The 57671-nt window shown below is 63.8% G+C and carries 50 protein-coding genes, 1 tRNA gene, 1 riboswitch and 1 other annotated feature (2 of these 53 cut by a window edge); of the genes, 35 read left to right on the forward strand and 16 right to left on the reverse strand.

Going from position 1 to position 57671, the window contains the following annotated elements:
* The 3 genes from GT748_RS00810 to pheS form a co-directional block, all read right to left on the reverse strand.
* On the reverse strand, nt 1–28 hold the beginning of the coding sequence (locus GT748_RS00810; protein ID WP_021660717.1) for an IreB family regulatory phosphoprotein. 218 nt of this gene lie to the left of the window's left edge; the window shows 28 of its 246 coding nt (coding positions 1–28); the start codon lies at nt 26–28; the stop codon falls past the left edge of the window.
* 76 nt (nt 29–104) lie between these two features.
* A complete protein-coding gene (pheT, locus tag GT748_RS00815; protein ID WP_044993087.1) occupies nt 105–2480 on the reverse strand; it encodes a phenylalanine--tRNA ligase subunit beta in 2376 nt (791 codons plus the stop codon).
* Nucleotides 2481–3201: 721 nt separating this feature from the next.
* Nucleotides 3202–4215, reverse strand: a complete 1014-nt coding sequence (gene pheS, locus GT748_RS00820) for a phenylalanine--tRNA ligase subunit alpha (protein ID WP_021660720.1) — start codon at nt 4213–4215, stop codon at nt 3202–3204.
* A gap of 103 nt (nt 4216–4318) precedes the next feature.
* Nucleotides 4319–4555, reverse strand: a binding site (T-box leader).
* Between the two features lie 192 nt (nt 4556–4747).
* On the opposite strand from pheS, the gene acpS reads away from it, so the two are divergent.
* From acpS to GT748_RS00835, 3 genes are all read left to right on the forward strand, one after another.
* Nucleotides 4748–5101 carry a holo-ACP synthase gene (gene acpS, locus GT748_RS00825; RefSeq protein WP_044993089.1) on the forward strand — a complete coding sequence of 118 codons (354 nt, stop codon included), beginning with the start codon at nt 4748–4750 and terminating at the stop codon, nt 5099–5101.
* Between the two features lie 77 nt (nt 5102–5178).
* Nucleotides 5179–5721, forward strand: a complete 543-nt coding sequence (locus GT748_RS00830; protein WP_021660722.1) for a hypothetical protein — start codon at nt 5179–5181, stop codon at nt 5719–5721.
* 292 nt (nt 5722–6013) lie between these two features.
* A complete protein-coding gene (locus tag GT748_RS00835; RefSeq protein ID WP_044993090.1) occupies nt 6014–6373 on the forward strand; it encodes a type II toxin-antitoxin system PemK/MazF family toxin in 360 nt (119 codons plus the stop codon).
* A gap of 93 nt (nt 6374–6466) precedes the next feature.
* On the opposite strand, the gene GT748_RS00840 is transcribed toward GT748_RS00835, so the two are convergent.
* Both GT748_RS00840 and GT748_RS00845 read right to left on the reverse strand, forming a co-directional pair.
* Nucleotides 6467–7420 carry a nucleoside hydrolase gene (locus GT748_RS00840; protein ID WP_021660724.1) on the reverse strand — a complete coding sequence of 318 codons (954 nt, stop codon included), beginning with the start codon at nt 7418–7420 and terminating at the stop codon, nt 6467–6469.
* A gap of 15 nt (nt 7421–7435) precedes the next feature.
* Nucleotides 7436–8389, reverse strand: coding sequence for a nucleoside hydrolase (locus tag GT748_RS00845; RefSeq protein ID WP_021660725.1), 954 nt, complete (start codon nt 8387–8389; stop codon nt 7436–7438).
* A gap of 110 nt (nt 8390–8499) precedes the next feature.
* On the opposite strand from GT748_RS00845, the gene GT748_RS00850 reads away from it, so the two are divergent.
* Entirely contained in the window at nt 8500–9114 is a 615-nt protein-coding gene (locus tag GT748_RS00850; protein ID WP_021660726.1) for a Crp/Fnr family transcriptional regulator, read from the forward strand.
* 348 nt (nt 9115–9462) lie between these two features.
* Here GT748_RS00850 and GT748_RS00855 read toward each other — a convergent pair whose 3' ends face one another.
* The 4 genes from GT748_RS00855 to GT748_RS16075 all read right to left on the reverse strand — a co-directional run bounded on the left by GT748_RS00855 (nt 9463) and on the right by GT748_RS16075 (nt 13725).
* Nucleotides 9463–10341, reverse strand: coding sequence for an SPL family radical SAM protein (locus tag GT748_RS00855; protein WP_021661142.1), 879 nt, complete (start codon nt 10339–10341; stop codon nt 9463–9465).
* A gap of 810 nt (nt 10342–11151) precedes the next feature.
* Entirely contained in the window at nt 11152–11355 is a 204-nt protein-coding gene (locus tag GT748_RS00860) for a FeoB-associated Cys-rich membrane protein (protein ID WP_021661144.1), read from the reverse strand.
* Nucleotides 11356–11377: 22 nt separating this feature from the next.
* Nucleotides 11378–13393: a ferrous iron transport protein B gene (gene feoB, locus GT748_RS00865; RefSeq protein ID WP_021661145.1), complete on the reverse strand. Its 2016-nt coding sequence runs from the start codon at nt 13391–13393 to the stop codon at nt 11378–11380.
* Nucleotides 13390–13725: a FeoA family protein gene (locus GT748_RS16075; RefSeq protein ID WP_161222300.1), complete on the reverse strand. Its 336-nt coding sequence runs from the start codon at nt 13723–13725 to the stop codon at nt 13390–13392. Before GT748_RS16075 ends, feoB begins: the two co-directional genes overlap by 4 nt.
* Before the next feature lie 224 nt (nt 13726–13949).
* On the opposite strand from GT748_RS16075, the gene GT748_RS00875 reads away from it, so the two are divergent.
* The 30 genes from GT748_RS00875 (at nt 13950) to GT748_RS01020 (ending at nt 42219) form a co-directional block, all read left to right on the forward strand.
* On the forward strand, nt 13950–15134 hold the full coding sequence (locus GT748_RS00875) for a metal-dependent hydrolase family protein (RefSeq protein ID WP_081693074.1): 1185 nt from the start codon (nt 13950–13952) through the stop codon (nt 15132–15134).
* Nucleotides 15135–15300: 166 nt separating this feature from the next.
* Entirely contained in the window at nt 15301–15924 is a 624-nt protein-coding gene (locus GT748_RS00880) for a GNAT family N-acetyltransferase (protein ID WP_021661148.1), read from the forward strand.
* A gap of 174 nt (nt 15925–16098) precedes the next feature.
* Complete coding sequence (ylxM, locus tag GT748_RS00885; protein ID WP_021661149.1) at nt 16099–16461, forward strand: YlxM family DNA-binding protein; 363 nt, start codon at nt 16099–16101, stop codon at nt 16459–16461.
* 18 nt (nt 16462–16479) lie between these two features.
* Nucleotides 16480–17802 (forward strand): signal recognition particle protein, encoded by a 1323-nt coding sequence (gene ffh / locus GT748_RS00890; protein WP_021661150.1) that lies wholly within the window; start codon nt 16480–16482, stop codon nt 17800–17802.
* Between the two features lie 156 nt (nt 17803–17958).
* Nucleotides 17959–18201: a 30S ribosomal protein S16 gene (gene rpsP / locus GT748_RS00895; protein ID WP_021661151.1), complete on the forward strand. Its 243-nt coding sequence runs from the start codon at nt 17959–17961 to the stop codon at nt 18199–18201.
* Nucleotides 18202–18224: 23 nt separating this feature from the next.
* A complete protein-coding gene (locus GT748_RS00900; protein WP_021661152.1) occupies nt 18225–18458 on the forward strand; it encodes a KH domain-containing protein in 234 nt (77 codons plus the stop codon).
* Between the two features lie 90 nt (nt 18459–18548).
* Complete coding sequence (gene rimM, locus GT748_RS00905) at nt 18549–19049, forward strand: ribosome maturation factor RimM (RefSeq protein ID WP_044993367.1); 501 nt, start codon at nt 18549–18551, stop codon at nt 19047–19049.
* A complete protein-coding gene (gene trmD / locus GT748_RS00910; RefSeq protein ID WP_044993379.1) occupies nt 19049–19804 on the forward strand; it encodes a tRNA (guanosine(37)-N1)-methyltransferase TrmD in 756 nt (251 codons plus the stop codon). Before rimM ends, trmD begins: the two co-directional genes overlap by 1 nt.
* Nucleotides 19801–20517: a DUF554 domain-containing protein gene (locus tag GT748_RS00915; RefSeq protein ID WP_021661155.1), complete on the forward strand. Its 717-nt coding sequence runs from the start codon at nt 19801–19803 to the stop codon at nt 20515–20517. The genes trmD and GT748_RS00915 overlap by 4 nt, the downstream gene beginning before the upstream one ends.
* Before the next feature lie 216 nt (nt 20518–20733).
* Nucleotides 20734–20997: an HPr family phosphocarrier protein gene (locus GT748_RS00920; protein WP_021661156.1), complete on the forward strand. Its 264-nt coding sequence runs from the start codon at nt 20734–20736 to the stop codon at nt 20995–20997.
* A gap of 84 nt (nt 20998–21081) precedes the next feature.
* A complete protein-coding gene (gene uvrC / locus GT748_RS00925; RefSeq protein WP_021661157.1) occupies nt 21082–22902 on the forward strand; it encodes an excinuclease ABC subunit UvrC in 1821 nt (606 codons plus the stop codon).
* A 125-nt stretch (nt 22903–23027) separates the two neighbouring features.
* Nucleotides 23028–23570 carry a 16S rRNA (guanine(966)-N(2))-methyltransferase RsmD gene (gene rsmD / locus GT748_RS00930; RefSeq protein WP_021661159.1) on the forward strand — a complete coding sequence of 181 codons (543 nt, stop codon included), beginning with the start codon at nt 23028–23030 and terminating at the stop codon, nt 23568–23570.
* Complete coding sequence (coaD, locus tag GT748_RS00935) at nt 23571–24062, forward strand: pantetheine-phosphate adenylyltransferase (protein ID WP_021661160.1); 492 nt, start codon at nt 23571–23573, stop codon at nt 24060–24062.
* Nucleotides 24059–24511, forward strand: a complete 453-nt coding sequence (locus GT748_RS00940; protein ID WP_021661161.1) for a hypothetical protein — start codon at nt 24059–24061, stop codon at nt 24509–24511. Before coaD ends, GT748_RS00940 begins: the two co-directional genes overlap by 4 nt.
* 905 nt (nt 24512–25416) lie before the next feature.
* Nucleotides 25417–25839 (forward strand): division/cell wall cluster transcriptional repressor MraZ, encoded by a 423-nt coding sequence (gene mraZ / locus GT748_RS00945; protein WP_021661164.1) that lies wholly within the window; start codon nt 25417–25419, stop codon nt 25837–25839.
* Between the two features lie 23 nt (nt 25840–25862).
* On the forward strand, nt 25863–26825 hold the full coding sequence (gene rsmH / locus GT748_RS00950) for a 16S rRNA (cytosine(1402)-N(4))-methyltransferase RsmH (protein WP_021661165.1): 963 nt from the start codon (nt 25863–25865) through the stop codon (nt 26823–26825).
* Between the two features lie 7 nt (nt 26826–26832).
* Complete coding sequence (locus tag GT748_RS00955) at nt 26833–27297, forward strand: putative cell division protein FtsL (protein ID WP_021661166.1); 465 nt, start codon at nt 26833–26835, stop codon at nt 27295–27297.
* A gap of 76 nt (nt 27298–27373) precedes the next feature.
* Nucleotides 27374–29587, forward strand: coding sequence for a penicillin-binding transpeptidase domain-containing protein (locus GT748_RS00960; RefSeq protein WP_021661167.1), 2214 nt, complete (start codon nt 27374–27376; stop codon nt 29585–29587).
* Between the two features lie 173 nt (nt 29588–29760).
* Nucleotides 29761–31206 carry a UDP-N-acetylmuramoyl-L-alanyl-D-glutamate--2,6-diaminopimelate ligase gene (locus tag GT748_RS00965; RefSeq protein ID WP_021661168.1) on the forward strand — a complete coding sequence of 482 codons (1446 nt, stop codon included), beginning with the start codon at nt 29761–29763 and terminating at the stop codon, nt 31204–31206.
* A complete protein-coding gene (locus tag GT748_RS00970; RefSeq protein WP_021661169.1) occupies nt 31203–32576 on the forward strand; it encodes a UDP-N-acetylmuramoyl-tripeptide--D-alanyl-D-alanine ligase in 1374 nt (457 codons plus the stop codon). Before GT748_RS00965 ends, GT748_RS00970 begins: the two co-directional genes overlap by 4 nt.
* 81 nt (nt 32577–32657) lie before the next feature.
* On the forward strand, nt 32658–33668 hold the full coding sequence (mraY, locus tag GT748_RS00975) for a phospho-N-acetylmuramoyl-pentapeptide-transferase (protein ID WP_021661170.1): 1011 nt from the start codon (nt 32658–32660) through the stop codon (nt 33666–33668).
* Between the two features lie 63 nt (nt 33669–33731).
* The gene (ftsW, locus tag GT748_RS00980) at nt 33732–34904 is read left to right on the forward strand and encodes a putative lipid II flippase FtsW (protein ID WP_021661171.1); all 1173 of its coding nucleotides are present in this window, start codon (nt 33732–33734) and stop codon (nt 34902–34904) included.
* A gap of 142 nt (nt 34905–35046) precedes the next feature.
* Nucleotides 35047–36168, forward strand: a complete 1122-nt coding sequence (gene murG / locus GT748_RS00985) for an undecaprenyldiphospho-muramoylpentapeptide beta-N-acetylglucosaminyltransferase (protein WP_021661172.1) — start codon at nt 35047–35049, stop codon at nt 36166–36168.
* Between the two features lie 153 nt (nt 36169–36321).
* Nucleotides 36322–37563 carry a UDP-N-acetylglucosamine 1-carboxyvinyltransferase gene (locus tag GT748_RS00990; RefSeq protein WP_021661173.1) on the forward strand — a complete coding sequence of 414 codons (1242 nt, stop codon included), beginning with the start codon at nt 36322–36324 and terminating at the stop codon, nt 37561–37563.
* Nucleotides 37564–37566: 3 nt separating this feature from the next.
* The gene (locus GT748_RS00995; protein ID WP_073261318.1) at nt 37567–38637 is read left to right on the forward strand and encodes a cell division protein FtsQ/DivIB; all 1071 of its coding nucleotides are present in this window, start codon (nt 37567–37569) and stop codon (nt 38635–38637) included.
* A gap of 205 nt (nt 38638–38842) precedes the next feature.
* The gene (gene ftsZ / locus GT748_RS01000) at nt 38843–39907 is read left to right on the forward strand and encodes a cell division protein FtsZ (RefSeq protein WP_021658878.1); all 1065 of its coding nucleotides are present in this window, start codon (nt 38843–38845) and stop codon (nt 39905–39907) included.
* 138 nt (nt 39908–40045) lie between these two features.
* Complete coding sequence (locus GT748_RS01005; protein ID WP_021658877.1) at nt 40046–40921, forward strand: hypothetical protein; 876 nt, start codon at nt 40046–40048, stop codon at nt 40919–40921.
* Nucleotides 40922–41116: 195 nt separating this feature from the next.
* A complete protein-coding gene (locus GT748_RS01010) occupies nt 41117–41650 on the forward strand; it encodes a hypothetical protein (protein WP_143161662.1) in 534 nt (177 codons plus the stop codon).
* Between the two features lie 107 nt (nt 41651–41757).
* Nucleotides 41758–41949: an alpha/beta-type small acid-soluble spore protein gene (locus tag GT748_RS01015; RefSeq protein WP_059003892.1), complete on the forward strand. Its 192-nt coding sequence runs from the start codon at nt 41758–41760 to the stop codon at nt 41947–41949.
* Between the two features lie 194 nt (nt 41950–42143).
* A tRNA-Gln gene (locus GT748_RS01020) sits at nt 42144–42219 on the forward strand.
* Nucleotides 42220–42572: 353 nt separating this feature from the next.
* On the opposite strand, the gene GT748_RS01025 is transcribed toward GT748_RS01020, so the two are convergent.
* On the reverse strand, nt 42573–47624 hold the full coding sequence (locus GT748_RS01025; protein WP_161213375.1) for an immunoglobulin-like domain-containing protein: 5052 nt from the start codon (nt 47622–47624) through the stop codon (nt 42573–42575).
* A gap of 293 nt (nt 47625–47917) precedes the next feature.
* Nucleotides 47918–48143: riboswitch (cobalamin riboswitch) on the reverse strand.
* 328 nt (nt 48144–48471) lie between these two features.
* On the opposite strand from GT748_RS01025, the gene GT748_RS01030 reads away from it, so the two are divergent.
* Nucleotides 48472–49419, forward strand: coding sequence for a nucleoside hydrolase (locus GT748_RS01030; RefSeq protein ID WP_052537675.1), 948 nt, complete (start codon nt 48472–48474; stop codon nt 49417–49419).
* 169 nt (nt 49420–49588) lie between these two features.
* Here GT748_RS01030 and GT748_RS01035 read toward each other — a convergent pair whose 3' ends face one another.
* From GT748_RS01035 to GT748_RS01060, 6 genes are all read right to left on the reverse strand, one after another.
* Complete coding sequence (locus tag GT748_RS01035; protein ID WP_021660165.1) at nt 49589–51223, reverse strand: putative polysaccharide biosynthesis protein; 1635 nt, start codon at nt 51221–51223, stop codon at nt 49589–49591.
* Between the two features lie 162 nt (nt 51224–51385).
* The gene (locus tag GT748_RS01040) at nt 51386–52210 is read right to left on the reverse strand and encodes an MBL fold metallo-hydrolase (RefSeq protein ID WP_021660163.1); all 825 of its coding nucleotides are present in this window, start codon (nt 52208–52210) and stop codon (nt 51386–51388) included.
* Between the two features lie 51 nt (nt 52211–52261).
* Entirely contained in the window at nt 52262–52975 is a 714-nt protein-coding gene (locus tag GT748_RS01045) for a DUF2461 domain-containing protein (protein ID WP_021660162.1), read from the reverse strand.
* Between the two features lie 170 nt (nt 52976–53145).
* The gene (locus tag GT748_RS01050) at nt 53146–53739 is read right to left on the reverse strand and encodes a DUF308 domain-containing protein (RefSeq protein ID WP_021660161.1); all 594 of its coding nucleotides are present in this window, start codon (nt 53737–53739) and stop codon (nt 53146–53148) included.
* Between the two features lie 273 nt (nt 53740–54012).
* Nucleotides 54013–54792: an SDR family NAD(P)-dependent oxidoreductase gene (locus GT748_RS01055; RefSeq protein ID WP_044992937.1), complete on the reverse strand. Its 780-nt coding sequence runs from the start codon at nt 54790–54792 to the stop codon at nt 54013–54015.
* Between the two features lie 259 nt (nt 54793–55051).
* On the reverse strand, nt 55052–57671 hold the 3' portion of the coding sequence (locus GT748_RS01060; protein ID WP_161213374.1) for a putative bifunctional diguanylate cyclase/phosphodiesterase. The gene runs 77 nt beyond the window's last position; the window shows 2620 of its 2697 coding nt (coding positions 78–2697); its start codon lies beyond the right edge, outside the window; it ends in the stop codon at nt 55052–55054.

The raw sequence follows: 57671 nt of genomic DNA on the forward strand, positions 1-57671 counted from the left end.
TCGAAAAGGTCATGGTTTTGTCCTGCATAGCGATCACCTCTCTTTGTAGGATACACTATCCTGCCCCAAGAATCAAGAAAAATGCCGTCCACTTCTGGAAAATATTAGCTGCGCAGGGTGATGCCCAGGGGCTCCAGCGCCCCCAGCACCCGCTCCACGGCCGCGTCGGCGTGCTCGTCCTTGAGGGTCTCGCTGTCCGAGCGGAAGATCAGCTTGTAGGCGACGCTCTTTTTCCCCTCGCCGATCTGCTTGCCGCGGTAGATGTCGAAGAACTCCACCCCTTCCAGCAGGCTGCCGGCGCTCTCGGCGATGGCGCGGGAGATGTCGCCCACCAGCACCGACTCGTCGCAGACCAGGGCCAGATCGCGGGTGGTGGCGGGGAACTTGGGCAGCGGCCGGTAGTTGATCTCCCTGCGGGCGTTTTTCAGCAGCCCCGCCAGGGGGATGCGGGCCAGATAGACCTTCTGCTTGATGCCGTAGTTCTGGGCCACGTGAGGGTGGATCTCCCCCAGGGTGCCCGCCTCTTCCCCGCCCAGCAGCAGCTTGGCGCAGCGGCCGGGGTGGAAGGTGGGGTCGCCCTTCTCGGGCAGGAAGGAGGCGTCCTTCACCCCCGTGGCCTCCAGCAGGTTCTCCACGACCCCCTTGAGGCGGTAGAAGTCGCTCTCCCCGCCGTACATCCCGATGAGGACGGCCTCGCTCTCGTCAGGCAGGTCGTCGGGGCCGCCCTGTTTGCGGTATTCGGTGGCGATCTCGTACATCTGGCAGCAGAGGTTGCGGTTGGCGTAGTTGCGGGCCAGCACCTCCAACATGGAGGGGATGGCGGTGGTGCGCATGACGCTGGTGTCCTCGCCCAGGGGGTTGCGGATGGTGACGCTGTCGCGCAGGGGGCTCTCGGCGGGCAGGTCGATCTTGTCGTAGTACTTGGGGCTGATGAAGGTGTAGGTAATGATCTCATTGAGCCCCATCCCCACCAGGGCGCCGCCCACGGCGCGCTTGAATTTCTGCTCCTCGGTCAGCTCGGCCTCGTCGGCGGTCTTGGCCAGGGTGGCGGGGATCTTGTCGTAGCCGTAGATGCGGGCGATCTCCTCGGCCACGTCGGCCTTGTGCTCCACGTCGGCGCGGAATGTGGGCACCACCACGTCGCCGCCGTCGATGCCAAAGCCCAGGCGGGTCAGGTACTCCTCCATCTCGCTGCGGGGGATGTCGATGCCCAGAAAGCGGTTCATGTAGCCCTCGTCCAGGGCGATCTTCCAGGGTTTCAGCGGGTTTTTGTAGCAGTCGATCACCCCGCCGACCACCTCGCCGCAGCCCAGCTCTTCCACCAGCTGGCAGGCGCGCATCAGGGCGCTCATGCAGGCGTTGGGGTCGAGCCCCTTCTCGTAGCGGGCCGAGCTCTCGCTGCGCAGCCCCAGCTTCTTGCTGGTGCGGCGGACCGAGGGCCCCGAGAAGCAGGCGGCCTCGAAGATGACGGTGTTGGTCTCGTCGCTGATGCCCGACTGCTCGCCGCCCATGATGCCGGCGACCACCGAGGGGCCGGCCTCGTCGGCGATGACCAGCATTTCGGGGGTGAGGGTGCGGTCCACGTCGTCCAGGGTGACCAGGTGTTCGCCCTCTCTGGCGGTGCGGACGATGATGTGGTGCCCGGCGACCCGCTCGTAGTCAAAGGCGTGCATGGGGTTGCCGTACTCCAGCATCACGTAGTTGGTGATGTCGACGATGTTGGAGATGGGGCGCACCCCGCAGACCCGCAGCCGGTCGCGCATCCACTTGGGGGAGGGGCCGATCTTGACATTTTTGATCACCCGGGCGGCGTAGCGCAGGCAGAGGTCGCTCTCCACGTCCACCTTCAGGTAGTCGGCGATGTCGCCGCTCTCGCGCTCCACGGTGGGCGCGGGCAGGCGCAGGGGTTGGTTCAGGGTGGCGGCGGTCTCCCGCGCCAGGCCGATCATCGAGAGGCAGTCGGGCCGGTTGGAGGTGATCTCGAACTCCACCGACAGGTCGTCCAGCTCCAGCGCCTTCACAATGTCCTGGCCGACGGCGGCGTCGGGCTCCAGCACCATGATGCCGTCCTCGCGCTGGTCCGGGCAGTCGTGGATGGTGAGGCCCAGTTCGGCAAAGGAGCACATCATCCCGTCGGAGATCTCGCCCCGCAGCTCGCCCCGCTGGATGTGCACCCCGCCGGGCAGATCGCTGTCGTGCAGGGCCACCGGCACCTTGTCGCCGGGTTTCAGGTTGGCCGCTCCGGTGCAGATCTGCAGGGGCTCGCCCCGGCCCACCTCCACCTGGCAGACCACCAGTTTGTCGGCGCGCGGGTGGGGGGCGATGGAGACCACCTGTCCCACCACCACGTTTTTGATTTCGTCGGCCAGACTGGACCAGCCCTCGACCTTGGAGCCGGAGAGGCTCATGGCCTCGGCGTAGGCGCGGGGTGCGAGGTCGCAGGGGGTGTAGTCCTGCAGCCATTTATAAGAAAGGTTCATACTCGATTCCTCCATCTGTTTGTGTAAGAAAATGGGGTGTTGCCGCCCCTTTTGCGCGGGGCGGAGAGACCGCCCACCTGTCTTCCAGGTGGCGCGGCTGCTGTCCCTAGGATATTGGGCACCGGTCAATCCTGCGGTATTTGCATTCGGCTTTCTCGCAGCCCTGCCGGTGCATCTGGTGCGCCCGGCAGCCGGCCGTTCCCGGGCGCTCCCGCCGCCCACCTGTCTTTGCAGCGGCGCTGCTGTCCCTGGGGTATCAGGGTGTCGGCCAGCCCTTCAGCATTTGTATCCGGCTTTCTCGCGGCCCTGCCACTGCATCTGGTGCGCCCGGCAGCCGGCCGTTCTCGGGCGCTCCCGCCGTCCACCCGTCTTCCCAGCGTCGCTGCTGTCCCTGGGGCATCGGGGCACCGGCCAGCCCCTCGGCGCTTGTATCCAGCTTTCTCGAGAGCCCTGCCAGCGCATCCGATGCGCCCGGGCGGCCAGCTCCTTTTGTGCGGCTCTGCCGCGCATCTGTTTTTCCGGCAGCGCCGCCGCTGTCTCTTCAATATTGGGGCACCCGGCGATCCTCCAATATTTCAATTCTGTTTCCTTGGCAGCTTTGCCGCCAAGGAAACTCCTCTCGGCGGGCCGTGCGGTGAGCGCGGTCTGCCGCTGGGGAGAGTTCACGAGAGGGGCGGCTGCAAAGCGAGGATCGCTTTGCACGAAGCCCCTTTCGTGGGGGCTAGAACTGGTTCAAAAACCGCAGGTCGTTGTCGGAGAACAGCCGCAGGTCGTCGATGTTGTAGCGGCGCATGACGATGCGCTCCAGACCGATGCCGAAGGCGAAGCCAGAGTACTCCTCCGGGTCGATGCCGCAGTTTTCCAGCACCTTGGGGTGCACCATCCCGCAGCCCAGCAGCTCGATCCACCCCTCGCCCTTGCAGAGGCGGCAGCCCTTGCCGTGGCAGGCGAAACACTGGGTGTCCACCTCGGCCGAGGGCTCGGTGAAGGGGAAGTGGTGGGGGCGAAAGCGGGTGACGGTGTCGGGCCCGTAGAGCTTTTTGATGAAGGTATTGAGGGTGCCCTTTAGGTCGGCCATGGTGATGTTTTTGTCCACCACCAGCCCCTCGATCTGGTGAAAGACCGGGGCGTGGGTGGCGTCCACCGCGTCGGAGCGGTAGACCCGCCCGGGGGCGATGATCTTGATGGGGGGCTTTTGCTGCTCCATCACCCGCACCTGCACCGGGGAGGTCTGGGTGCGCAGCAGCACCTTGTCGGTGATGTAGAAGGTGTCCTGGGTGTCCCGGGCCGGGTGGTCGGGGGGGAGGTTGAGGGCCTCGAAGTTGTAGTAGTCGTACTCCACCTCGGGGCCGGTGGCCACCGAGAAGCCCATCCCCAAAAAGATTTCGGTCAGGTCGTCGAGCACCTGGGTCAGGGGGTGTTTTTTGCCCAGTTTGGGCGCCTGCCCGGGGATGGTGACGTCCAGGGACTCGCTCTCCAACTGGCGGGCCAGCTTCTCGGCCTTCAGCTGGGCGGTCTTCTGGGCGATGGCCTCCTCAATGCCGCCGCGCACCCGGTTGGCCAACTGGCCGACCACCGGCCGCTCCTCGGCCGAGAGACCGCCCATCTGCTTCAAGATGGCGGTGAGCTCGCCCTTTTTGCCCAGGTATTTGACCCGCAGCTCGTCAAGCCCCTCCTCGGCGGCGGCGATTTGGGCCAGCGCCTCCTCTTCGATCCTCTTCAGTGCCTCTTTCATCTCTGTACTCCTTTTTTGCGGAGGGGCGTGGGCCCCTCCCGTTTTTTGGCCGCTGCCCCGGCCGGGGAACGGGGGAGAAAACAAAACGGCCTTCGCCCCCTGTTATAGGGACGAAGGCCGTGTCAACAGCTTCCGCGGTACCACCCTGATTTTTGCCAATAGAGCAAACACTCTTTTAACCGTAACGGGGCCTGCCGTCCCCGCCTATTGAGTCAAGCCGTTCAGCGGGGCCGCTCGGAAGGGAACTTCGCCGCCCGCCCGCCCCGGGCCCTTTTCAGCGGCCGGGCCCTCTCTGTGAGGCGGTCTGTGGACGGTTACTTTCCTTCGTCACTGCGTTTACTGCCCCTACTCTACCACATTTTTTGGGCGGTTTCAACACCCCGCCCGCCGAATTTTTGAAAAGTCGGACAGAATTTGGTATAGTGGGAAGGTAGATGACGGTTTCCAGTAAATGTACTTTGCAGTCCGTTTACTGGAAGCCAACGTTTCAGTGGATTATCAACAAAATGGATGTTGCAAAGGGGGACTGGCCGTGCTGCACTGTGGGGTGGACATCGTCGAGATTGAGCGGGTGCGCCGCTGCCTGGAAAATCCGCGCTTTTTGGCGCGCTGCTTCACCGAGGGGGAGCGGGCGCTGCTGGCATCTCGCCGCCACCCGGCCGAGACGGCCGCCGGCATCTGGGCGGCCAAGGAGGCCTTTGTCAAGGCCCTGGGCACCGGCTTTCGCGGGGTCGGCTTTCAGGACATTTCGGTGCTGCGGGACCGCCGGGGCAAACCGGTGCTCTCCCTCTCCCCCCGCGCCCAGGCGCTGGCGGGGGGCGGGGCCATCGATGTGAGCATCAGTCACGACCGGACCCAGGCCGTGGCCTTTGTGGTGATGCTCTAGCCCGCCCCGGCACATGAACGGCCCCCTCTCTGCATAGAAGTAGAGGGAACCAGTTTGTGGGAAAGGCGGGAGAGGCGATGACGCGGACAAAGAGGGGGTGGGCCGCCGCCCTGGCGCTGCTGTGCTGTCTGGGCGGGCTGGCCGGCTGCAAGAAGGACGGGGGAGCGGGGGTGAAAAACCCCACCACCGCCTTTGAGGGGGCCTTTACCTGCGATGTGACGGTGGAGAGCGAGGGCTTTTCCTGCGCCCTCGACCTGGAAAAGACGGCGGAGGGCACCTACCAGTTCACGGTGCAGAGCCCAGAGACCCTCAAGGGGCTGGGCTGCATCATCACCATCGCCGACCTCTCCTTCACCTACGGGGGGCTGCGCATCAACCCCGGCGGGGCACCGATGCGGGGGACGGCGGTGGCCAATGTCATCAAGACCCTGTTCAAGGCCCAAAACTGCAAGGTCACCGAGAAAAAGGGCCGCATCACCGTGCGGGGGGAGGATGCAAACGGCCCCTACACCCTCACCTTTGACGGGGAGACCCTCGCCCCCCTGGAGATGACCTACGGCGGCGAGGGGGAGCGGGCCAAGACCCGCATCGCGGTGGAGAACTTCAAGGCCGTCTCGTGAGGGGGGCAGCCCCTCTGTCCGGGCCGCCGGTCCGGTTCGCGGCCATTTTTTAGACGCAAAAAGGCGGGGAAAAGCCGGTCGGCCGGCTGCTCCCCGCCTCTTTTTGCGCCCTCCCTTCAGGGGCGGTCGGCAGGGCGGTCCGGCGGCCACACCAAAGCCACTTCCAAAAAATAGAATGGGGTACACCTCCCGTGTTTAAGGGGAGCCGCAGCGGGCCAAACTATGGGTGCAGGCAGCAGCCGCGGACCGCGGCGGGCGACTTTCGCAATTTTCTTTTGGGAGTGTGACAGACGTGAATACCGTCAAGCGCGGGGAGATCTACTACGCCGACTTGAGCCCGGTGGTGGGCTCGGAACAGGGGGGCGTCCGCCCGGTGCTCATCGTCCAAAACGACGTGGGCAACCGCCACAGCCCCACCGTCATCGCCGCAGCCATCACCAGTCAGAAGGACAAAAACCACCTGCCCACCCACATCTCGGTGACCGGGGGGACCTGTGGCCTGGCCAAGAACTCCATCGTCCTGTTGGAACAGGTCAGGACCCTCGACAAGACCCGCCTCAAGGAGCGGATGGGGCAGCTGGATACAGGCGCTATGGATCAAATCGACCACGCCTTGAGCGTCAGCTTTGGTTTGGGGAACCCCCATACATAAAGCGGCCTGGGGGCGTGTGACACCGCAAAAAGAGGGGCGGCCCGGAGTATTCCCGGCCGCCCTGTGGCGTCTTATTGGAGAAGGGGAAGGGGGTTAGAGGAGCCCCATGAGGTATTCCTTGAAGCCCGCCCCGTCCATCTCGGTGACCACCGTGGAGTTGGGGCGGTGCTTTTCGAGGCCGAAGGCGTCGGTGACAAAGCGCCGCTCGATCGGCTCGAAGAGGGTGGCCCCCCGGGTGAAGCGGCCCTTGCAGTCCACCTGGGTGTAGCTGGGGAAGCTGGTCTTGATGAGTTCGGGCCGCAGCAGCGCCGCCATGGCGGCGGCGCCGGGCAGGGGGAAGCGGCCCTCGCCCTGCCGTTTGCGCGCCAGGTCGATGGCGGTGCGGTTGCAGTCGACACAAAAGGCGCCGGCTTCGCTGCGGGCGCGAAAGCGGGCGATGTCGTCCTCGTCAAAGCGCATGTCGCCCCAACAGGCCTCCAGGGTGACCAGGGTGAAGGGGATGCCGGAGGAGAAGACCACCTGGGCGGCCTCGGGGTCGCACATGATGTTGAACTCTGCCCAGACGGTGTGGGGGTTGTGGTAGGGGTGCGCGCCCCCCATGATGGTGATGTGGGGCGCCTTCTTCACGGTCTCCGGCTCCTGGAGGATGGCCAGGGCCAGGTTGGTCAGGGGGCCGATGGCCACCAGCTCGATGTCGCCCGCCCCCTCCCGCAGGAGGCGGAGGATGGCGTCCACAGCGGACCCCGGCGCGGGGCTGCCGGTGGGGCGGCGCAGGGTGCCCAGGTCGCCCATCCCGTCCTGGCCGCGCACCTGGTCGGTGCTCTCACATCCCCCCTGCAGGGGGCGTCCCGCCCCCTCGTAGACCGGCGGGCGGTAGGTGCCGGCGCAGTCGATGGCCTGCAGGCAGTTGTAGGTGGCCCGTTCCACCTCGACGTTGCCCGAGACGGTGGTGCAGGCCAGCACCTGGACCCCCGGGTCCCGCAGGGCCATGACGATGGCCACCGCGTCGTCCGACCCAGTGTCGGTGTCGAGAATGATTTTTTTCACAGCTCTCTCTCCTCTCTACGCGATCAGCGCGATCATCCACTCTTTGAAGGCCCTCTCCTCCAACCGGTGGACCACCCGGCAGTTGAAGGGGGGGAGGGGGGACTCCTTCGAGGCGGTTCCCACCCGGTCCCGGGGCCGCCGGTCGTTGACGGTGGCCCCATAGGCCAGTTCGCTCTGGCACTCGATGCGGGTGTAGCTGTCAAACTGCTCGGCCACCAGGTCGGGGCGCAGCAGCACGGCGGCGGCCGCCGCGTCGGGCAGGGTAAAGTAGGGTTCGCCGTAGCGGGCGCTGGCCTCGTAGAGGGTGCGGTTGCAGTCCACGCAGAAGGCCCCGCAGCGGGAGCCGGTGGCCTTGATGCGGGCGCAGTCGTCCCGGGTGATTTTTGCCTTGTCCCGGCAGGCCTCGATGGTGACCATGGTGATGGGAACGCCGAAGGTGAAGACATAGTCGGCTGCCTCGGCGTCCTCCCACAGGTTGAATTCGGCCAGGTGGCCGGTGTTCCCCTTGGTGTAGGCCCCGCCCATCAGGGTGATGCGGGTGTAGCCCCGCATGGCCTCGGGGTCCTTCATCATGGCCAGGGCGACGTTGGTCAGGGGCCCCAGGGCCAACAGCTCCACCCCGCCCCTGCGCCCCAGGGCGATCAGGGCGTCCACGGCGTGCTCCTTTTCGGGCAGGCGGGCGCTGGGGACCAGGGTGCCCAGGTCGCCCATCCCGTCCTCCCCGTGCACCCCCTCGGCCGAGATGTGGGAGTGGTAGAGGGGCTTGGCGCACCCCTGGTAGACCGGCGGGGTCCCCCGCTCGGCGTAGTCGATGGTCATCAGGGCGTTTTGGGTGGCCTGCTCGACCCCCACATTCCCCGCCACGGTGGTGATGGCCAGCACCTCTACCGCGGGGTCGCGCAGCGCCAGCACCAGGGCCACCGCATCGTCGGAGCCGGTGTCGGTGTCGATCACAATGGGTCTTTTCATCTGTCTGCTCTCCTCTCTCGCCGCCCAGGGCGGCCGGTTGGGTTCCCTTGACAACAGTATAGAGCGGCCGGTAGAATGAAAACAGGTCAATTGACCCGAAGGAGAAAAAGATGCGGGAATTCTTTGAGCGGATGCCGGAAGACCTGAGCGGCGGGCTGCACCGGCGCACCTTTTGCAAGGGGGAGCCGGTGCTGCTGGCGGGGGAGGAGAACCGCTGTATCTACATGGTGGAGCGGGGGACGGCCATGGCCTGGGTGGCGGACGAGAGCGGGGCCACCGCCCTGGTGGACCGCTACGGCGAAGGGGACCTCTTCGGGGAACTGGAGATCTTCTGCGAGGGGCTCAAGACCATCGAGGTGGTGGCCGCCAGCGACTGCACCGTTTTGCAGTTGGACCGGGACGACCTGCTGGCCTGGATGGAGCGGGACTTTGCCCTCACCACCGCCCTCATCCGCCACCTGGCGCAGCAGATGCGGCGGTACGCCGCAAACGCCACCCAGCTGCAGCTCCTGCGCGTCAAGGAGCGGGTGCGCGCCTGCCTGCAGAGCTGGCGGGAGATGGGCCGCCGCGGGCCGCTGGACAAACAGGCCCTGGCCGCTCAGGTAAAGGCGCCGATGCGCAGCGTCAACCGGGCCCTGGCCGCCCTGGCAAAAGAGGGGCTGGTGCGGTGTGGCCGGGGGACGGTCACCCTCCTCCCCCCAGGGGATGAGGGCGGCGCGAGATAGAGATCAAAGAGCAGAGGGCCCGGCGGCTTGTCCGGCCCCTCTGCTCTTTTGTGGCGGCGTCCCCCCGGCGGCCTGTCCGTGCCCTCCGCTCTTTTGTGGCGGCATCCCCCCGGCGGCTTGTCCGTGCCCTCCGCTCTTTTTGTGGCGGCATCCCCCCGGCGGCTTGTCCGTGCCCTCCGCTCTTTTGTGGCGGCGTCCCTCTCGGCGGCTTGTCCGTGCCCTCTGTTTTTTTGTGGCAGCATCCCTCCGGCGGCTTGTCCGTGCCCTCTACTCTTTTTGTGGCGGCATCCCCCGGCGGCTTGTCCGTGCCCTCTGCTCTTTTTGTGGCGGCATCTCCCCCGGTAGGGGTCAAAACAGCGAGAGCTGCTCGGCGCGGGGGGGCTTGTAGGCGCGCACGATCTCCTCCATGGTGTAGAGCAGGCCCCGCCGCTGGCAGGCGGCGGAAAAGACGCCGTAGAGCTCCCGGTGGCGGGGGGAGGCGCACCAGTAGGCGTCGCCGTACAAGTCGCGGTACCGCTCCGCCAAACCGGGGAAGTGCCGCTCCAACTGGCGGTAGTAGTGGGCGCGCTGGTTTTGCCGCAGGGTGACCCCAAAGGCCGGGTAGATGAACCGGGCCCCCGCATCCGCCGCCCGGCGCACCAGCTCTACCACCTGGTCCGGCTCGTCCTCCAGCAGGGGGAGCACCGGCATCAGCAGCACCCCGGCAAACACCCCGGCGGCCGACAGCTGTTCCAGCGCCCGCAGCCGCCGGGCAGGGGAGGGGGCGCGGGGCTCCACCCGGGCGGCCAGCCCCTCGTCGGCGGTGGAGAGGGAGAACTTGACGATGACCGGCGCCTGGGCGGAGAGCTCGGCCAGCAGGGCCCGGTCGCGGGTGATCAGGTCGCTCTTGGTGGCGATGGCCGCGCCAAAGCCGTGCCGCAAAAAGAGGGTCAGGGCCTGCCGGGTCAGCTGCTGCCCCTCCTCAAAGGGGTTGTAGCTGTCGCTCATGGCCCCCAGGCTCACCACCCCGGTCTGCCGCTTGGCCGCCAGCTCCTGCCGCAGCAGGGGGATGGCGTTCTCCTTGGCGCGCACCCGGTCGAAGTCGTCGATGCGGTAGCACTCGCTGCGGCTGTCGCAGTAGATGCAGCCGTGGCAGCAGCCCCGGTAGAGGTTGAGGTTGTACTCGGTCCCAAACCAGGCGGGGGAGCGGGTCTTTTGCAGCAGGTGTTTGGCGGGCACGGTCTCCAAGGTTGGTTCCTCCTCGCGCGGCCCCGGACCGGGGCCGGTTTCTCCCTTGCAGTATCGCACACAATACCGGCGGCGGTCTGTCCGGTATGGGGCGCGGCAAAAAAGAAGGGCTGTCGCAGTGCGGCAGCCCCGTTCTTTTTCTTATGAACTTGTCTTATAAAAATTGTGGGATCGCCCGTGCCAGGGAGTTTTTTGATGGCCACCTCTTTTGGGAGAGGACGGTGTCAAATACCCACATACGGCCGGTATTCGCCTTTTATAAAGCACTGCACGAAAACGCTGGGTCAGAAACACATCCTTGCTCGGCGGTTTGGACGCCGGGGGTCAGGTCTTACGCAGGGGTCTCTCTGCACCGCTGCAGAGGGCTGGTAAAACAAACACTTCAAGGTGCGGGACGTTTGTCGTGCGCAGGATACAAATCGATCGGCGCATTTACGCGCTTTGGTTCGCTTTGGGGAACTGTGAAGTCACACGCTGGGTGATCGGTCGAGGGTCACCAGGACAAACCGCCGAGGGAACTCACAGAGAAACGAGCAAAGACGCGGCACGGGCAATCACCACAATGCTGTGGGTCAAACTGCTGCACTGGAATCTCCTCCATTCTGTCTGTCATTCTGCTTCCCTATTGCACTTTCAGTATATTCGATTGGCCGCCGGATGTCCATTTGCATTTTCGTTAAAGTGATTGCCTGGTTTTTGTGCAAGATGGTCGATTTATTTAGAAGGTGTGAACAAATAGGGAAGGGACTGTCAACATTCGGGCAGAAAAAAGGAGCGGGCCGTTTTGGGCCCGCCCCTCTGAGAAGACGGTTATTGGGGTCGATGTCCCGCTCCCTCTGGCGGCGGGCAGGGCCCGGCGGAGGGGCAACCCCCGCAGCCGCCCGCCTGTCTGCCCCCGCAGCCGGAACAGCCGGCGCAGCCCCCGCCCCGCCGCTTCTGGCGGCGCAGGAAAAAGACGACGGCGGCCACGCAGAGGGCCAGCAGCCCCAGGACCACCCAGTCGGCAACGCTCATAAAAAACACCTCCCAAGAGAAATCAGCGGATGAAGAGACTCCCCACCTGGTAGATCAGCAGGGCGACCAGATAGGCCGCGCCGGTCTGGTAGAGGGAGGCCAGCAGCGCCCCGCGGGTGCTGCCCAGCTCCCGCCGCTCGGCGGCGAAGGCGGCCACACAGGGCATGTAGAGGACGGTGAAGGCCAGAAAGGAGAAGGCCGACAGGGGGGTGAAGATGGTCCCCAGGATCTGGCCCAACTGGGCGCCGCTCTGGGCCCCGGTGAGAACGGTGAGGGTGCTGACCACCGTCTCCTTGGCGGTGATGCCGGTGATCAGGGCGGTGGAGGCCCGCCAGTCCCCAAAGCCCAGGGGGGTGAAGAGGGGGGCGACGAAGGAGCCGATGGAGGCGAGGATGCTGTCGGCGCTGCTCTGCACCGCGTTGAGCCGCCAGTCGAAGCTCTGCAAAAACCAGATGATGATGGCCGCCAGGAAGATGATGGTGAAGGCCTTGCGGATGAAGTCCTTGGCCTTTTCCCACATGTGCAGGGCCACGCTTTTGGCCGAGGGGATGCGGTAGGCCGGCAGCTCCATCACAAAGGGGACCGGCTCCCCCTGAAAGAGGGTGCGCTTGAGCAGCAGCCCCGAGAGAACGGCCACCAGGATGCCGGTGAGGTAGAGGGAGATCATCACCAGCGCCCCGTTTTGGGGGAAGAAGGCGGCGGTGATCATGGCGTAGATGGGCAGCTTGGCGCTGCAGGACATGAAGGGGGTAAGGACGATGGTCATCTTCCGGTCCCGCTCGCTGGCCAGGGTGCGGGTGGCCATGATGGCGGGCACCGAGCAGCCGAAGCCGATGAGCATGGGCACGAAGCTGCGGCCGGAGAGGCCGATCTTGCGCAGCAGTTTGTCCATCACAAAGGCCACCCGGGCCATGTAGCCGCTGTCCTCCAGGATGGAGAGGAAGAAGAACAGCAGCACGATGATGGGGAGGAAGGAGAGGACGCTGCCCACCCCCACGCAGACCCCGTCGATGAGGAGGGAGCGCAGCCAGTCGCTGACCCCCACCCGCACCAGCAGGTCGCCAAAGGCGGCGGTGGCGGCGGCGATCCCCTCTTCCAGCAGCCCCTTGAGGGGCTCGCCGATGACCCCGAAGGTCAGCCAGAAGATGAAGAACATGATGCCGAAGAAGATGGGGATGCCCAGGTACTTGTGGGTCAGCAGCCGGTCGATCTTTTCAGAGCGGATCTGCTCGTGGGTCTCCTGGTGCTTGATGACGCAGTCGGCGCAGATCTTTTCGATGTAGCTGTACCGCATGTCCGCCAGGGCGGCCTCCCGGTCGGTGCCCAGGTTGCGCTCCATCTGGTGGATGATGTGGTGGACGATGTGGTACTCCTCCCCCCGCACCCCCAGGGCCTCGTGCATCGGCTTGTCGCCCTCCACCAGCTTGGTGGCGGCGAAGCGCAGCGGGTAGCCGGCGGCCTTGGCCTGGTCCTCGACGATGTGGGCGATGGAGTGGATGGCCTTGTGCACCTCGCCGGTGCAGAAGTCCAGCTTTTCCGGCGGCACCGGGTTTTTGATGACCTTGCCCACCTCGTCGAGCAGGTCGGATATCCCCTCTTTTTTCGAGGCGGAGATGGGCACCACCGGCAGCCCCAGGTGCTCGCTGAGCTTTTGCACGTCGATGGAGTTGCCCGAGGCCCGCACCTCGTCCATCATGTTCAGGGCGATGACCATGGGGATGCGCAGCTCCATCAGCTGCAGCGTCAGGTAGAGGTTGCGCTCGATGTTGGTGGCGTCGACGATGTTGATGATGGCCAGGGGGTTCTCCTTTAAAATAAAGTCCCGGGTCACCACCTCCTCCGAGGTGTAGGGGGAGAGGGAGTAGATGCCCGGCAGGTCCACCAGCACCGCGTCCCTCTGGCGCTTGATGGTGCCCTCCTTCTTCTCCACCGTCACCCCGGGGAAGTTGCCCACGTGCTGGTTGGCGCCGGTGAGGGCGTTGAAGAGGGTGGTCTTGCCGCAGTTCTGGTTGCCCGCCAGGGCCAGCAGATAGCTCATCTGCCCCACCTCCCTCTGTGGTGTTCCGCCTGCCTGCCGCCGCGTCGGCGGGGGTGCCCCCCCTCCGATTCAGGCCGGTGCTCGGCGGCGCGGGGGAGGGCGGTTTCCCCCCCCCCCTCCACGGCGATGTTGGCCGCCTCCTCCTTGCGGATGGTCAGCACGTAGCTGCGCAAAAACAGCTCGATGGGGTCGCCCATGGGGGCGATCTTGCGCACCGAGACCCGGGTGCCGGGGGTCAGCCCCATGTCCAGCAGCCGGCGGCGGAGGACCCCCTCGCCCCCCACCTGGGTGATGACGCCCCCCTGCCCTGGTGCCACTTTGTCCAATGTCATACCTGCACTTCCCCTCTTCACACGTCACTAAGTTAGTCCCTGCTTACAGGATACTATTGCCTGTCGGCATTGTCAAGAAAAAGGGAGGCCGTCTGTACAATTTTCACAACTTTTTTTGAAAGCGGCCCCGCAAGGGGTTTCCGGGCTGGACAAACGGCGCGGCGGGTGTCATACTTGCAAAAAAAGGGCCGGCCCCCGCGGCCGGCGAAGGAGGAGTGAAAACGGTGAAACAGGTCTGTTTCAAAAATGCCAACATCGTGGACGTCTTGGAGGGCCGCTGCTTTGCCGGCGACGCGCTGGTGGAGGACGGCAGGATCGCCGCGGTCGGGGAGGTGGGCCCCCTGCCCGAGGGCTGCCGGGTGGTGGAGATGGGCGGCCAGTACCTGGCCCCCGGCGCCTTCAACTGCCACACCCACATCACCATCAGCAGCGACGCCGACATGGGCCTCATCGGCGGCAGCGACGCCCGGCTGACCCTGCTGGCCATCCAGAGTTTGCAGGGCTTTCTCAAGGCGGGGGTCACCTTCATCCGGGACGTGGGCGGCTACTCGGGCATCGACATCCTGCTGCGCGACGAGATCCGCGCCGGGCGGGTGCAGGGGCCGGACATGCTCGCCTGCGGCCGCTGCATCTGCATCACCGGCGGGCACAGCTGGACCCTCTGCGGGCTGCAGGCCGACGGGGCGGAGGAGATGCGCAAGGCCACCCGGGACCAGCTGCGGGCCGGGGCCGACTGGATCAAGGTCATCGCCACCGGCGGCATCATGACCAAGGGGGTGGAGCCCGGCGCCCAGCAGATGGACTTGGAGGAGATGGAGGCCGTGGTGCGAGAGGCCCACAAGTGCGGGGCCAAGGTCTGCTCCCACGCCCAGGGGGCCTCGGGCATCCGCGACTCGGTGCGGGCGGGCATCGACTCCATCGAGCACGGCTGCTACCTGGACGGGGAGACCATCAGCCGGATGGTGGAGCAGGGCACCTGGTTTTGCCCCACCCTGGCGGCCAGCCACTTCATCCTCTACGGCGACAGCCCGGTCAAGCAGCCCGACTACGTCATCCGCAAGACCAAAGCGGTCATCGACTCCCACATCCGCTCCTTCAAAGACGCCTATGCCGCCGGGGTCAAGATCTGCATGGGGACCGACGCGGGCACCCCGTCCAACCCGCCGGAAAACAGCTGCAGCGAGTATGTGCTGATGGTGGAGAAGGGCGGCCTCACCCCCCTCGAGGCGCTGCGCATCGGCACCATCGAGTCGGCCAAACTCTGCGGGGTGGAGGAGAGCCTGGGCTCCATCACCCCGGGCAAGCGGGCCTGCTTTGCCGTCTACCGGGACGACCCGCTGCAAACCATCGCCACCGTCACCGACAACCGGATGACCATCAAGGACGGGGAGATCGTCTACCGGGCCTAGGCCGGGGGAAAAGCGTCCCTTTCAGGGGGCGGAGCGAGGAGCTCCGCCCCCTTTTTTTGCAGGGCGGGGGTTGACAGGCAGGGGGAGAGATGGCATCCTATTGGTACAATCATGTACTTTTTGCGGGCGGCCGACCGGTCCGCCCTGGGAGAAAGGAGAAAAACAGGTGATCACCTACCGGAGCATCCAGCCGTCGGACCATGCCGAGCTGGGCCGCATCATCGTCGATACCTGGAAGTTTGACCAGTTCACAGGGGGGCCCGAGGGGGCCACCCACTTCGGGCAGAGCTACCTGCTCTCCTGCCTCCTGCGGGAGAGCTATACCTGCGTGGCCCTGCGGGAGGGCCGGCCGGTGGGGGTCATTGTGGGCTCCGACTGCCGCAAGGGCAGGAAGCGGTGGCACTGGGGGGCCTACTTCCGCGCCCTCCGCCACGCCGTCCCCCTCCTCTTCGACCGCTCCTTCCGCAGAGGGAACGGGGAGTGGTCGGGCTACGGCGAGACCTTGGCCGCCCTGGACCGGGCGGTCGGCTACCCCTTTGACGCCGAGCTCTCCCTCTTCCTGGTGGACGAGAGCTGCCGCGGCCTGGGCATCGGCAAACAGCTCTACCGAAATTTGATGGAGCACTTTGCCGCCGAGGGGATCGAGAGCTTCTACGTCCACACCGACACCGGCTGCAACCACCGCTTTTACGAGGCGCAGGGGCTGCAAAGACTGGCCGAGGCCGCGACCGAATTTTCCTACGCCGGGGTCGAAAAGGTGACCGTCTTTGTCTACGGGCAGAAAAAATAGGGTCGCCTGCACAAAATATCCCCCTCTTTTTTGACGAAAGCTGTAATTGGTAAAGCGAAAGGCCTTGACAGGGGGCGAGGGCTTTGCTATACTCAATGTAAAGAAAAACACTTTACACGCTGATGGCCCTGCGCCGGGCCTCCGGCGTGTCTTTTTGAGAGGGGGGAGCGGCCCGTGTCCAAAAATTTGGAGATCGCCCTGCTGTGCGACTTTTACGGGGAGCTGCTCACCGAGAAGCAGCGCGACTGCATCGTCCTCTACTACGACCAGGACCTCTCCCTGGGCGAGATCGCCGAGAACACCGGTATCACCCGCCAGGGGGTGCGCGACTCCATCAAGAGGGGGGAGGCCACCCTGCTGGAGATGGAGGAGAAGCTGGGTCTCTGCCGCCGCTACCGCCAGATGTATCAGGGGCTGGAGCGGATCACCCAGGAGGCCAAGAACATCTCGCTGCTCAACGACAACTACAACTCCTCCGCCGAGATCGAGCGGTCGGTCAAAGTGATCCTGGAGACCGTCAAGGAAATCGGCGAATAGGGGAAAGGGGGGAACACCGTGGCCTTTGAAGGACTATCTGAAAAGCTGTCCGCCGCCTTTAAAAAGTTAAAGCAGAAGGGCAAGCTGGGGGAGAAGGACGTCAAGACCGCCATGCGGGAGGTCCGCCTGGCCCTGCTGGAGGCGGACGTCAACTACAAGGTCGCCAAGCAGTTTGTGGACGCGGTGACCGAGCGGGCGGTGGGCGCCGCCGTCTTCGAGAGCTTGACCCCGGCCCAGCAGGTCATCAAGATCGTCCACGAAGAGCTCATCTCCCTCATGGGGGGGGAGGTCAGCCGGCTGCACATCCCCTCCAAGCCGCCCTGCGTCATCATGATGTGCGGCCTGCAGGGCTCGGGCAAGACCACCCACTCGGGCAAGCTGGGCAAGCTGCTCAAAAGCCAGGGGCACCGCCCGCTGCTGGTGGCCTGCGACGTCTACCGCCCGGCGGCCATCAAACAGCTGCAGGTGGTGGGCGAACAGGCCGGGGTCCCGGTCTTTGAGATGGGGCAGGGCGACCCGGTGGAGATCGCCAAAAAGGCCCTGGGCCACGCCAAGGACCACGGCAACGACATCGTCATCCTCGACACCGCCGGCCGGCTGCACATCGACGAGGCCCTGATGGCCGAGTTGGCCGCCATCAAGGCGGCGGTCGGGCCCGACGAGATCTTGCTGGTCATCGACTCCATGACCGGCCAGGACGCCGTCTCGGTGGCCGAGAGCTTCAACCAATTGCTGGAAATCACCGGCGTGGTGCTCACCAAACTCGACGGCGACACCCGGGGCGGTGCGGCCCTCTCGGTCAAGGCGGTCACCGGCAAGCCCATCAAGTTTTCGGGCACCGGCGAGAAGCTGGACGACTTAGAGCCCTTCTACCCCGACCGAATGGCCTCCCGCATCCTGGGGATGGGGGACGTGCTCACCTTCATCGAAAAGGCCCAGACCCAGTTCGATGAAAAGCAGCAAAAGGCCATGGAGGAGAAGTTCCGCAAGAACAAGTTCGATTTGGAGGACATGCTCGTCCAGCTCGACCAGATGCGGAACATGGGCAGCCTCCAACAGATCGTGAGCATGCTCCCCGGGGGGATCGGAAACAAGCTCAGCGGGGCCGACCTGGACGATCGCCAGATGGACCAGGTGCGGGCCATCATCTGCTCCATGACCCCGGAGGAGCGGGCCAAGCCCAAACTCATCAACCCCAGCCGCAAGCGGCGCATCGCCGCCGGCAGCGGCACCCGGGTGGAGGACGTCAACCGCCTGCTCAAACAGTTCGAGACCATGAGCAAGCTGATGAAGCAGTTCAGCCGCCCCGGCAAGCGGCGGCGGATGATGCCCTTTATGTAACCCCTGTGTAACCTCATGTAACCTTTGTGTAACTTTTTTATTGGTAGATTCCGGCCCGGGAGACCGGCCGGTGCTATAAAAGAGCGCGGCCTTGCAGCCGCCAGTCCCTTTATTGCACAGCAATAAAAAGAACAACATCATTGGAGGAATTGTATCATGGCAGTGAAAATCAGACTGCGCCGGATGGGCGCCAAGAAAGCCCCCTTTTACCGCATCGTCGTGGCCGACTCCCGCTACCCCCGCGGCGGCCGCTTCATTGAGGAGCTGGGCTACTACGACCCGACCAAAGACCCCAAAGTGGTGAAGATCGACATGGAGAAGGCCCAGAAGTGGATCGCCAACGGCGCCCAGCCCACCGACACCGTCAAGAGCCTGCTCAAACAGCAGAGCGCTGAGTAATTTTGCCCGAGGAGGTCTGTGGCATGGAAGAACTGCTCATCACCCTGGTGACCGGCCTGGTCGAGGACAAGGCCGCCGTCCAGGTGCAGAAGGACGAGCCCAATGAAGAGGGCGTCACCGTCTACCACATCCACGTGGCGGCCGACGACATGGGCCGGGTCATCGGCAAGCAGGGGCGGATCGCCAAAGCCATTCGCACTGTGATGCGGGCGGCCGCTGTTCGCGTCGGCGAAAAGATCCAGGTAGACATCGACTAGGGTACTTCACACCGTAGGGAAAGCGAGGGCGACTTTGCTTTCCCTACTGCCTTTATGGGGCCGCCTCTGGCGCGGCCGAGGGAGGACGAGATGAAACAGGATTTGGAAGTGGGGAAGATCGTCACCACCCACGGGGTGCGCGGCGAGGTGCGCATTCAGCCCTGGTGCGATTCGCCGGACTTTCTGTTGGGCTTTGAGCGGCTCTTCACCGAGGGCCGGGCCGAGACCCTGCAAATCGAGCGCAGCCGGGTGCACAAAAACGTGGTGGTCTGCAAGTTCGAGGGGATCGACACGGTGGAGCAGGCCACCCGCTACATCGGCAAGGTCCTCTACATGGACCGGGGCGACGTGCAGCTGCCCGAGGGCAGCTTTTTCGTGCAGGACCTGGTGGGCCTGACGGTGAAGGACGCCGACACCGGCGAATGCTATGGCACCCTCTGCGAGGTCAGCCAGACCGGGGCCAACGACGTCTACCACATTGAAAAAGAGGGGCGGATCACCCTGATCCCCGCCATCAAAGAGGTGGTGCTGACCATCGACTTGGCCGCCGGGGAGATGCGCATCCGCCCGCTGGAGGGGCTGTTTGCATGATGACGATCGATATCGCCACCATCTTCCCCGAGATGGTGATGGCCGTTTTGGGGGAGTCGATCATCGGCCGGGCCATGGCCGACGGACTGGTGGACATCCGCTGCCACAACATCCGCGACTACACCCTGGACAAGCACGGCCGGGTGGACGACTACCCCTACGGCGGGGGGATGGGGATGGTGATGCAGCCCGAGCCCATCTTCCGCTGCTTTGAGGCGGTCTGCGCCCAGCGGGGGGACCGGCCCAAGGCGGTCTACATGTCGCCCCAGGGGCGGGTCCTCACCCAGCAGGTGAGCCGGGAGTACGCGGGGGAGGGGTCCCTCTTTGTCCTCTGCGGGCACTACGAGGGGGTGGACCAGCGGGTCCTCGACGAGATCGTCGACGAGGAGATCTCCCTGGGGGACTTTGTCCTCACCGGGGGGGAGATCGCCGCCATGGCCTTTGTGGACTCGGTGGTGCGGCTGTGCCCGGGGGTCCTCTCCAGCGAGGACTGCTTCACCGAGGAGAGCCACTGGAACGGGCTGTTGGAGTACCCCCAGTACACCCGCCCGCCGGTCTGGCAGGGCAGGGAGGTGCCGCCGGTCCTCCTCTCGGGGCACCACGCCAACATCCAGCGCTACCGGCGGGAGGAGGCCCTGCGCAACACCTGGAAAAAACGCCCCGACATGTTGCAAACAGCCCCCCTGGACGGGGCGGACCGGGCCTTTTTGGAGGCCCTCACCGCCCCCGGCGGGGAGTGGGAGGAGACGGTATGATCGGCACCCTGATCAACGTGGGCACGGTGCTACTGGGCACCGGCGTCGGCTTCCTCTGCAAAAAGGGGATCCCCCAGCGCATCGAGGACGCGGTGATGAAGACCATGGGGCTGGCGGTGATCCTCATCGGCCTCACCGGCACCCTGGGCGCCATGGGCCGGGTGGAGGGGGGCGCGGTCTCCTTCGACGGGGGGCTGCTCCTCCTAGTCAGCCTGGTGCTGGGGGTCCTGGCGGGGGAACTGTTAAAAATCGACGACCGGCTGGGCCGGTTCGGCGGCTTTGTGGAGCGCAAACTCAAGATCAAGGGCTTTGCCCAGGGGTTCGTGCCGGCGGCGGTCATCTTCTGCGTGGGGGCCATGGCCATCCTCGGGGCGCTGGAGGAGGGGCTCACCGGCGATTACAGCATCCTCCTGGTCAAGAGCACCCTCGACCTGGTCTCGGCGGCGGTCCTCACCGCCTCCCTGGGGCCCAGCGTGGGTTTTGCCGCCCTGGCGGTCCTCCTCTATCAGGGGGCGCTGACCCTGGGGGCCGGGGCCCTGGCCCCCCTGATGACCGACGCCCTCATGGGGCAGATCTCCATGGTGGGCAACGCCATCATCCTGGTCATCGGCGTCAACTTCCTCTTTGGCGAGCGGATCAAAACGGCCAATTTGCTGCCCGCCATCCTTGTACCGCCACTGTACAACCTGCTGATGATGTTTATAAAAATATAGAAATGTTGTACAAAGCCCATTCCCGGGGAAGTGGCGGTATTATCGCAAAAGCAGAAAATCCCCTCTAGCTGCTGACAAATCCCATGGGGATTGCTATAATGAGGTCGTTTGAAAATCGCAGTGTATCCAAAATGTCCCGGCACACGGCCGGGGGAAGTCAGTCACACCGCCCCAAGACAAGCGGGGGCAGAATTTACGGACAAGGAGTCTATCGCTATGTTTGTGAAAGATGTTGTTGTAGAAAATCAGGTCGGTCTGCACGCCCGCCCGGCCACCTTCTTTATTCAGAAGGCCAACGAGTTCAAGTCCTCCATCTGGGTCGAGAAGGACGAGCGCCGGGTCAACGCCAAAAGTCTGCTGGGCGTCCTCTCCCTGGGGATCGTGGGGGACACCGCCATCCGCATCCTGGCCGACGGCAGCGACGAGCAGCAGGCCGTTGAGGCCCTGGTGGCCCTGGTGGAGTCTGGCTTTAAAGAGTAGGCATTTGGGATATGCGATCGGGCGCCGCCGGGCCTTTCCGGCTGCGCCTTTTTTGCGTCTTTGCAGAGCGGGAGGAGGAGCGCCATGACACTGGAACAGCTGCGGCAGAAATCCCATCAGCTGCCCCTGGAGCCGGGGGTCTACATCATGAAGGACAAGACCGGCAAGGTCATCTATGTGGGCAAGGCCAAAAAGCTGAAAAACCGGGTTTCCAGCTACTTCATGGCGGTGGAGAGCCACCTGCCCAAGGTCTATCAGATGGTGATGCACGTCAACGACTTCGACTTCATCGTCACCCAGAGCGAGTTCGAGGCCCTGGTGCTGGAGTGCAGCCTCATCAAGCAGTACAGCCCCAAGTACAACATCCTCTTAAAGGACGACAAGGGCTACCACTACATTAAAATCACCCCCGGCGACTGGCCCGACATCCAGGCCGCCAAGCAGAAGATCGACGACGGCAGCACCTACATCGGCCCCTACACCAGCTCCTTCATCGTCACCCAGAGCGTGGAGCTGGCCAAAAAGGCCTTTCTGCTGCCCAGCTGCAAAAAGCGCTTCCCCCAGGACATCGGCCGGGAGCGGCCCTGCCTCAACTACCACATCAAGCAGTGCTGCGGGGTCTGCACCGGCAAGATCAGCCAGGCCCAGTACCGGGAGATGGTGGACCGGGCCATCGCCTACATCACCACCGGGGCCGACAAGATCATCAAAGACCTGCAATCGGAGATGCAGCGATACAGCGAAAACCTGGAATTCGAGAAGGCCGCCGCCGTGCGGGACCAGCTGCAGTCGCTGCAGCGGCTAAACGAGCGGCAGAAGGTGGTCTTTGAGAGCAAGGTGGACATGGACGCCATCGCCCTGGCCAAGGGGGAGGGAAAGGTCTGCGTGGTGGTCCTCAAGTTCCGCCAGGGCCGCCTCTCCGATAAGGACGAGTACCTTTTAAAAGACGACGGCGCCCCCGCCGACATCCTCAACGAATTTGTGGCCCGCTACTACACCACCCGCGCCGACCTGCCCAAGGAGGTGCTGCTGGAACTGGAACTGCCCGACCGCCCCCTCATCGAGCAGCTGCTGAGCGAGCGGCGGGGGAGCAAGGCCGAACTGCTGCTCCCCCAGCGGGGGGAGAAGCTGCGGCTGGTGAAGATGGCCTACGACAACGCGGTCACCGGCATCTCCTACCGCAGCCGCCGCCCGGCGCGGGAGATCGCCGCCCTGGACGAGCTGGCCAAGCTGCTGGGGCTGGAAGAACCCCCCGCCTACATCGAGAGTTATGACATCTCCAATCTGGGGGAAAGCTACAAGGTGTGCGGGATGGTGGTCTTCAAGGACGGCCGCCCCTACCGCCGGGCCTACAAGCGCTTCAAGATCCAGACGGTGGTGGGGCAGGACGACTACTCCTCCATGAAAGAGGCCCTCACCCGCCGGCTCACCCGGCTGAAAAACGGCGACGCCGACGAGGGTTTTGCCACCACCCCCGACCTGATCCTCCTCGACGGCGGCAAGGGGCACGTCTCGGCCATCCGCCCCCTGGTGGCCGAGATGGGGCTGCAGATCCCGGTGTTCGGAATGGTCAAGGACCAGAAGCACCGCACCCGGGCCATCGCCCTGGACGGTTCGGAGGTGGCCCTCTCCTCCTTCAAGGCGGCCTTCAAGCTGGTCACCACCATCCAGGACGAGGTGCACCGCTACGCCATCTCCTACCAGCGCAAGCTGCACAAGAACTCAGCCCTCAAGTCGGAGCTGACCAACATCCCCGGGGTGGGGGAAAAGCGGGCCAAACAGCTGCTGGGGGCCTTTCAGTCGCTGGAGGAGATCTCCCTGGCGCCGGTGCAGGTGCTGATGGACCGGGGCAAGCTGCCCAAGAGCGCCGCCCTGGCCGTCTACAACTACTTCAATGGGAAGTAGTGCCAGCCCCTGCAAAGGCTGTCGAAAAAACTTGACAACCCCTTTCCCATTCGGGATAATATGAACAGTAACAGGAGAGAGCGGACCACCGGGCGCGCCCGGGCCGTCCGCACGAGGAATCTGCCATGAGAGTCATTACCGGAACAGCCCGGGGCGTCAAGCTGGAGACGGTCCCCGGGCAGGATGTCCGCCCCACCGCCGACCGGGTGAAGGAGGGGCTGTTCAGCGCCATCCACTTTGAGCTGCCCGGCCGCACCGCCCTCGACCTCTTTGCCGGCTCCGGCCAGCTGGGGATCGAGGCCCTCAGCCGGGGGGCCAGCCTCTGCGTCTTTGTGGACCAGGACCGCCGCAGCCAAGAGGTGATCAAGCGCAACGTCCAGGCCGCCAAGGTGGCCGAGCGGGCCCGCATCCTGCAGGCCGACGCCCTGGCCTACCTGGCCCGCTGCCGGGAGCGCTTTGACTTCGTCTTTGTCGACCCCCCCTACCACTGCGGCCAGTACGGCGAGATCCTCGCCGCCCTGGCGCCGGTGCTGGCCCCCGGCGGCAAGGTACTGGTGGAGGGCGAGCGGGACCTGCCCTTGGAGGAGAGCTACGGCCTCCTCCTCAAACAGAAGAGCTACCGCTACGGCAAGACGGTCATCTCCCTCTACCAGAAGGGGGAGGAGTAGATGCGCACCGCCCTCTGCCCCGGCAGTTTCGACCCCATCACCAAGGGCCACCTGGACATCATCCTGCGGGCCTCCCGCCTCTTTGACCGGGTGGTGGTGCTGGTCTCGGTCAACCCCGACAAGCGCACCGCCTTCTCGGTGGAGGAGCGGGTGGAGCTGATCCGGGCGGTCACCGGCGACCTGGCAAATGTCGAGGTGGACGCCTACCAGGGGCTGCTGGTGGACTACGCCCGGCAGGTGGGGGCCACCGCCTCCATCCGCGGCCTGCGGGCCGTCAGCGACTTTGAGTACGAATTTCAGATGGCCCTGGCCAACAAAAAGCTCGACCCCCAGCTGGAGACCATCTTCCTCAACACCAATTCCAAGTACATGTACCTCAGTTCCAGCCTGGTCAAGCAGATCGCGGCCTTTGGCGGCGACATCGACGACTTTGTCCCCCAGGCGATCATCGAGCCCATCAAACAGCGGTTGAGTAAAGGAGTGTCAAAATGAACATCGACGAGATTTTGGATTTGCTGGACGAGGCCCTGGAGGATGCCTGGACCCTGCCCCTCTCCGGCGGCCGCCGGGTGGTGGACATTGAGAAGATGCGGGAGCTGACCGACGACATCCGCCTCAACCTGCCGGCCGAGGTGCGCCAGGCCAAGGCCATTGTCAACGACCGGGCCGAAATCATCTCCACCGCCAAGAAGGAGGCGGCCTCCATCGTCAAAAAGGCCGAGGACAAAGCCCGCGCCATCGTCAACCAGGACGACCTGACCAAGGCCGCCCAGCAGAAGGCGGCCGAGATCATCAGCCAGGCCCAGATGCAGGCCCGGGAGATGCGGCAGGCCGCCACCGAGTTTGCCGACAACCTGATGAAGAGCACCGAGCAGTTCCTGGTGGCCTCGATGGAAGAGGTCAAGGAGACCCGCACCAAGCTGCGGGGCCGCAAGAAATAGCGCCTGTTCTGCCTGCGTTCGCGCCGCGGGGGACCGATTGGGTCCCCCGCGGCGCTTTTTTTGCGGGCCGACCCGCCTGACCGGCGGGAGATGGCGCGGTCGCGCGGGAGGGGCGGCCTGCCGGCGCCAACCTCCCCTCCTCGCTGTGGCCGGGAGAGGGAGGAGGGGAAGGGGGGCTTTGCAGGCAATCGCCCTTTCCGTCTGCGGCAACTTCTGCCGGAGGACAAACCCCCATTTGGAGAGGGAGCCGTCCTCGCTTTTTCGATCCCACCCACGGGGAAGGGGGCGGAGCGCCGCCGCCGTGCGGAGGGCATCTCGCCGGCACCGGGCAGTGGGGTGGAGAGGAGGGGGGGAAGTCACCTCTGAACGGCCGTCTTTGCGCGCTTTTGCGGTAAACCGCTTTGGGGGGCGAAGGCAGTCCAGGAGGAGAAATATGCCCTGTGTTTTCCGGGTACGCCCAGCCAGAGAAAAAGGGGGCAGCTCTCGGGTGTCCGCGCAGCCCCCTCTCTCCCGGCAAAGGGGGCGCTCGATCCTGGCAAAGGAGGCGCTCGATCCTGGCAGAAGGGGACGCTCTCTCTCGGCAAAAGGGGCGCTCAATGCCCCCTTTGCCTCTCTAAAAAGGAAAGACCTCCCCCTCCTCCCACCGGCGACCCTGCCCCCCACTTTCCCCCACCGCCCAGAGAAGAGAGGAAAGGACTGGAAAAGAGCGCACAAAAAAGAAGTGTTCTTCTGTCGTTTTTGTGAAAAACGACCTGAAAAAACGGCAGTTAAGGAAACAATTGGAAATGTAAACATTCCAAAAAAACGAGCTCGGCCCTTGATTTTTGAGGGGACGGGCCCTATAATAGGTTCAAGTGGTGAAAAGTGGTGGAAAAAGGCACGAAACACCACAAGGGGGTGAGGAGATGCTTATCGGGGAGTACAGCCACAACATCGATCCCAAGGGGCGGATGATCTTTCCGGCCCGGCTGCGGGACGATTTAGGGGTGCGCTTTGTGGTGACCAAAAGCCTGGGCGACGCCTGTCTGGCTGCCTATTCCTACGAAGAGTGGAACCTCCTCGCCGAAAAAATCAAGGGCCTGCCCATGTCCAAGGCCCGGCCCTTCCAGCGCATCCTCTTTGCGGGTGCGGTGGAGTGCGAGCCGGACAAGCAGGGGCGGATCCTCCTGCCCGCGGCCCTGCGGGAATACGCCGGGCTGGAAAAGGACGTGGTGGTGGTCGGCGCCTCCAACCACGCCGAGATCTGGGACAAGTCCCGCTGGGATGCGGAATGCGCCAAACTCGATTCCGACGACATCGCCGGGATCATGGACGAGCTGGGCTTCTAGCCCGCAGAGGGGAGAGAGAGCCGGTGGAATTTTCCCACAAGCCGGTGCTGCTGGGGGAGTGCCTGGAAAACCTGGCCATCGACCCCGCCGGCATCTACCTGGACGGCACGGCCGGCGGCGCCGGCCACTCGCAGGAGATCGCCAAGCGGCTCACGACCGGCCGGCTCATCGCCCTGGACAAGGACCCCGACGCGGTCAAGACCGCCAGTGCGCGGCTGGCCCCCTACCCCTGCGCCCAGGTGGTGCAGGAGGACTTCAAAAACGCCGCCCCCGCCCTGGACGAGCTGGGCATCGAGGCCATCGACGGCGCCCTGCTGGACCTGGGGGTCTCCTCCCACCAGCTGGACACCCCCGAGCGGGGGTTTTCCTACCGGGCGGACGCCCCGCTGGACATGCGGATGAGCCAGTCCGGCCTCTCGGCCTACGACGTGGTCAACGGCTATTCCCCCGAAGAACTGACCCGCATCCTCTTCGCCTACGGCGAGGAGAAATACGCCCGGCAGATCGCCCGCAAGATCGAGCGGCTCCGGGAACAGCACCCCATTGAAACCACCGCCCAGCTGGTGGAAGCGGTCAAGTCGGCCCTTCCACCCGCGGTGCGGCGAAAAGAGAAAAACCCTGCCCGGCAGACCTTTCAGGCCATCCGCATCGAGGTCAACGGGGAGTTTGAGAGCCTGGCCGCCGGGATGGAGGCCATCTTTGACCGGCTGGCCCCGGGCGGGCGCTTCTGCGTCATCACCTTCCACTCCCTGGAGGACCGGATGGTGAAGCGCCAGTTCGCCAGTTGGACGGTGGGCTGCACCTGCCCGTCCGACTTTCCCGTCTGCGTCTGCGGCAAGAAGCCGCGGGGCAGGCTGATTTACAAGAAACCCATCACCGCCACCCCGGAAGAGCTGGCCGAGAACCCGCGCAGCCACAGCGCCAAGCTGCGGGTCATCGAAAAGCTGCCGGAGGCGGGCGGACCCATTCCCACGGAGAGAGGATGAAGTGATCATGCGAAACACCAGCGAGGCGCAGGCCTACGACCTGTCGCTCTTTGAAAACCGGGAGCCCCGGATGCGGGTCATCAAAAATGAGAAGCCCCTGCCCCAGAAAAAGAGCACCCCGGCGGCCAAGATCCTGCTGGCAGCGGTGGTGGTCATCCTCGCGGGGATGATGCTCTACTCCCGGGTGCAGTTGGTGGAGCTGGGAGACGATCTGCGGACGGCCAAGACCGAACTGGAGAGCACCCAGAGCGAGACCACCCGGCTGAACATGCAGGTGGAGAGCAAGATGTCCCTCGCCCACGTGGAGGAATACGCCCAGAACACCCTGGGGCTGGTCAAGGTGGACAACCAGCAGGTCGAGTACGTCAGTCTCAACCAGGAGAACAAGGTCTATGTGGCAAAAAACGACTCCCCGGCCAAGGGCATCCTGGGGACCATCGGCAACAAAATAAAGGAATACCTGGGCCTTTAATCCAATAGGAATGAGTTGAGAGGGTTGAGAGAAAATCTTGACCCTTTTTTTGGCAAAGGGGGCAGAGAGCTGCATTATGAAACCGACGAAAAAGATGCACATGCGGGTCTATATCATCCTCTTTTTGGTGGTGATCATCGGCTTTGGCACCGTGTTCGGCAGCCTGGTGAATATACAGATCTTCAAGGGAAAGGAATACCGCGACCTGGCCAGCGAACAGCAGCTGCGCGACACGGTCATCAACCCCACCCGGGGCGACATCACCGACCGCAACGGCAACGTTTTGGCCACCTCCAACACGGTGTGGAACGTCATCCTCTCCCCCAACGACATCAAAGACGACGCCCAGAGGGAACTGATCGCCTCCGGGCTCTCTGCCATTTTAGAGGTCGAGAAGGACGAGATCCTCGAGAAGAGCCACAAGAGCAACTTCCACGAGTACCTCAAGAAAAAGGTGGACAAAGAGACCGTCGACAAGGTGCTCCAGTTTGCCAGCGAGAACAAGATCGGCGCCATCTACACCGCCGAGGACACCAAGCGCTACTACCCCTACGGCAACTTCTGCTCCACCGTGCTGGGCTTTGTCGGCAGCGACAACCAGGGCCTGGCCGGGGTCGAGAGCTACTACGACAAATACCTCACCGGCACCCCGGGGCGGGTGGTTTCGGCCAAGAACGCCCGCGGCACTGAGATGGATTTCGAGTACGAAAAGATTTACGACGCGGTGCAGGGCAACACGGTGGTCCTCACCATCGACGAGGTCATTCAGCACTATCTGGAGAAATACCTCCAAGAGGCGGTGGACGAACACCACGCCTCCGAGCGGGGCGGCGGCATCGTCATGAACGTCAAGACCGGCGAGATCCTCGCCATGGCCACCAAGCCCGACTTTGACCCCAACGAGCCGATGGAGCTCTACGACCCGGCCGCCCAGGAGCGGGTGGCCAATTTGGAGGGGGACGAACTCAAGACCGCCCTCGCCAACGAGCGCTCCCGCCAGTGGCGCAACAAGGTCCTCAACGACCTCTACGAGCCCGGCTCGGTCTTTAAACCCATCACCGCCTCCGCCGCCCTCGAGGAGGGGGTCGTGAGCCAGGACAGCGGCTTTTACTGCCCGGGCTACTACATGGTCGCCGGACGGATGATCAAGTGCGCCAGCTACGCCAAGGGCGGCCACGGGCAGCAGAACTTCATGGAGATCATGAAAAACTCCTGCAACCCCGGCTTCATGATGACCGCCGAAAAGCTGGGGGCGGAGAAGTTCGCCACCTACTTCAAGGCCTTCGGCTTCACCGAAAAGACCGGCATCGACCTGCCCGGCGAGGCGCAGAGCATCTACCACCAGACCTTCAGCGCCGTGGACCTGGCCTCCAGCTCCTTTGGCCAGACCAACTCGGTGACCCCGCTGCAGATGGCCACCGCCATGTGCGCCGTGGTCAACGGCGGGCACCTCTACCAGCCCCATGTGGTCAAGCAGATCCAGGACAAAGACGGCAACGTGGTGGAAAACTACGAGCCCACCGAGGTGCGCCAGGTCATCAGCGAGTCCACCTCCAAGCAGATCGCCGAGATCATGGAACACGTCATCGCCGATCCCAACGCCTCGGGCAAAAACGCCTACGTCAAGGGCTTTCGCATCGGCGGCAAGTCCGGCACCTCCCAGAAGCTGAGCTCCGGGCAGGAGTCGTCCTACGTGGCCTCCTTCCTGGCCTTCGCCCCGGTGGACGATCCCCAGATCCTGGTGCTGATGTTCCTGGACGAGGCCCACTCTTACAGCATCTACGGCTCCTCGCTGGTGGCGCCGTCGGTGGGCAAGCTGATGGCGGACATCCTGCCCTACATCGGCATCGACCCCCAGTACGAGGAGGGGGACGCCGCGGCCATGGTGTCGGCCCCCAAGGTCACCGACAAGACGGTGGAGGCGGCCGAGACCGACCTGCGGGCCAAGGGCTTCAAGTACAACAAGGTCGGCAACGGCGACTCGGTCGTCAAGCAGTACCCGGCGGCGGGCACCGCCATCCCGGCGGGCTCCACCATCACCCTCTACACCGAGGAGGACGCCGAACAGACCATGACCCGGGTGCCCAACCTGGTGGGGATGTCGGCCTCCACCGTCAACCAGGTGGCCACCAACGCCAAGATCAACATCAAATTTTCCGGCGGCGGCTCGGACAACACCGGCTCGGTCTCGGTGGCCCAGTCGGTGGCCGAGGGGGAGGAAGTGCCCATCGGCACGGTGGTCACGGTGGAGCTGCGGGATAAGACCGTCAGCGACGACACCGCCGACTAGCCCCTGCAAAAAAAGACGGCCCGTTTTGCATTGGCGGGCAAAATAGAGTATACTATTTACTTTTAGGGGGGCTCTTTCACCCCCCCAGAAGGGCGACCTCTCCGCCCCCGTTTGGCGGGGCGGGCAGAGGCGCCATGACCCGGAAATCCAAAACGGTTGGAGGCAGTAGCGCAATGGTTTTAGCAGAACTCTTACAGGCGGCGGGGCTGCCCGCCCCGGCCGCTGCCGGCGGCGCCCAGGTGGCGTCGGTGGTGTCCAACTCCCGCAAGGCGGTGGAGGGCAGCGTCTTTTGCTGCATCGTCGGCGGCAGCGCCGACGGCCACGACTTTGCCGCCCAGGCGGTGGAGAAGGGGGCTGTCTGCGTGGTGGCCCAGCGGGATCTGGGGCTGCCCTGCCAACTGCTGGTGGAGGACACCCGCGCGGCTTACGGCGCCCTCTGCGCGGCCTTCAACGGCTTTCCCGCCGACCGGCTCAAGATGATCGCCGTCACCGGCACCAACGGCAAGACCACCGTCACCACCCTCATCAAACAGGTGCTGGAGTACACCGGCGCCAAGGTGGGGCTCATCGGCACCATTCAAAACGAGATCGGCGAGGTGAAGCTGCCGGCCAAATTCACCACCCCGGAGCCCGATGACCTGCACGGCCTGTTGGCCAACATGTGCCGGGCGGGGTGCGAGTACGCGGTGATGGAGGCCAGCTCCCAGGCGCTGGACCAAAACCGGCTGGCCGGGGTCATCTTTCAGGTGGGGGCCTTCACCAACCTCTCTCAGGACCACCTGGACTACCACGGCACCCTGGAAAACTACTTTCAGGCCAAGGCCAAACTCTTCGCCCAGTGCCGGCAGGCGGTCACCAACCTCGACTGCCCCTACGGCCGCCGCATCCCCCAGTTGACCGGCATCCCGGTGCTGACCTGCTCGGCCCAGGGGGAGGCCGATCTGACGGCCAGCGACATCTGCCAGCGGGCCGACGGGGTCTCCTTCACCCTCTGCTACCGGGGGGAGCGCTGCCCGGTGGACATCAAGATGCCCGGCCTTTTCTCCGTCTACAACGTCCTGAGCGTGGCCGGGGTCTGCCTCTCCCTGGGGCTGCCCCTGGCGGTGGTGGCCAAGGGCCTCTGCCACTGCAAGGGGGTCTACGGCCGGGCGGAGGTGCTTTACAGCGGCGACTTCACCGTCATCTGCGACTTCGCCCACACCCCCGACGCCCTGCAAAACCTGCTGGAGACCATCAAGCCCTTTGTCAAGCGGCGGCTGATCGTCCTCTTCGGCTGCGCGGGCAAGCGCGACCGCACCAAGCGCCCCAAGATGGCGAACACGGTGGCCGACTTCGCCGACTTGATGGTCATCTCCTCGGACAATCCCCGGGACGAGGACCCCTATGTGATTTTGGAGGACACCGTCGCCGGGGTGCGGGACCGGGGCGTCCCCTACCACCTGGAGGTGGACCGCTACTACGCCATCCGCTGGGCCATCGACGAGGCCGGGCCGGGGGACGTGGTGGTCCTCTGCGGGAAGGGACACGAAAACTACCAGGCCATCGACACCTGCACCGTCTACTTCGACGAGCACGAGATCGTCAAGCGGGCCCTGGAAGAGAGGAGGGAGCGCCCATGAAACCGCTGCGCTTACAGGCAATCGCCGAGGCCATCGGCGCCTCGTACACCGGGGAGCTGACGGTTTGTGATGTCAGCAGCGACACCCGCGCCATCGGGGAGGGGAGCCTCTTCGTGGCCATCCGGGGGGAGCGCTTCGACGGCCACGCCTTTGTGGCCCAGGCCTTTGAAAAGGGGGCGGCGGCCGCCGTCCTCTCCGACCCGGCCTTTGCCGTGGAGGGGAAGCCCTGTCTGGTCTGCCCCAACACCCTGGACGCCATGATCCAGATCGGCGGGCTCTACCGCCAGCTCTTTGACGTGCGCTGCGTGGGGGTCACCGGCAGCGTGGGCAAGACCACCACCAAGGAGATGCTCTACGCCGCCCTCTCCCCCTTTGGCAAGACCCTCAAGACCGAGGGCAACCAGAACAACGAGATCGGGATGCCCCGCACCCTCTTTGGGCTGACGGACGACACCCAGCTGGCGGTCATCGAGATGGGGATGAGCGGCTTTGGCGAAATCGAGCCCATGACCCGGGCGGTGCGCCCCGAGGTGGCGGTGCTCACCAACATCGGCGTCTCCCACCTGGAGAAACTGGGCACCCGGGAGAACATCCTCACCGAGAAATTGAGCATCACCCGGGGGCTGCAGGGGGTGCGCACCCTGGTCCTCAACGAGGACAACGACCTGCTCTCCACCGTGGAGCGGGCCGACGGCGCCCGGCGGATCATCCGCATCTCCCTGTGCGACCGGGACGCCGACATCTGGGCCGACGCCCTCTCTTCCGACACCGACCGCACCCACTTTGTGGTACACTATGCCGATGGCGCGGCCTACCCCGCCTGCATCCCCTGCCTGGGGCAGCACAACGTCTACGACGCCCTGCTGGCCCTGGGGGCGGCCGAGGCCTTTGGCTTTGAGCGGTCGGCGGCGGTGGCGGGGCTGGAGGACTACCAGACCGCCGGCATGCGCCAGCGGGTGAAGAAGCTGGCGGGCATCACCGTCATCGAGGACTGCTACAACGCCAGCCCCGACTCGATGCGGGCCAGCCTCGCCCTGCTGGGGCAGAATTTCGGTGGCGCCCGCAAGGCCGCCGTTCTGGCCGACATGCTGGAGTTGGGCGAGCACTCCGCCCAGATGCACCGGCAGGTGGGCAGGGACGCGGCAGCCGAGGGGATCGACGCCCTGTTTTGCTACGGGGAGCAGGCCCGGCTGATCGCCCAAGGGGCGAGGGAGGCCGGCTGCAAGGCGGTTTTCTGCTTTGATGAAAAGGACCGGCTGGCCGAGGAGCTCTGCCGCTGGCTGGCCCCCGGGGACTGCGTTTTGGTCAAGGGCAGCCGGGGGATGAAGCTGGAAGAGGTGCTGGAGATCGTCTACGGGGCGATGGAGTGACCTGATTTGGAATAGAAGCCGGAAAAAACGGGCAAAAAGAGAGGAGAAGGCGGCGCCCTGGGCGCTGCCGGGAGGGAAGCAATGAGTCAACTACCAGTGGTATTGGCGGCGGTGTCCGCCTTTGTCATCACCGCCGTCACCGGGTATTTTTTGATCCCCTTTTTAAAGCGGCTGCACTACGGCCAGACCATCAAGGAGATCGGCCCCACCTGGCACAAGGACAAGGGCGGCACCCCCACCATGGGGGGCATCATGTTCATCATCGGCATCGTGGTGGCTACCGCCCTGGGGGCCTGCACCCTGTTTTGGGGGGATAAGACCGCCCTGCAGACGGTGGGCGCCCAGCAGTGGAGCCGGCTGATTTACGGCATTTTGATGGCCCTGGGCTTTGGGTTCGTCGGCTTTTTGGACGACTACATCTCGGTGGTGAAAAAGCGCAACATGGGGCTGCGGGCGCGGGAGAAGTTCCTGCTGCAGCTGCTCATCGGCGCGGTCTACCTGATGGCCCTCTACTTCTCCGGCAGCCGCTCCACCGCCCTGCGCCTCCCCTTCTTCGGCGCGGTGGAACTGGGTTGGCTCTACTGGCCGGTGGCCCTCTTCATCATTGTGGGCACGGTCAACGCCGTCAACCTCACCGACGGCATCGACGGGCTTTCGGGCTCGGTGACCTTTGTGGTGGCTTTGGGCTTCCTGGTCCTCTCGGGGATCTTGGGCTATGCCGGGTTCACCCTGCTGGCCGCGGCGGTGGCCGGCGGCTGCATCGGCTACCTGCTCTACAACTTCCACCCCGCCAAGGTCTTTATGGGGGACACCGGCTCCCTCTTTTTGGGGGGCATCGTGGTGGCGATGGCCTTTGGCATCGGGCTGCCGGTGGTGCTGGTCTTCACCGGGATCGTCTACATCTGCGAGACCCTCTCGGACATCATCCAGATCGGCTGCTACAAGCTGACCCACAAGCGGGTCTTCAAGATGGCCCCCATCCACCACCACTTCGAGATGAGCGGGTGGAGCGAGGTCAAGATCGTGACGGTCTTTTCCCTGGTGGCCCTGGCCGGCTGCGTGCTGGCGGTCTTCTGGGTGCTGGGGATGTGAGAGAAAAGCGGACAGTGTGAGCGGCGGCGTTGCCCGCCGGTGTGAGAAATGGGGTGATCGCGGGTGAAAAAGCGGAACCGGGAACTGCGCAAGCAAATTCGCGAGGAGCGGGGGAGCGGCGGCCAGGCCGTCCGGAAATCCGGCCAGATGGACACCACCTTTTTGGTGTTGGTGCTGGTGCTGGTGATCTTTGGGCTGGTGATGCTGTTCTCGGCCAGCTACGCCTTTGCCTACTACAACTACGGCAACTCCTTTCACTTCATCCTCCGCCAGGGCATCTTCGCCGTGGGCGGGGTCACCATGATGCTGGCCATCTCCAAGATCGACTACCACATCTACGAGAAGTTCAGCTACATCCTCATCGGCCTCTCGGTGGTGCTTTTGATCGTGGTGCTCTTTATGGAGCCCCTCAACAACGCCCGCCGCTGGATCAACCTGGGCTTCACCACCTTTCAGCCCTCGGAGGTGGCCAAGTTCGCCGTCATCGTCCTCTTTGCCCACCTGATCAACGTCAACTACAAGCGGCTGCAGACCTTCCGCTACGGGGTGCTGCCCTTTATGGCGGTGCTGGCGGTCATCTGCGGGCTGATGGTGCTGGAGCCCCACCTGTCGGGCACCATCCTCATCGTCACCATCGGCTTCACCATGATGTTCATCGGCGGCACCGGCACCAAATGGTTTGTCATGGGCGGGGTGGCCATCGTCGGCGCCCTGGCCTTCCTCCTCCTCTTCACCCCGCTGCTGGAACACGCCATCCCCCGGCTGGAGATGTGGCAAAACCCCTTCATCGACAAGCAGGGCGACGGCTGGCAGACGGTGCAGTCGCTGCTGGCCATCGGCTCGGGCGGGGTGTTCGGGCTGGGGCTGGGCAACTCCCGCCAGAAGCACCTCTACGTGCCGGAACCCCACAACGACTTCATCTTCTCCATCCTCTGCGAGGAGTTGGGGCTGGTGGGGGGGCTGATCGTCATCATCCTTTTCATCCTGCTGGTGGTGCGGGGCTTTGCTATCGCCATGAAGGCCAAGGACAAATTCGGCAGCATGCTGGCGCTGGGGCTGACCTTTCAGGTGGGGCTGCAGGCGCTGCTCAACATCGCCGTGGTCACCAACACCGTGCCCAACACCGGCATCTCCCTGCCCTTCTTCAGTTACGGGGGCACCTCGCTGCTGATGCTGCTGGGGGAGATGGGGATCGTCCTCTCGGTCTCCCGGCACGCCAACATCGAGAAAAAATAGCCGTTTGCCGCGAAAGGGGCGGCGGGCCCCGCTGTCCGGGGCCCGCCCAGCGCCTTTCGCGCTTTGGCATTTTCAAAGGCCCTTTTCACCGGGCCGCGAAAAGCCGCCGTCTGGGGCGGCAGAAAGTGGGGAAAGTGAAGCTATGCGCGTACTCTTAGCGGGCGGCGGCACCGCCGGGCACATCAACCCGGCCATCGCCATCGCCAACACCATCAAAAAGCACCACCCCGACGCCGAGATCGCCTTTGTGGGCAACAAGGGCTCGATGGAGGAGCGGCTGGTGGGCAGGGAGGGCTATCCCCTCTACACCATGAAGGTGCTGGGCTTCCGGCGCTCCTTCTCGCCGGGCAACATCGCCCACAACCTGCAGGCCCTGGGCTGCCTGGTGGCCTCGCCCGGCCGCTGCAAGGCGATCCTCAAGGACTTTGCCCCCGACCTGGTGGTGGGCACCGGCGGCTATGTGGCCGGCCCCATCCTGCAGGCGGCGGCCAAGCGGGGGATCAAGACGGCCATCCACGAGCAAAACGCCTTCCCCGGCATCACCAACAAGCTGCTGGCCAAAGAGGTGGACAAGGTCCTGCTGGCGGTGCCCGAGGCCCAGCGGTTTTTGCAGCCCAAGGGGGACTGCGTGGTCACCGGCAACCCCATCCGGGAGAGCGTGCTGCTGGCCATGCCGAAGGAGAGCCGGGCCCACTACCAGCTGGAGGGGAAGATCTGCATCCTCTCCTTCGGCGGCAGCCTGGGGGCCCGCCCCCTCAACGAGGTGGTGGCCGACTTGATGGCCTACACCCAGAAGCACTGCCCCAACGTCTGCCACATCCACGCCTACGGCGGGAGCGGGCGGGACGCCTTTGTCGCCCGGCTGCGGGCGGGCGGGGTCGAACTGCCCCGGGCGGGGCTGGACTGCCGGGAATACATAGAGGACATGGACCGTTGCCTGGCGGCGGCGGACATCGTCATCTCCCGGGCGGGGGCCATCACCCTCTCGGAGATCGAGGCGGCGGGGAAGGCGGCCATCCTCATCCCCTCCCCCTACGTGGCCGAAAACCACCAGTTCAAAAACGCCCAGGTGCTGGAGCGGGCGGGCGCCGCCGCCATCATCGAGGAGAAGGACCTGACCGGCCCGGCCCTCATCGCAAAGGTGCGCTCCCTCATCGAGCACCCCGAGACCATCGAGGCCTGGGGCCGGGCCAGCAGCAAGCTGGCCATCGTCGACGCAAACGAGCGCATCTACCGGGAGCTGGCGGAGCTGCTGGCCCGGTAGCCCCCTGCCGCCGCCCGCCGTTTTTGCCCCGCTTTTTGCGAAAAGGGCCCGCCCAAACGGCGAAATCACACAAAATCCACCCCGGGCATACCCTGGTGCATACCCCCTGCAAGAGGGGGGACAGCACTGGCGGAAAGGGATGGTTTTGTGGCGATGTACCGATTGGAAGGGGGCCGCCCCCTGCGGGGAGAACTGGCCGTTCAGGGGTCGAAAAACAGCTGTCTGCCCATTTTGGCGGCAGCCCTTCTGGTGGGGGGGAAGGTGGTCCTCCACCGCTGTCCCGACCTGGCGGATACCCGCAGCATGGCGGCGATCCTCGAGTACCTGGGCTGCCGGGTCCTGCGGTCGGGAGAGGAGTGGGAGGTGGACACCTCCTGCGCCTTCTACCGGCCCCTCCCTGCGGCGCTCACCCACTCGCTGCGCTCCTCCTCCATCTTCATGGGGGCGCTGCTGGGCCGCTTTGGCCGGGTAAAGGCCGCCTACCCCGGCGGATGCGACCTGGGCCGCCGCCCGCTGGACTACCACCTCTCCGGCTTTGAGCGGCTGGGGGCGGTCTGCCGGGCAAACGGCTCCATCGAAATCGAGGGGCCGCGGCTGACCGGGGCGGTCATCGAGCTGCCCTTCCCCAGCGTGGGGGCCACCCAAAACCTGCTGCTGGCGGCGGTGGCCGCCCAGGGGGAGACGGTCTTGCGCGGTGCGGCGCGGGAGCCGGAGGTGGTGGACCTGATCCAGTTCCTCACCGCCTGCGGGGCCCAGATCGCGGGGATGGGGACCGGGGAGCTGAAGATCCAGGGGGGGCGGCCCCTCCACGGCTGCGAGTACACGGTGATGGTGGACCGCATCGCCGCCGCCACCTACCTCTGCATGGGCGCCCTCTGCGGGGGGGAGATCGCCCTCACCAACACCACCCCCATGACCCTCTACAACATCCTCCCCCTCTTTCAGAAGATGGGCTGCGAGCTGGCCCTGCGCTACGACCGGGTGGGCCTGCGCTCCACGGGGAAGCTGCGGGGGCTGGGCGGACTGGTGACCGCCCCCCACCCGGGGCTGCCCACCGACATCCAGCCCCTGCTGACGGCGGTGCTGGCCGCCGCCCAGGGGGAGACCGAAATGAGAGAGACGGTCTTTGAAAACCGCTTTGCCTACCTGCCCCAGCTGCGCAAGCTGGGCGCCGAGGTGGAGCTCAAGAGCCCGAGATTGGCCCGCATCCCCGGCGGCAGCCGCTACACCGGCGGGCGGGCCGAGGCGGTGGACCTGCGGGGGGGCGCGGCCCTCTGCATCGCGGCCCTGCGGGCAGGGCAGAGCGAGATCGGCGGCATCGAACACATCCTGCGGGGATATGAACAGTTGGACAGAGCCGTCCAGGCACTGGGCGGACGGATGGAAAAGGTTTAGCAGATGAAAAAGAAGCCAAAAAAACAGGTCAAAAAACAGGCACAGCGCCGGGACATCCCGCGCGCCCACAACACCGGGTACACCGAAGAGGGCTTTTACCGGGCCGTCGCCATGACCCAGGAGGAGTTGGAGGAGCGGGAGCGGATCAAGCGGACAATCGCCCAAAAGCGGCAGAAGCGGCGTCGCAAAAAGGCGGCGTTCCGCTTTTTCCTGCTGTTTTGCTGCCTGCTGGTGGTGGGGGCGACGGTGGCCGTCTCCATCTTCTTCAAAATCGACACCATCCGCTTTGAGGGGGAGATCACCGCCTACACCGCCCAGCAGATCGAGGGCGGCTGCCCGGTGAGCGTTGGGGAAAACCTCTTTCGCTTCAAGGCGGGGGAGGTGCAGGAGGCCCTCTACCGCAAGTTCCCCCTCCTCGACGACATCCAGGTGGGGCGCACCCTCCCTACCACCGTGACCATCACCGCCAAGGACGCGGTGGCCCGCACTGCCGTCAAGCAGGAGGGGGGCGGCTACACCCTCCTCTCCGAGTCGGGGCGGATCATGGCCAAAAACCAGGCCTCCCTGCCCGAGGGGGTCTACCTCATCTCCGGGGTCAAGGCCAAGCAGGGCGAACTGGGGGAGATGCTGCAGTTTGACGACCCGGACAAGCTCCCCCTGCTGGAGGAGATCCACCAGGCGGTGAGCGCAGTGGGGTTGGAAGGGCTGCAGTCGGTGGACCTCAGCGACACCCAGAACATCTCCCTGCGGGTCGGAAAGTACTTCCTGGTCAAGCTGGGGTCGGACTACCAGTTGGAGTACAAATTGCAGCTGGTGCACGAGATCATCGTGCAAAAGGACCTCTCCCCCGAGCCCACCATCCTCGACGCCTCCATTCCCGGCAAGGTGACGGCCAAGACCGGCACCGCCGCCGTGCAGGCGCTGGAGGCGGCCAACGGCGCGGCCGGCGGGGGAGAGACGCCGCCCGCCGAGGAGTCGGCCCCCGAGGGCGGGGAGGAGGCCCCGCAAGAGGGGGAGACCCCCGCCCAAAAGGCGGAGGACGCCGGCGAGGGGGACGAGGGGTCCGCCCAGTGACTGGGGTGGCAAAAGAGACGAAAACCGGCGGCGGGCAGCCCGGTTTCCTGTGTGAAAGTGTAAAAAACCCTTGCTATTTTTCGTGACATCTGTTAAATTTAAGAGTAGATAAACATTTTTTTGAAAATGCCGTCACGGCGGAGATGAAAACCCTTTCACCCCGCGCTGTGCCTTGTGATACAAACATTTTAGGGGGACGAAAACAGTGAGCTTTATTCTCGATGACGATTTCGACCAGGTCGCTTCCATCCGCGTCGTTGGCGTGGGCGGCGGCGGCGGCAACGCCGTCAACCGGATGATCAACGACGGGATGAAGGGCGTGGAATTTATCTCTGTCAACACCGACCGCCAGGCGCTCAACCGCTCGGTGGCCACCCAGAAGATCCAGATCGGCGACAAGCTGACCCAGGGCCGCGGCGCCGGCGGCTTCCCCGAAAAGGGGCAGAAGGCAGCCGAGGAGAGCCGCGAGACCATCGCCTCCGCCCTCAAGGGCACCCAGATGGTGTTCATCGCCGCCGGGATGGGCGGCGGCACCGGCACCGGCGCTGCGCCGGTGGTGGCCGAAGTGGCAAAAGAGCAGGGCATCCTCACGGTGGGCATCGTCACCAAGCCCTTCCCCTTTGAGGGCAAGCGGCGGATGGAGCAGGCCGAAGAGGGGATCGCCGCCCTGCGCGAGCACGTCGACTCGCTGGTGGTCATCCCCAACGAGCGCCTCAGCCTCATCTCCGAGACCCCCATCACCCTCATCAACGCCTTTGCGGCGGCGGACAACGTCCTCAAACAGGGCGTGCAGTCCATCACCGACCTGATCAACGTCCCCGGCCTGGTCAACCTGGACTTCGCCGACGTCACCACCGTCATGAAGGACGCGGGGCTCGCCCACATGGGCGTCGGCCGCGCCAGCGGGAAGGACAAGGCTGTCGACGCGGCGGCTGCCGCCATCTCCAGCCCCCTGCTGGAGACCTCGATCTCCGGGGCCAAGGGGGTCATCATCAACATCACCGCCTCCCCCGACATCAGCCTGGACGAGGTGTCCATCGCCTCCAACGAGATCACCAAGGCCGCCGACCCCAACGCCACCATCATCTGGGGCGCCGCCTTTGACGAGAGCTACCAGGACGAGATGCAGATCACCGTCATCGCCACCGGCTTTGACGAGAAGAACAAGGCCGATTTCGGCATTCCCGACTACACCTTCAAGTCCCGGGATGACTCAATGGAAGAGGACATCGACTCCATCATGAACATCTTTAAAAACAAGGGCAACTGATCGTCGCCCCTGCGAGAGCGGGAACCGGCCCCAAGAGGGAACGGTTCCCTTTTTGCTGCCTGCGGGGGCAATTCGATTGTTTTTTGAGGGCGGGCGTGGTATACTGGCAACATCGAAACCGAGCAGAGGGTGGGTGTCATGGACGGATTGTTTAAGAGCGCGATCGGCGGCTTCCGCAAGGCGGATGTGCTGGCCTATATCGAGCAGCTCAACGCCGAAAACCAAAAGGCCAGCAGCGAGCTGCTGAGCCGCATCGACGAGCTGGAGGGGGAGACCCACACCCTGCGCGACGAAAACGCCGCCCTGCGGGAGCGGATCGACAGCCTGGACGGGCTGTTGGAGCAGGAGAGGGAGGGCGCCAAGGAGCTGGGGGAAAAGGTGGTCTTTCTCAACTCCCAGATCAACGCCCAGCGGGACAAGCTCAGCCGCAGCGACCTGGAGATCCACGGCCTCCACTCCGAGCGGGACGAGCTGCAGGAGATGGTGCGCCAGTACCAGGAGAAGCTCAAGGGCTATGAGGAGCGCCAGGGCGAAATTTCGGGCGCTCTGGTGGAGGCCAAGCGGATGGCCGCCGACCTGGTGCGCCAGGGCAAGCGCCAGGGCCGGGAGGAGCGGGACCGGGCCCTGGCGGAGCTGGAGTCCCTCTCCCGGGAGATGGGCCAGCTGGGGGACCAGGTGGCCGGGCTGAGCGAGACCCTGCGGACGGCCGCGGCGCAGATGCAGGGCAACCTCCGCCGGATGGAGGACACCGTCGAACTCTACCAGCTGCGGCTGGAGGAGATGCGCGGCCAGCTCAGCGGCGGCAAGCTCCCCGCCATCGCCCCCGCTGTCGCCCCGCCGCCCCCCAAAGAGGCGCCTCCCGCCCCTGCCAAAGGGGAGGAGCCCCTGCCCAAAAAGGCGGCGCCGGTCCAGCCGGAACCGCCTCTCTGCCGGGAGCGCCCCGTCTTGGTGAGCACCGGCGGCCAGGCGGGCGGGCTGCTCAAGACCATCGCCAAGCTGCTGGGCGGCCGCTGACAGGCAGACGGGGGAGGATTGCATGCCCCCTTTGCAATTTGCGCGCGCCAAAGCAATCAAATCGCTCAAACGAGAGATCGCCTCTGGGAGGCGGTCTCTTTTTTTGCGCAAAAGTGTGGCGGCGGCAAATCCTGGGCAGAATAAGGGGGAATGGCCGCCGGACGGCGGCAGAAAAGGCAAAGTGGTGATGAGCGATTGATCCCGATTCTGTTTTTGGGGCCCAGTGGGGACAGAAGGATCCCCCGGGCGGTGGAAAAGCTCCTCTTTCGGGGGGAAGCCCTCCTCTGCCGCAGCGGGCAGACCGCTGTATTTTCCCGGGAAGGGCGGACGTACGGCCTGTTTGAGAGCGAGGGCTGGGACGCCCTGCGCTGGCGGCAGAGCCTGGTGGTCATCAAAGAGGGGGCGAGGGGCGCACCCCTCCCGCCCAACGCTCTTGCCGGCGGCTTTGTGGTGCGGCAGGAAGACGCCCCCTGGCTCCACCAGACGGGGGAGGTGCGGGGGCAGGTCGTCAGCTGCGGCATGTCCCTGCGGGACACCCTCACCTATTCCAGCTGCCAGGACGGCCAGCCGGTGGTGAGCCTGCTGCGGCCCATCCACGGCCCATTCGGGCGGCTGGCCGACCCCCAGGACCTGCCTCTGCCGCCGGGGATCAGCGGCGGGTACACTCTGTTGGCGGCAGCGGCCGTCTCCCTCTTCCTCGGGCTCCCGCCGTCGTCAAACACCCTTTAAAATGCAGAAAAAGATGAGAAAACATTTCCAGTTATAGTGTTGGCGGGTGCGGCCATACTACTATTGCAAACGCAAATAACATCTATTTTTTAAGGAGTGTATGTATCATGTCTAGCAATAAAATTGTTGTTCCCGAAGCTCGCGAAGCGATGGACAAGTTCAAAATGGAAGCTGCCAACGAGGTTGGCGTGAACCTGAAACAGGGCTACAACGGCGACCTGACCTCCAAGCAGGCCGGTTCCGTGGGCGGCCAGATGGTCAAAAAGATGATCGAAGCTTACGAGAACTCCGCGAAGTAACTTCGCCTCTCGCTTTTTTCTCTCGCAGGGAGCGCCCCCCCAATAGGGGGGGCGCTTTTCCCGTGGGCGGAGGGAAGAGAGGGAGTTGCTTTACCACCTCTTTTCGCGAGGAAAAAATAAAAAGGAAATGAAAAAACAGGTTGACTTTTCCCCTTTTTGGGGTATAATAAATACTGCTGACGCCAAGAAAATATTGGGGTATCGCCAAGCGGTAAGGCAACGGACTCTGACTCCGTCATTCCGAAGGTTCGAATCCTTCTACCCCAGCCAGCAAAGGGTCGCATCGAAAGATGCGACCCTTTTTGCAGTTGATAGACAGTGCCCACGCGCGCAGGTGTCGATGCGGGCCGTCAGCGCCTGTGCTGGCAATGGCCGTGTGCATCCTTCGCTCGCTTAAAAAATCAGTGTTTTCAGGGCATCGGCCCCCGTCTTCAACGCCTTGACAGCCGCAGGGCAGGGGGCGCTATCGGCTGCTCGGTGTTCCAGCCATGGATCGCCGTGCGGTTGAGGCCTTCCTGTGTTTTTAATTTGGCCCATTGCTTCTCTCATTCTAGCGTGAAAGGAGGGGGAGCACCGAGATCGGTGCTCCCCCTCCCTGTGCGTTTTACATAAGGGATCTATCGTCAGTTTTCTTCGTTGGGATGCTTTTTGTAGATGATCCAGATGAAGGCCCCCGCAGAGGTAAACAATAGGAGCAACAGGGCATTCAAGCCGGCGGAGTCGCCGGTATTTGCCGCCCCTTCCCCATTGGAGGGAGTGTTGTCCCCGCCAGCGGCGGGAACATCGCTGGGTTCATCATTGGGGTCGTCACCGGGTTGGTCCGGATCGGGGGTGTTGCCGCCCGCACTGGAAATGGCAAACAGCTGGCCGCTGTCATTGGTATAGTAGAGGGTGCCGTCTTTGTCCACGATCGCGCTGGAGATGCAGTAGTTGGCTGCGTCCCCTTCGGGGAGGAAGATGACGTCTGCCCGGCTCTGTCCCTCGTGCAGGGCATAGAGACCGCCGGTGCTGTCATTTGAGGTAAAATAGACAGAGACTTTTCCACTTGGATCCACCGAAACCAGAGGGGTGGATTTTACTTCGCCGGGGACGGAAACCCTCTGGAGCACCTGCATGGTGTTCAGGTCGATGACGCTGAGAAGTCCGGTGCCGTCGCTCAGCTTGCCGCCGATATAGGCCTTTCCGCTGTAGATGGCGGGAGTGCCGGTGCTGTAGTCGGCAAATGAGACGCGCTCGTGGGTGCCGAAGAGATCGCCCTGGCGGACAGCGCTTTTTCGCAGCAGGCTCCTTTTCGACGCGCCGTTGGCCTGCAGCTCGACTTTGTGCAGCATGCCATCTTGAGAGGTGATATAGACGGTGTGCTCCGCCCTGACAATGGTGGAGCGAACAGGGGAGCCGAGGTCGAGGCGATCGACCTCACCGCCCGTTTTGGCGTCCAGGGCGAGGAGGATACCGTCGTCTCCCGCAATGATGAGGGTGCCGTCCACAACGACAGCGCCGCTCCAATAGTAGCCGGCTGTAGGATTTTCAAACTGCCAGACGAGCTGTCCGGTCGCCGCTTCAAAACAGAAGACAAGGCCGCCATAACTGCCCTTCGAGTCGGTGCAGGCGGTTGCCGCGTAGAGCAGGCCGCCGTCGCTTACCACGGTGCCCAAAATCTGTTGGTCGTAATATTTGCCGTCGATCTTCCTGGCCGGCAGGGCATCGGTCAGCCACACCGTTTTCAGGGAATCGGCTGCCAGCGCCTGGAAACGGCCGCTGCGCAGAGGAACGATGACCTTTCCCCCCTCATAGATGGGGCGGCAGGTGTATTCGATGGGCTCCGCCAACTGCCCCTTTTTGACGACTGTGCCATTGCGCTCTAAAACAACCAGTTCGTCGCCCACTGCAATGTAGAGCTGATTGTTGATGATCAGAGGTTCCGACATGGCGGTATTCCAGTCGCTGACCTCCTTGAGGGCGGTGGACCAGCTCAGTTTGGCGTTGGCAGCGGTGGGCGTTTTCGATTGAACGACCGCCACATTGGCGTCACTTCCGCGGAAGCTGCCCCATTGGGCGATATAATCGGGGAGGGTGACATCGGAATCGACAGCGATTTCTCCATTTTCTACCCGGCTGTCCCCATCGTAATCATCGGTGTAGAACCAGAGCACAGTGTCGCCGTCTTTGAGGATGTAGCTGTCTGCATAGACGGGGCTGACCTCGCCGTTGACAGAGAACATCCAGCCGCTGTCGGGCCCGTTGGCCTTTTCGGCGAGTGTCAGCCCGCCCGGAGTGGTGATGGAAGAGATGTAGTGGCTGCCCTCATAGGAGTACCCTCTTTCGGTGAGGAGCTTTTGAAAAACGTCCATCACGGTGGTTCCGGCCTCTGCTTCAAAGCTGTCCTTAAACCAGGTCGGATAGGCGATATGGGGGTCGGAGCCGTGGGCGGAGTCTCCAATCAGGGCAAAGGTCCCCTTGACTTTGGTCTGCTCCGCGGTCCCCTCTCCCTTCGCCCCCAGGACGGTGAGCTCGACCGAAACGGGCTGGCGATAGAGTTTGGCAAAGTCCTCTCTCTCGGGATATTTTAGGGCGTACCGCTCGAACACCTCGCTGGTCAGACAGCTGGAGATCGTCACTTTTTGGTTGTATTCGGGCTGGGTCACCAAGAGGTTTTCGTGAGAAATGACCGAGGGATTGGAGGAATAGAACCGGTCCCACAGCTCCGAGGGCCGCTCCGGATCGATGCTGACCGGTACGATCCCCTTGCCGGTGGTTTCCCTATAGTTGTAGATCCAGTCGACCGACTGGGTATCCCCGTTCCAAACGGCTTCCTGGAAGGAGGAGAGGTTGCCAGAAATGTGGTTGGCGTCGGTGTTGACGCCTTTGTTGAGCCCGTCAAAGTAGTTTTGCTTGGCGCTCTCCATCAATGCGAGGGCGCTGTCGATTTCCCCCTGTTCGAGGGCTTTGACCGTGAGGGAGAGCGTCTTGGTCACGGACAGGTTGTAGTTTTTATGGGACATCTTCACCGTCAGCACCACTGTCTGGTCGGCCTGGCCGGGAAGGGGGCGGTAGACATTGGCGCGATAGCTGTTGACGGAAATGAGATCAGGGTCGCTGGAGGTGACTTCAAACTGGTAGTTCTCCACACCTGCGATCCCAGTTTTGCTGGGGGTCAGCAGTTGGATGTCCCAATCGACTGCGTCGGGCGAGAGGGCGCCGCCGCCCATATAGGTCAGCTTGTCGAGGGTGTAGTTTTCATCCAGCTCCCGCTGCATCAAATCCTGCAGCTCGGTGCCATCCAGCGCCTTGACCCGCACGTCAAACTGCTTGGTGAGAGTGATCGGCGCTTCATCGCCGTCGCGGACGAACTGATAGTCAAACGTTGCCGTGAGGGTGACGACCTGGTCGGCCATTCCGCGCTTGATGACCCCCTTGTAGGGGTCAAACAGCGTGTCGGCAGAGCTCTGACCGCTAGCGTCGATGGAGATGACGCTGGGGTCGGAGGACCTCCACTCGATGAGGGCCCACTTCTTGTCATCGACCACCTTGGGGAGGGTCAAATCGGAGGTGACGGCTGCGAGGGATTCGTTGCTGCCCCGGATGGACTCCTCCGTGACCTTGTCGGCGATTTCCGAAGTCATGGTCGCCCTGACAAAGTCGGCGTCCCAGTGGATCGTTGCGGTCTTGCTGTACTCACAGCTGGCGCCGCCGCGCTGCAGTTGGAAGGTCAAAGAGACGTTGGCAAAATGCAGGTAGTCGGTCTCGTTGGGGTTTTTGGCGTAATAGGTAATGCTGCCGTCAGCGGCGATGTAGTCGGCGTTTCCGGTTGTGAGGATGCTCACCTGCACATTTTCATAGCCGAGCTCTGCCAGCCTGTTGGAGAGCACGGTGACGATGTTGGTGTCCTTCCCGTAAACGGGATTGAGCTTTGTCCAGCTGTCCTCCAGCGCCTTCTTGGCGGCGTCGACATACTCCTGGTCCCCCACCCCCGCCTCGGAATAGACGGTGAGGGAGAACACCTTGCTGTCGCTCACCCCGCCAAGGGTGAGGTGGGCGGTCAACTTGACGTTGGCGATGCCGCTGTCGGGGATCTTGACCACGCCGGCGTCGGTGATGACAGAGGGGGTATCGCTCTGCCAGGTGATGGCGCTCCCATTGCCGCCGGCAGTGGGCAACACGAGGGTCTGCGCCTCTTTGATGGCGCCGGTGACATTCAGGGTCAGGGCCTCTTTGTCTTCCGCCAACTTCTGCGCATCAGACTTTTCCACCGGCCCTATTGCCTGGGAGGTGGCAGAGGAGCCCTCTTCCCCCGACACCTGCACCCGCAGGAGGGCGCCGAGATAGCTCCCGTCTTCTGGAATGGTGAAGGTGGGGTCGGTTGCCCCCGCAATGTCGGTGAAGCTCCCCCCGTTGTCCGAGGAGGACTGCCACTGGTAGGTCACCTTGGTGGCTGCGGTCCCATCCGTACCGGTGGCCTTGGCGGTGAGCTTTTCTCCCGCCTTGGGAGAGCCGGCGAGCGAGACGGCCGTGACGGGCACAGGCACCACCGGTGCGCTGCCAGCCAGCCACTTCAGTGTGGGATAGCCGTTTGCGACGGCCACGTACTGGATAGACTCGTCGATTGTTGGAACGAAGGAGCTCCCCTCGTTGCGATTGAGTTTGTCGACGACCGCAGAGCTTTTTAGCTGCTCCTCCGCATAGGCGCCGGTGGCCTCGTCTGTCGCGTCGGCCAAAAAGACATTTCCTGCGGCGAAGTTGCCGTCCAGAAGGCTCCCCGCAATGGGAGCGGTGACACTGCCCGCAGACTTTAGTTCTCCACAGTTCAAGTTGTTAAAAAATGCTGCAGTGGGTGTTGCGGTATTCTTGGTGGTTCTGCCGACAATTCCGCCCACATAGGAGTTGGCGGCTAGGGTGCTTTCCGATTCGATCACTCCGGCATTGATACAGTTGTACACGTAGCCGGTCTTGTTGGTCTTTCCGACGATCCCGCCGGTCCCAGAAGCCAGGTTGCCCTGGGGGCAGCTGATCGCGCCGGCGTTGTAGCAGCCAGAAATACTGCTGGTTGCCTCTGACTGATAGCCTGCAATGCCGCCGGCTATCACCCCTTTAACCGCTCCGCCATTGTAGCAGCGAATAATGGTGCCGTTGTTCTGACCTGTGATCCCGCCGGTGTATGCGCTTGTAGATGTGGAATCGCGGGTCACATTCACATTGGTGGTGCAGTTGTCGATCGTCCCCTTATTAAAGCCGACAAGGCCAGCCACATAGTTGCCGTTGGCTTTGACAGAGACAGTCCCCCCAACAGTGAGGTTTTTGACTGTGCCTGTTTTTCCCACATTGCCGAACAGTCCCTGGTATCCTGTTGTGGCGTTGATGGATAGGTTGCTGATCGTTTCGTTTTGGCCGTCAAAGGTCCCGGAGTACTCGTGGTCGTAATCGTTTCCAATTGGCGTCCAGGCCTGACTGTTTAAGTCAATGGATTGAGTGAGGACGGCGTTGATCCCCGTGTTGCCGCCATTGACCTGGTTTGCAAACCAGGTGAGCTCTGCCGCAGTGCCGATTTGATAGACGTCGTCGACAACAGCCGGCTCGCTCGACGGCGCGCCTTCTGCCCAGACGGTGACCCCCGTCGAGGAGAGGGCGATGAGGAACGCCAGTGCACACGCCCAAATTCGCTGTGCCACTTTTTTCATTTCTTCTAAACTCCTTTGTTGTTTTCCCTTGGATCAGGATCCTTTGGAAGACAGCCCTCCTGCTTTTGAGGGGGCCGTTCCCAAAAGGACCATCCTCGGCATACCTGTTTCCCCTTTTCTGTGTCCTGCTCTGTCCTTCACCCCCTGCAAAAATAAAAAAGTGCTCTCCCCGTCAGGGGAAAGCACACAAATATCTTTTACAGGCAAACGCGCCCCATAGAACAGTCAAATTCCTTGGAGACGGCATGCTACCGCAAAACAATACTCGGCAATATTCCCTCGCCCGGGAGGATCGATCCGACGGGGGTATGGCAGGTCTCCTGACTTATGACCGAAGCAGAGTTTGCTTCCGAAACGACGCCTTCTCAGTTTGCATTTTCACCTGTGGTGAGCATCCCAATGGCAAATGTCGTTCCCGTTTTGTCAAATACAGTAATGGCGATTGCACCGGATTCCAACCGGTTTCCCTTTTCATCTACTCGGCAGATTGCCTTTCAAACCATACCCCAAACAAATTGACTATTCAATTTGGGCCATTATAACATAAACTTCCATTGTTGTAAATTGCTCCACGAGTGCCACCGCCCCCCCCGTATTTTACGGCGAGCGGCGCAGGCCGGTTTTGACGATTGTGCGACAGGTCGCCGGTTTGCCCAAGGTCTGCAACGCAACACCCGCTTTCAAAAGGGGCGCTCTTCCAAATGAAAGTTTTTTGCATTGTGCTGTTGTGTGTTGACGGCATGGCGGGGGCCTGCTTTCTCTCCCTCCAACAGGTCTTTTGTCCTTTGCCCGCCCGCTGTCATCTGGTATGATGGAGACAAGACTAAATTGTTTGGAGGCGATCCCTGTGACGCGCATTCCCGTGCTCATCGACTGCGACCCCGGTGTGGACGACGCCTTTGCCCTGGCTCTCGCCCAAAGCTGCCCCCATTTTGACATCCGGGCCATCACGGCGGTCTACGGCAACATGCCCTTGAAGAAGACCCTCTACAACGCCCGCGCCCTCAACGAGGTGCTGGCCATCGGCGCCCAGGTGGCGGCGGGGGCCAAAGAGCCCTTTTTTAAGAAATACGACCGGGGCGACGACTATGTGAGCCCGGTCCACGGCAGCACCGGTATCGCCAGCATCCTCCTGCCGGAGGGCCGCCGGCCCCTGGATGAGGACGAGGCCTGCGACGTCATCTACCGCGAGGCGGTGCGGGCGGGGGGCGAGCTGCTCCTCTTTGCCGTCGGCCCCCTGACCAACGTGGCCAAGGCCCTGATGCGCTATCCCAATCTGCCGGGCCTCATCTCCCGCTTCTACATCATGGGCGGCGGCATTGAGATGGGCAACCAGAGCCCCTATGCCGAGGCAAACATCTTTAAAGACCCCACCGCCGCCCGCATCTGCTTTGAAAAGCTGCCCACCCACATGGTGGGGCTCAACGCCACCTGCGACGGCGCCCTGAGCGAGGCAGATTTGGACGAGCTCATCGCCGCCTGCGGCGACGGCCCCAAGGCCGCGCTGCTCAAGGAGCTCTTCACCTATTCCCGCCACAATGCCTTTGTCAAAGGGCAGGATTCCAACATCATCCATGACGCCATCGCCGTGGCCTGGGCGATGGACGGAGCCGTCTGCGGCGGGGAAGAGCGCCATGTCTGGGTGCGGGACGATGCCGGTGACCGGGACGGCGAGACGGTGGCGGATCCCGCAGGAGTGGCCCCCGCCAATACCTGGGTGGCCATGACCACCGACACCGCCCGCTATAAGGGGCTCTTGCTGCAGATGTGCCGGTACTACCGGGAGATAGAGTAGTGTTGTCCGACGCTTGAAAGTCTGCAAAATCCCCATCCACCACCCGCATGGGGGGCCACAGTCGTCGGGGTAAGAAAGACCGGCTTTCAGACGATCCCGATCCACCCGCCTGTGTGGGGTGTGAGCAAAAAAAGTGCTGTCCGATCGGACAGCACTTTTTTAGTTGCGTTTATTTCAGCAGCCCCAAACGGCCTGCCAAGGTGGCGATGGTGCGGCCCAGGGGGAGCTCGTAGAGCTCTTTTTTGGAGAAGCACCGCAGGGCCAGCACCAACACAAAGTAGCAGCTGGCGGCCAGCAGGATGGCCACCAGGGTGCAGACCAGATTGCTCTTGACCAGCAGGTGCAGCAGGTGGTACCCGCCCCAGGCCACAAGCCCCATGAGGGCGGAGGAGAGGAGGGGGGCCAGGAAGATTTTTTTCAAGTTCTGCCGGTGGGGGAGGCGGGCCCGCAAAAAACGCCAGTTGAGCAGGCAGGTGGTCATGGGGAAGGTGATGTTGCCGATGACCAGGGCGTACACCCCCAGGTCGGTGAACCAGAGCAGCCCCAAAATCAACACCAGGTGGATGGCCAGGGCGATGGCGGAGTGCTTGACCGGGGTGCGCATAAAGCCCAGCCCCTGCAAGATGGCGCTGGTGATGGTGGAGAGGACGTAGAAGACCGCGGCCGAGGACCCTACCTCCAGCAGGTGTACCGCCAGGTCCCGGTAGGTGACCAGGCTGGGGAAGAGCAGGGTGATGATCGGCCGGGCCAACACCGCCAGCCCCACCGCGCAGGGCAGGACGATGACCGTGTTGAACTTGATCACCGAATCGGCCTTGCGGCAGACTTCGCGGTGGTCCCCCAGGGTCTGGGAGGCGACGATGCTGGGGATGACCGAGGCCGCCATGGCCGAGGCGATGGCCACCGGCACGTTGATGAGCAGCACGTACTGGGAGTTGAAGACCCCCTGCAGCGAGCTGACGGCGGTGGCAGCCATCCCCTTGGCCTGCATGATGTTGCCGAAAATCAGGTCGTCGGCGGTGTTTCCCAGCTGGTAGACCGTCTGGCTGAGGATCACCGGGAGGATGGTCAGCAGCAGGATGCGAAAGACCTGACCGCCGCTCTCCTCCACCTCGGTGCGGTCACGGCGGATCTGGCGCATGACGGTGGGCCGGTAGAGGGCGTAGACGACGACCAGCAGCAGCAGGGCGGTGGCGGCGCCGGCCAGGGTGCCCACCGTTCCCCCCGCCGCCCCGCGCGAAGCTGTCTGCGAGAGGCTGGGGCTGGAGGTGACAAAGGCGTAGGCCGCCCACACGCTCACCACCGCGTTGACGATCTGCTCAAAGATCTGCGAGAGGGCAGTGGGCATCATGGTGCCCCGCCCCTGGAAGAAGCCGCGCAGGGTGCCCACCATCGACATGATGAAGGTGGTGACTGCCAACACCCTCAGGGGGGCGGCCAGGCCGTCCCTGGCGTAGAGGTTTTCCAGCCAGCCGGCGCCGAAGTAGAGGACCAGGGAGACGGCGGTGCTGGTGGCCAGCCCCAACAGGAGGGTCTTTTGAAAGACATTGTGGGCATTGCGATACTGCTTTTGAACGATCCGCTGGCTCACCAACCGGGAGAGGGCCAGCGGCAGGGCGTAGGACGAGAGGGTGAGGGCAATGTTGTAGATGCCGAAGGCCACCGAATAGATGCCGTTTCCGTCTTCCCCCAGGATGTTGGCCATGGGGATGCGGTAGACCATTCCGATGAGGCGGACCAAAATCCCGGCCACCGCCAGGATGGTCCCCTGTACCAGAAAGTTCTGCTTTCGTTTGGATGCCATGGGCTTCCCCCTTTTACCGGCGGCCGGGGCAGACGGGCTGCCCCCTGGGAAAATGCGGTTTGGCCGCCAAAAGTTCCTATCTAGTTTACCACAAAACGCCGCCCATTTCTCGGGTTTTCTGAAATTCCGAGACCGCGCCTCTGCCGGGCTGCCGGCGAGGGATCACAGGGCGAGACGCTGCCCCACGTGCAGGGGGAACAGGCGGTCGCCCAACGTCCCCTGCAGCCCGACAAAGGGACCTTCCCCGGTGCAGTGACAGGTGTAGTAGCGGGTGTGGGGGTAGGCGGCCAGGGCCCGCCCTACCGCCTGCACTTCCGGCGCTCCGGCGGCCTGGCCGCTGCGGGGGCTGGTCAGGTGAAAGCCGCTCACCACCGCGTCCGGGGCCCGCCCCAGGTGCTGGGCGCAGCGGGACACGATGTTTTCGATCCCCCGGTGGGCGCAGCCCGAGAGGAGAAGGGCGGTCCCCCCCTCCTGCACCAGCAGGTACTGCTCGTGCAAGAAGGGATCGGGGCCCAAAACGCCGCCCTCTTCCAACAGCAGGTTTCGGTTGGTGGAGGGCCAGTGCTCCCGCTCCTGCAGGTCGGAAAAGAGGAGCAGCCCCTCTGCGGGGCGCTCCTGCGCGCCGGTGAACACCAGCTGGGGGGAAGCGGCGAGGGCGGGGTCGGGCCCGATGGGCCGGCAGCCGTCGCCGGAGCGGGAGAAGAGGGGAGCAAAGCACCCCTCCCGCAGGTAGACGGGGGCGCGAGTGTTGCCCGCCAAAAAGGTGGACAGCCCGCCACTGTGGTCGTCGTGCCCGTGGGAGAGAAAGGCCATCTCCACCGACGACAGGTCGATCCCCAACGTCCGGGCGTTTTCCCAGAAGAGGCCGCTGGCCCCCATGTCGAAGAGAAGGCGGCGGCCGCCGGCCTCCAAATAGATGCTCAAGCCGTGTTCAGCGCCCAAAAACGGGCTGTCTGAGCGGTTTTCCGACAGGACGGTGAGGACCATTGCCAACCTTCCTTTCTGCGCCTCTGGGGCGGGTCGTGGGCCTGGCCGCCGCTACTGGCGCTGTGCGCCGTCCAGGGCGGCCAACCGCTGCTGCTCCAACTTGGCGGCCTTGAGCAGGAAGCGGTAGACGGGGGCCAGCTGGAGCAGCTCCCTCTCCAGAAAGGCCGCCAACCGGTCGGAGAAGAGCAGCTCAAAATCTTTGCTGAAGGCGTTGAAGCCGATGTTGCGGCGCTCCAGCCACTGGCGCTCTGCGGCCGGGCGGTCGGGGTAGTGGGGGCGCTTGTAGAAATCGCCGTCCATCTCGTACTGTTTGCACTTGGCGAGGGATCTCTGCGCTCGGCGGTAGTCGGGGTCGCCCTCCAAAATCAGGCCGCGCAGGGTATTCATATACCCGGTGGAGGCGGCGTAGAACCCGCAGCCGTAGCCAAAGCCGCTCCCCGACAGGTCGAAGTAGAAGCCGGGGTAGTCGGTCCCGTGCATCCGCCCGCCCCGCTTGAAGATGATCCACATGTTGTCCCGGTAGAGGGAGGGGTCGTGGGTGTAGCGGGTGTCCCGCCAGATGCGGCAGATGGTGCGGTCCACCTTGGGCTCACACCCCAGCTCCCTGTCGATGGAGAGCATGCTGGGGGTCAGGGCCACCACCAGTTGGCGCAGCGGCTCTAGAACGCTCTTGCGGTAGCGGTCGTGGTGCTCGGCAAACCACTCCCGGCTGTCGTGCATTCGGTTTTCAAATAAGAAGTCCAGGGTGTCGGCGGAAAAGGGCATGAAAAAGACCTCCTGCTCTGCGGACCGCCCGGCGGCCGCACGATTTCACAGCAACAGGATACCACGAATCGGGGAAAAAGTCGAATGTTGGGGCCTGGTTTCCCCTCTCTTTGTCGGGGGACGGCAAAAAGCCCCCGGCCGGGCGGCCGAGGGCTTTGCAGCGGGTTTTGTCAGCGGACTTTCAAGTCTCTCATGGCGATGGCCTCGATGAAGAGGGTCACCCCGCCCACCAGCAGGTAGCCGGCCACCAGGTAGTTGAGCACCAGGGCGGAGAAGAGGGGCAGCAGGAGGAAGGAGAGGGCGGCCAGGAGGTTCAGCACCCCGCTGACCACCACCCAGCCGTAGCCGGACACCCCGAAGTAGCCCAGCTTGCTGGAAAAGGAGAGCTTGTTGACCCCGAAGACAAGCATCAAGAGCCCCAGGAGGAAGGCGAAGGTGGAGAGGGTGACCTCGGTGGGGGCGGCGAGGAGCAGCGCCCCGATGAGGAGGTTGAGGACGCTGCTGACCAGCCCGCCGGCCTCCCGCAGGAAGGGGGGCGCGCAGAAGTAGTCGATGAGCTGATAGACCCCCAGGGCGAGGATGAGGATGGCGGCTAGGGCGCTCATCACCCCGGCGCTCTGCACCGGGAAAAAGGCGCAGAGAAGGGCGCAGACCACCAGCAGGATGCTGATGATGAAACTGGCGATGCGGACCGAGCGCAGCTTGCGGTTCCACCCCTCTACCAGGGCGTTGGTGTAGTCAAAATCGGCGTCTATTCGGATCAAAGCGATCCTCCCCTTTCTGTTTTATCTGACCGTCGAGGGCGATGCCCCCTTGACACCTCTATTGTAGCGCCTGGCGGGGGAGATGAACATAGACAGAGGGGGCGGAGTGTCCAAAGTTTGGACAGGCGGGGGAAGGTGTCCGGCTTGAAAAGAGGATATTTTCCCGCATATCGGCCTGGGCGGAGGGAAGGGCGCCCGATGAGCTGCAAAAAATACCGCCGGCATCTGCCGGCGGTATTTTCATATCTGGGAAAAAGCAAGGAGTTTTGGCGACTAGGGGCGCTGACCCATGCCGCCTTCCAGGGTGAGGGTCTCGCCGGACATGTACTTGAAGTCGGGCGAGCCGAGCTGCACGCAGACCCGGCCGATGTCCAGCTCGGGGTCACCGAAGCGGCCCATGGGCACCCCTCTGAGGTTTTTCTCGTAGGCCTCAGGGTAGGAGAGCTTGAAGTTCTCCAGCTGGGCGGTCATGGCCAGGGGGCAGACCACGTTGACGTTGATGTTGTCCTTGCCCCACTCGGTGGCCGCGACGCGGGAGAGGCCGCGGATGCCCTCTTTGGCGGCGGCGTAGGAGCACTGACCCACGTTGCCGAAGAGGCCGGCGCCGGAGGCGAAGTTGATGACCGAGCCCTGGGTCTCCTTCAGGTAGGGATAGCACTCCCTCATGTAGTAGAAGGTGGCGTAGAGCCCGGAGTAGATGCCCAGGTCAAAGTGGTCTTTGGTCTGCATGGACAGGGGGATGCCCGAGGCCGACGCCTGGGCGTTGTTGATCAGCACGTCGATGCGGCCGAATTCGGCGATGACCTTCTGCACGGCTTCCTTGACCCGGTCCTCCGACTCATCGCTGGGGGTGACGTCCACCGCCAGCGGCAACACCTTGATGCCGTAGAGGCGCTCCAGCTCCTCCTTGGCGTCCAGCAGTTTCTGCTCGTTTCTGCCGGTCAGGACCAGGTTGGCCCCCTCCTTAGCATAGGCCACGGCAATGCCGTAGCCGATCGATTTGGCCTTGCCCCCGCCAGTAATGATTGCGACCTTTCCGTCAAAGATCCCCATTCTGCCCATCTCCTTAAAATCAATAAAATCCATCTGTCTGTACTGGGGTTTCCAAAGAGTATTGTACTCCTTTGTTAAAACATTGTCAATCAGGAATTTCGGACCTTTTCGCTCCCCGGTTCCACGAGCCGCCGCTCGGGGCGGCAGGTTTTTGCCCAGGGGTATTTTTGCCCCAAAACGGCCGATCTTGCGGAGATGCGGGGAACAAAAAAGGGCCCGGCAAAGCCAAACGGTCTTGCCGGGCCCCCTGGAACAGGGGTCACAGGTATTTCTCCTCGTACTCTTCGATGGGGATGGGGCGGCTGAACAAAAAGCCCTGGGCCAGTTCCACCCCGCAGTCGCGCAGCGCCGAGAGCTGTTCCTCCGTCTCGATCCCCTCGGCCACCACCTGGATGTCCATCTTCTTGCAGATGTCCACGATCGACTCCACCACGGTGCGGGCCCGGCTGTTGCAGGCCACGTCGTCCACCAGGGTCTTGTCCAGTTTGAGCACGTCGAACTCCACCGCGGAGAGCAGGGCCAGGTTGGCGTACTCGGTGCCGAAGTCGTCGATGGAGACGATAAAGCCCGCCCGCCGCAGGTCGTCGATCAGCGCCTTGAAATTCACCCCGTCGGACTCCCGCACCGTCTCGGTGATTTCGATTTCCAGGTACTTTTTCTCCACCCCGTACTGCCGGCAGAGGTCGTCGAGCCGCTGCACAAAGTCCGGCTGCGCCAGGGAGCAGCGGGAGAAGTTGACCGACACCGGCATGGCCTGTTTCCCCTGGTCAGCCCACTCCTTGAGGCGGGAGCAGGCGAACTGAAAGACGTAAAAGTCGATCTGGCTCACCGTCTGGCTCTCCTCCAGCAGGGGGAGAAAGTTGCCCGGCAGCACCAGCGAGCCGGAGCGGGGCTGGTAGCGCACCAGGGCCTCGGCCCCCACGGCGGTGCGGTCGCCTGAGGAGATCTTGGGCTGCAGGTAGACCACAAAGCGGTTTTGCAAGATCTCCTTTTGCAGCACCTGCGGGTCGGACAGGTGGAGCACCTCGTCGCTGTGGTGGCGGTAGCGGTTGGAGGCGGGGTTTTGGCGGTAGAACTCCTTTTTGTCCTCGTACATCTCGGCATCAGCGCTGGCGATGATCTGCTGCAGGTCTTCAAACTGTTGGGCCCAGCGGGCGCCGATGGCGGCCCGGCAGCTGGTTTTCACCTGAAAGCGCTGCCGCAGTGCCTTGACCTGCGCCTCGAAATCGCCCTGTGCCATCCCCGGGCAGATGATGACAAATTCGTCCCCGCCGATGCGGTAGAAGTTGGCCCCCTCAAAGACCGCCTGCATCTGTTGGGCGCACTCGGCCAGCACCTTGTCGCCAAAGGCGTGGCCGTGCCGGTCGTTGATGTCCTTGAGACCGTTGATATCCAGGTAGACGATCCCCACCGGCCCGGTCTGGGCGGTGAGGGCCTCGGCGTCCTCCATAAAGCGGTTGCGGTTGAAAAAGGAGGTGAGGGTGTCGTAATAGCTCAGCCGGGAGAGCTCGTTTTCGCTCTCGGTGCGGCGGTGGGCGAGCATGAGGAAATACCCCAGCGTCTGCAGCAGCGAGGAGACGGTGCGCACGTTGAGGGAGTGGGGGTTGTCCACCCCCACGAAGCCCCGCAGCTGGCCGTCCTGCTCCAGGGGGGCCACCACCAGGCTGACGATGTCCTGTTTGCGCAGCAGCTCGTACTCCTCTGGAGAGCGCTCCCGCAGCTCCTCTATGTTTTCCACGGCCACGCACTCCTGGCGGTCGAAGAAGGGCATCCAGCGGTCGATGGAGGACAGAGGCATCTCCTGCAACAGCTCTTTTTGCGAGGCGATCCCGTCTGCGCACCACTCGTAGTCGTTGTAGAGCAGCCCCTCCCGCTCAAAAAACAGGTAGGTGCGGTCGGCCGACAGGTAGCGGCCCACCTGTTCCAGCACCAGGGGGACAGACTGATCCAGGTCGTGCTCCCGATAGAGGGCGCGCACGCACTCCATCAGCATCTGCTCGGCGTCGAGGGTCCGCTTGAGGGACTGCTTTTCCGCCTCCGCCTCGGTGATGTCAAAGGCGATCTCCAGCCGGGCGTCCCGGCCTTCCCACTCCAGCAGCCGGTCTTTGAGCAGGTAGTGCCGCTGGGTGATGGGGTTGGTGTATTCCCAGGTGTAGGTCTCGCCGGGGATCAGCTGCTGGCTGTTGCAGAAGGAGCAGGGCTGCGAAAACCCCTGCAGCACCTGGTAGCACTTCTGCCCCGCCACCTTGTCCAGGTGGAAGGTCTTGCGCCCCGTCTCGTTGATGAAGAGGAGCTCGTGGGTCTCCAGATCGGAGACGTACATCAGCTCAGAAATGTCGTCGAGGGGGGCGCGCAGGTCCTCCGACATCCGCGAGAGGCTCTCCTGCCGGGCGCGGTTGGCCTCTTCCTCCGCCTGCAGCTCTCGCTGCCGCCGGGCCTGCACCGCCCCGTACCAGGCCAGCAGGCCGGTCAGGGCCAAAAAGACGGCGCTGAGAATGAGCAGGGCCAGTTGCGCCCTGTCCACCTGCCGCTCAGAGTAGACTTCGGCAGCCGACACGGTGCGGTCGGCCAGCTCAAAATAGGACTCGCTCAGGCGGTAGAGCGCCTCTCCGTCGGCCCCCTCGCGCACCTGGGCGACGGCGTCCCTGATTTCCCGCCACCCGTCTTGCATCTGGGAGACCAGACCTTGGAAGGTGTCGTCCTTCAGCCGGGCGAGGCCGTTTTCTCCCTCGCCGGTGGCCAGTTCATTTAAAATACCGTCGATCCGCTCGACAAGGGCATCGTTGGGGTGGCCGGCCAGCTCTTCTTTGACCAGCCTCTGGGTGGCGCCCCGCACCACCCCCGCGTAGTTGATGACCCGGGCGTTTCCCTGTAACCCC

This window comes from Bittarella massiliensis (ex Durand et al. 2017), from assembly GCF_009876955.1.
GTDB lineage: Bacteria > Bacillota > Clostridia > Oscillospirales > Ruminococcaceae > Bittarella > Bittarella massiliensis.

Coding starts and splice junctions, on each gene's coding strand:
- coaD (WP_021661160.1), top strand. CDS start 23,571: ATGCGCACCGCCCTCTGCCCCGGCAGTTTCGACCCCATCACCAAGGGC.
- GT748_RS00940 (WP_021661161.1), top strand. CDS start 24,059: ATGAACATCGACGAGATTTTGGATTTGCTGGACGAGGCCCTGGAGGAT.
- GT748_RS00990 (WP_021661173.1), top strand. CDS start 36,322: ATGTACCGATTGGAAGGGGGCCGCCCCCTGCGGGGAGAACTGGCCGTT.
- GT748_RS00995 (WP_073261318.1), top strand. CDS start 37,567: ATGAAAAAGAAGCCAAAAAAACAGGTCAAAAAACAGGCACAGCGCCGG.
- uvrC (WP_021661157.1), top strand. CDS start 21,082: ATGACACTGGAACAGCTGCGGCAGAAATCCCATCAGCTGCCCCTGGAG.
- mraY (WP_021661170.1), top strand. CDS start 32,658: ATGAGTCAACTACCAGTGGTATTGGCGGCGGTGTCCGCCTTTGTCATC.
- GT748_RS00860 (WP_021661144.1), bottom strand. CDS start 11,355: ATGAGCGTTGCCGACTGGGTGGTCCTGGGGCTGCTGGCCCTCTGCGTG.
- GT748_RS01015 (WP_059003892.1), top strand. CDS start 41,758: ATGTCTAGCAATAAAATTGTTGTTCCCGAAGCTCGCGAAGCGATGGAC.
- GT748_RS00965 (WP_021661168.1), top strand. CDS start 29,761: ATGGTTTTAGCAGAACTCTTACAGGCGGCGGGGCTGCCCGCCCCGGCC.
- rpsP (WP_021661151.1), top strand. CDS start 17,959: ATGGCAGTGAAAATCAGACTGCGCCGGATGGGCGCCAAGAAAGCCCCC.
- GT748_RS01055 (WP_044992937.1), bottom strand. CDS start 54,792: ATGGGGATCTTTGACGGAAAGGTCGCAATCATTACTGGCGGGGGCAAG.
- GT748_RS00960 (WP_021661167.1), top strand. CDS start 27,374: ATGAAACCGACGAAAAAGATGCACATGCGGGTCTATATCATCCTCTTT.
- GT748_RS00915 (WP_021661155.1), top strand. CDS start 19,801: ATGATCGGCACCCTGATCAACGTGGGCACGGTGCTACTGGGCACCGGC.
- rsmD (WP_021661159.1), top strand. CDS start 23,028: ATGAGAGTCATTACCGGAACAGCCCGGGGCGTCAAGCTGGAGACGGTC.
- GT748_RS00830 (WP_021660722.1), top strand. CDS start 5,179: ATGACGCGGACAAAGAGGGGGTGGGCCGCCGCCCTGGCGCTGCTGTGC.
- GT748_RS01025 (WP_161213375.1), bottom strand. CDS start 47,624: ATGAAAAAAGTGGCACAGCGAATTTGGGCGTGTGCACTGGCGTTCCTC.
- GT748_RS01035 (WP_021660165.1), bottom strand. CDS start 51,223: ATGGCATCCAAACGAAAGCAGAACTTTCTGGTACAGGGGACCATCCTG.
- murG (WP_021661172.1), top strand. CDS start 35,047: ATGCGCGTACTCTTAGCGGGCGGCGGCACCGCCGGGCACATCAACCCG.
- GT748_RS00920 (WP_021661156.1), top strand. CDS start 20,734: ATGTTTGTGAAAGATGTTGTTGTAGAAAATCAGGTCGGTCTGCACGCC.
- mraZ (WP_021661164.1), top strand. CDS start 25,417: ATGCTTATCGGGGAGTACAGCCACAACATCGATCCCAAGGGGCGGATG.
- GT748_RS01040 (WP_021660163.1), bottom strand. CDS start 52,210: ATGGTCCTCACCGTCCTGTCGGAAAACCGCTCAGACAGCCCGTTTTTG.
- GT748_RS16075 (WP_161222300.1), bottom strand. CDS start 13,725: ATGACATTGGACAAAGTGGCACCAGGGCAGGGGGGCGTCATCACCCAG.
- GT748_RS00970 (WP_021661169.1), top strand. CDS start 31,203: ATGAAACCGCTGCGCTTACAGGCAATCGCCGAGGCCATCGGCGCCTCG.
- GT748_RS01045 (WP_021660162.1), bottom strand. CDS start 52,975: ATGCCCTTTTCCGCCGACACCCTGGACTTCTTATTTGAAAACCGAATG.
- feoB (WP_021661145.1), bottom strand. CDS start 13,393: ATGAGCTATCTGCTGGCCCTGGCGGGCAACCAGAACTGCGGCAAGACC.
- GT748_RS01005 (WP_021658877.1), top strand. CDS start 40,046: ATGGACGGATTGTTTAAGAGCGCGATCGGCGGCTTCCGCAAGGCGGAT.
- GT748_RS00845 (WP_021660725.1), bottom strand. CDS start 8,389: ATGAAAAGACCCATTGTGATCGACACCGACACCGGCTCCGACGATGCG.
- GT748_RS00955 (WP_021661166.1), top strand. CDS start 26,833: ATGCGAAACACCAGCGAGGCGCAGGCCTACGACCTGTCGCTCTTTGAA.
- GT748_RS00900 (WP_021661152.1), top strand. CDS start 18,225: ATGGAAGAACTGCTCATCACCCTGGTGACCGGCCTGGTCGAGGACAAG.
- rimM (WP_044993367.1), top strand. CDS start 18,549: ATGAAACAGGATTTGGAAGTGGGGAAGATCGTCACCACCCACGGGGTG.
- GT748_RS00850 (WP_021660726.1), top strand. CDS start 8,500: ATGCGGGAATTCTTTGAGCGGATGCCGGAAGACCTGAGCGGCGGGCTG.
- pheT (WP_044993087.1), bottom strand. CDS start 2,480: ATGAACCTTTCTTATAAATGGCTGCAGGACTACACCCCCTGCGACCTC.
- pheS (WP_021660720.1), bottom strand. CDS start 4,215: ATGAAAGAGGCACTGAAGAGGATCGAAGAGGAGGCGCTGGCCCAAATC.
- trmD (WP_044993379.1), top strand. CDS start 19,049: ATGACGATCGATATCGCCACCATCTTCCCCGAGATGGTGATGGCCGTT.